Origin of the sequence: Raoultella sp. (assembly GCF_039594335.1) — a bacterium.
Taxonomy (GTDB): domain Bacteria; phylum Pseudomonadota; class Gammaproteobacteria; order Enterobacterales; family Enterobacteriaceae; genus Klebsiella.
On sequence record NZ_JBCNNS010000024.1, the window covers coordinates 1 to 46,936 of the forward strand.

Genomic DNA, 46,936 nt, shown 5'->3' on the forward strand with positions numbered 1-46,936 from the left:
CCGTCATTTTGGTCACGCCGACAAGATCGGCTACATCCTGAAGTACGGGTCTTTTCTTTTTCATCGTCCTGACTGTGATCAACGGGGAAACATTTTCTCAGTTTATCACGGACAAAGCGCAACCTTCCCTAACATCCGGGAAGGTTGCGCAATTTATTTAAACATCAGCAGAATTGAATCAGACCGGCGGCAGGTCGAACAACAGGATCTCGCTATCGCTGTCGGCGTGTACGGAAATCGCCTGCTCGTCCCAAATCGCCAGGCCATCGCTGGTGGTCGCTTTGGTACCGTTAATCGAGACTTCGCCTTTCACCACCTGGATCCACACGCGGCGTTCCGCGGCAATCTGATGCACCGACTGTTCATCTTTCAGCAGCGCCCAGCGGTACAGTTCCATATCCTGGTGCACTTTCAGTGAACCGTCACGGGCATCCGGCGACAGCACCAGCTGTTTGCCCTGCAGAGCATCAAAGCGACGCTGTTCGTAGCGCGGAGTGATGCCGTTTTCTTCTGGCATAATCCAGATCTGGTACAGATGCAGTTTTTCCGTGTCGCTTGGGTTGTATTCGGAGTGACGAATCCCGGTACCTGCGCTCATGATCTGGAACTCGCCCGCCGGAACCTGCTCTTTGTTACCCATGCTGTCCTGGTGCTCAACCGCCCCTTCCAACACGTAGGTCAGGATTTCCATATCTTTATGCGGATGAGTACCGAAGCCCTGACCTGCATCAATCACGTCATCATTGATAACCCGCAGCGCCGAGAAGCCCATAAAGTTCGGGTCATAATAGTTAGCGAAAGAGAATGTATGCCAGGAATCCAGCCAGCCGTGGTTAGCGTGACCGCGTTCGTTAGCTTTGCGTAAGTAGATCATGTTGCACCCCCGTATGTTTTCGATGGAGTAAGTGTGGACTCAATCCTTTCACGATCATAGAGGGTGAAAATTGACTCCTCTGTTCAAAAAATATGAACAACCACAGAGGAGCCAGGGAAGCTTATTTATCGAGGCTTATCGTGGCCGGAGAGGGCTGTTCAAACCCGCGCATGAGGATCTCCATATTCGTGAGAACGTCAGATTCCTTGACGTAATTTGGCTGACCGTTAACGAGGGTTTCATACAGCGCATCATAGACCCGCCCATAGTCGCCGGTTTCAACCGGGATCTCTTCCCGCACAGTTTCACCCGCCTCATTGACGTACTCCAGCAGGCCAAACGTATCGTCCGCGCCGAATCCTGGCTCACCCGGCATAATATTGGCTTTCAGGCTGGTCTCCTGCTGATCGATACCATATTTGATAAAGGAGCCTTTATGGCCGTGGACGATAAACTTCGGGTACGCCAGCTTCACCAGGTGGCTGGTTTTGACAATGGCCTTCAGGTCACCGTAGAACAACTGGGCTTCAAACGTATCGTCCGGATTGGCTTTGTTACGCAGGCTGCGGATGTCATAGGCCACGCGGTCCGGGCGGCCAAACAGCGAGATGAGCTGATCCAGCGTATGCACGCCAAGACCGTAGAATGCGCCATCCTGCGGCACTCCGGGCTGCGTTTCTGCGACCGGGCGATAGAGGTCAAAATGGCTCTCAACCTCCACGATCTCGCCCAGTTTGCCGCTCTCAAGCACCTTTTTCATCGTCAGTAAACAGGAATCAAAGCGGCGGTTCTGGTATGGCGTCACCGTCAACCCCCGGCGTTTCGCCAGCGCAAAGAGCGCCTTCGCCTCTGCTAGCGTCGAGGTAAACGGTTTTTCTACCAGCACATGTTTACCGGCCTCCAGCGCCCGCTTTGCATACTCGAAATGGCTATCCGCATGGGTACAGACAATGACCAGTTTCACCTGTGGGTCATTGAGGACTTCATCCAGATCGTGGGTGAAGCGGATGTGCGAGTACTGCGGTGCCTGCTCCTGCGGCTTCGCGCTGCGACGATAGATATGCGCGACGTGCCAACGGTCTTTGCGGTGCAGAACATAAGGAAGGTGGTAGCGGGTCGTGCTTTTGCCAAATCCAATAAATGCGCAGTGCAGAGTCATAACGCCGTCCTTTGTTGAGGTTTCTGCGGCTAACCATAGCGCATCCGGCACGAACTTAACTCTTAACCCATTCAAGATGGTGGAAATGACCGGCAAAAAAGCAAAAAAAAGCCAGCACGTGGCTGGCTAAAGTAATACTGGAAGCAATGTGAGCAATGTCGTGCTTTCAGGCTTTCCGCAAGGGTCTCCCTGAATGCAGGACAATAATAATCATTCTCATTCGCACTTGTCTACCTCTTTTTGCAAAAATCAGGTGTTGACGCATTTTTTAAACTCAGGGATGTTTAAAAAGCCAATAAAGGGGATCAAAGCCGCAATTCGGCGGCACAGGAGAAGAGAAATGAGTGACATCGTGATACGCCACGCTGAACCGCGTGATGCAGAACCTTTGCGCCAGTTGACGGCCCACCCGGAGGTCTATCACGACACGCTACAGCTACCTCATCCCTCGATGGAAATGTGGCAGGAACGCCTGCTACCGAAACCCGGTAGCCGTCATCTGGTCGCCACTATCGACGAACAGGTGGTGGGCCACCTCAGGCTAAGCGTCGAGCCCAGCCCTCGTCGCAGCCACGTGGCGACCTTCGGTGTGAGCGTTGCGGCGCAGGCGCGCGGTCGTGGCGTCGGCAGCGCGCTGATGCGCGAGATGGTTAATCTGTGTGATAACTGGCTACGCGTCGATCGCATTGAGTTAACCGTGTTTACAGATAACCCCTCCGCGATAGCGCTTTACCGCAAATTTGGCTTTATTGTGGAAGGGACTGGTAAGAGATTCGCCCTGCGTAACGGCGAGTATGTGGATGCACATTTTATGGCTCGCCTCAAGTAAGCGCTAAGCATTGCCCGGTAGCATAAAGCTCACCGGGCTTGAGGACTTACAGGCCGGGCAAATGCCGTGCCGCCCGGCAATAAATCAGTATCCCGCCGTCAAATCACCCGGCGAGCGCGGATCGGACGCGCCATACAGCGTCCCGTCCGGGCCCAGCATAATGCTCTGGGTACTGCCCATCGCCTCTTTCAGCGCCACTTTCTGCCCTTTCTGCTCCAGCAACTTCAGCGTATCCGGGCTAAACCCCTTCTCAACCCGCAGTTCATCCGGCAGCCACTGATGGTGGAAGCGCGGCGCATTGGTGGCTTCCGCCACGTTCATACCGAAATCGATAGTGTTGACCACCATCTGCAGTACGGTGGTAATGATACGGCTACCGCCCGGGCTGCCGGTCACCAGCCAGGTTTTTCCCTCTTTCACCACGATAGTCGGCGACATCGACGACAGCGGACGCTTTTTCGGCCCAACGGCGTTGGCATCGCCGCCCACCAGTCCGTAGACATTCGGCACGCCCGGTTTCGCCGAGAAGTCATCCATCTGGTTGTTCATCAGGATCCCGGAACTACCCGCCACAATGCCGGTCCCGAAGGTGGTATTCAGCGTATAAGTCACCGCCACCGCGTTACCCTCTTTATCCACCACCGAGAAATGGGTGGTCTGGTTACTTTCATACGGCGCCAGTTTGCCCGGGCGAATCTGGCTCGAAGGCCTGGCTTTGTTGATATCAATCTGTTCAGCAATCGATTTGGCGTAGGCTTTGCTGGTCAGCGCCTGCCACGGCACGTTGACGAAGTCCGGATCGCCGAGATACTCCGAGCGGTCGGCATAGGCATGTTTTTCGGCTTCCGCCATCACCTGCATAGCGTCTGCGCTGCCGAAGCCATATTTGTGCATGTCGAAATTTTCGAGAATATTGAGGATCTGTACGATGTGGATCCCTCCGGACGAAGGCGGTGGCATCGAAAACACCTGATAACCACGATACTCGCCGCTGATCGGTGTACGCTCGACCGCCTTGTAGCCGGCAAGATCGGCTTTGGTGATCAGCCCGCCGTTTTTGTGCATTTCGTCGGCAATCTGATCGGCAATCGCCCCTTTATAAAACGCATCCGGGCCGTGCTCGGCGATCAGTTCAAGGCTTTTGCCCAGCTGTTTTTGCACCAGCTTGTCGCCTTTCTTCAACGGCTCGCCGTTTTTCCAGAAGATGGCTTTACTGTTCGGGTGGCTGGGGATGACTTCACTCCCGTAGGTCTTCAGATCGTCGGCCAACGCATCGTTCACCGTGAAGCCCTCTTCCGCCAGCTTAATCGCCGGACGGATCACCTTGTTCAGCGGCATAGTGCCGTATTTTTCCAACGCTAATGAGAAGCCCGCCACGGTACCCGGCGTACCAGAAGCCAGATGTGAAGTGAGTGATTTTTTGCTATCCGGGTTGCCCTGATCATCAAGGAACATATCCCGGGTGGCCTGCTCAGGCGCCATTTCGCGAAAATCAATCGCTGTGGTTTTACCGTCTTTGGTGCGCAGCATCATAAAACCGCCGCCGCCAATATTACCGGCCTGTGGATGGGTGACCGCCAGCGCATAGCCCACGGCCACCGCAGCATCGACGGCGTTGCCGCCCTGACGCAAAATATCCACCCCGACGCGGGTCGCCATCGCATCCACCGAGGCAACCATCCCCTGCCGGGCACGAACCGGGTGAAAGACATCTTCTTCTACACCATAAGAAACGGGCGGCGGGGTGGGATTTGCCGCGACGGTAAAACTTCCGCCAACCAGCAAAGCAGCGATGACCACCTGACACCATGAACGCGTATTTATCATTGTCTTACTCCTGAAGTGTTTTTCCCCCGCTTAAGCCTGGTTGATAAGTCCTAAAAAATCATTGTTATGCTGAAAAGGAGGTACACTTAAGTGATCCCACGCACGGGAGGAGAGAATCATGAAAGCACGACTATTTCTGGCGGCGCTGCTGCCGCTGAGCGTACTGGCGCAGCCACTCAACACCAACAACAATCCCAACCAGCCGGGGTACGTCATCCCCAGCCAGCAGCGGATGCAAAATCAGATGCAGATCCAACAGCAGCAACAGCAAAGCATGCTGAAGCAGGATATGCAGAACCAGGCGCGCGCCCAGCAGCAGCATCTCCAGACGCAGCTCAACAACAATCAGCAGCGGGTCATCCAGAGCGGTAATTTGAATTCGTCACAGCAGATGTTGCCGAATACCAACGGGGGGATGTTGCAACGGCAGACGACGCCATAACGGCCGCCTGCCGGCGATTCAGGGCTGGAAGTCAGGACCGATGACATCAATGGCATCGGTACAAATACAGTCCACGCCCCAACGCAACAACTCAGCCGCTCGCTGGGGTTTATTGACGGTATAGACGAGGATATGCAGACCCGCGGCTTTCAGGCTTGCCACTCGCGGCTCATCCAGCAGTTTATGGTTAAGGTGAATCGAAACACACCCCAGGCGCGTGGTCAGTTCGCGCCAGTCCTCGCGCCACTCATCCAGCAGCAGCCCGCGCGGCAGCTCGGGCACCGCCTGCTGTGCCGCCTCCAGCGCGTCAATTTCGAACGATGAGAGCAGCGGCGGCGTCATGCCCTGCCACAGCTCACGGGCCGCCAGCGCCACCGTTTTCCCGGTGAGCGGCCCGGTGCCGGTCGTTGGTTTAATCTCAATATTCGCCATCATGCCGTGCCGACGACAGCGTTCAGCAACCTCGGCCAGCAGCGGCAGCGGCTCGCCTTTGAATTCATGGCTATACCAGCTGCCGGCATCGGCTTTCAGCAATTCGCTCCAGGCCAGCTCCCCGGCGGTGCCCCAGCCGTTGCTGGTGCGCTCAAGGTTGTCATCGTGCAGCAAAAAAATCTGTCCGTCTTTCGACAGCTTGGCGTCAAACTCGATCATTGTATGCCCAAAACGGGCGCCGACGTCGATGGCCGCCAGGGTGTTTTCCGGTGCCAGTTTCCCGCCGCCGCGATGGGCGACGATGTGAGGATAAGGCCAGTGACTCATACGCGTTGTCCTGTTTCACCATCAAAGAGGTGCAGATGATCCTCGGGCAGATGCAGCCACAGCGTGCTGCCTGCTGACGGACGCTGCTGATGCGGCAGCCTGACCACCAGTTTCTGCTCACCCCAGCGACCGTGGGCAAGGTTATCGGCACCTAAAATTTCCAGCGTATCCATCACCAGCGGTACGCCACCTTCCGCCTGAGAGCTTAATGCAAAATGCTCCGGGCGGATACCTAACGTCATCTTACGCCCGGCATGGCGGCGATGCTCGCCATTCATCGGTATAAGCAGACCGCCCTCCAGTTCAAAACGACGACCATCTTCGCTGATGCGCCCGTCCAGCAGGTTCATCGCCGGGCTGCCAATAAAGCTCGCCACAAAGCGGCTGGCCGGCTTCTCGTACACCTCGACGGGGGTGCCAATTTGTTCGGCAATGCCTTTGTTCATCACCATCACCCGCTGGGCAAGCGTCATCGCCTCCACCTGGTCATGCGTGACGTACAACGAGGTGGTGTTCAGACGACGATGCAACTGCTGGAGTTCAAGACGCATCTGGACGCGCAGCTTGGCATCGAGGTTCGACAGCGGTTCATCGAACAGAAAGACCGCCGGGTCGCGCACGATGGCGCGGCCCATTGCCACGCGCTGGCGCTGGCCGCCGGAGAGCTCGCGCGGGCGGCGCTTGAGCAGACCATCCAGCTCCAGAATACGCGCCGCTTCCTGCACCCGCCCGGCGATCAGGCCTTTACCCATACCGCGTATTTTTAGCCCCCAGGCCATGTTCTCTTCCACGCTCATGTGCGGGTAAAGCGCGTAGTTCTGAAACACCATCGCGATCCCGCGATCCTTCGGTTCCATCTCGGTCACGCGCTGGCGGTTAATCCAGATATCGCCGCTGGTCACGCGTTCAAGCCCGGCCACCATACGCAGCAGCGTTGATTTTCCACAGCCGGACGGCCCGACCATGACAATAAACTCGCCATCCGCAACGTCCAGCGTCAGCGGTTGAATCACCTGGGTTTTGCCATCCCAGCTTTTGGTTACAGCCTGTAGTTTTAAACCTGCCATAAAAGGTTGTATCCCTTAATTGTTCATGAACGTCGCTGGCGGCTATTTTTGCTCGGGGCAAGGCGCAAGCGTCGCAGTTTGGTGGGCCCAAATAAGACGCGAGTAACGCGGTACCGGGCAAAAATGGCCCCAGCCCTTCGGGACGCGTGCCGAAACCGCGTACTCTGCGTTGTCGGATTTGGACATAGGCCCACTATGTCCATCATCCTCCGCCTTGATTACGCGGTTTCGGCTCAGCGTCGACGCCACGAATAATCAAGGGATACAACCTACTTCTCACTGTCCACTAAACCACGCACAAACGCACGCTGCATGGCTAAAACGATAACAACCGGAGGAATCAACGTCAGCAGCATCGCGGCCATCACCTGATTCCACTGCGTGGTGCCCTCTCCGGTGGCGATCATGCCTTGGATACCCGCCACTGCGGTGCCAAGATTCACGTCCTGAATAATCAACAGCGGCCACAGATACTGGTTCCAGCCGTAGATAAAGGTGATAACAAACAGGGCAGCAAGATTGGTTTTCGACAGCGGCAGCACGATGTCGCGGAAAAAACGCATCGGTGAGGCGCCGTCGATACGCGCCGCTTCAATCAGCTCATCCGGCAGCGTCATAAAGAACTGGCGAAACAGGAAAGTGGCGGTCGCCGAGGCCATCAGCGGCAGCGTCAGTCCGGCATAGCTGTCGAGCATCTTCAGATTGGCGATGACTTCCACGGTGGGAAAGATACGGACCTCAACCGGCAGCATCAGGGTAATAAAAATCATCCAGAAGAACAGGTTACGCAGCGGAAAACGGAACCAGACAATGGCGAATGCGGAGAGCATCGAGACCACGATTTTTCCCGCCGTGATACCGAAGGCCATGATGAAGCTGTTCAGCATCATCAGCCAGAATGGCGCGCTGTTCACGCCGACGCCCTGGGTCCAGATGGTCACCATATTTTCCAGCAGATGTCCGCCGGGAATCAGCGTCATTGGCGTCTCAAAAACGGCTTGGTTATCCAGCGTCGCGGCGACAAACGCGACATATAGCGGGAACAGGATGACGGCGATCCCCACCATCAGCATGATGTGGCTGAAAATCGTCAGCCCACGGCGGTTCTCGATCATTGGTAGCGCACCTTACTTTCGACGTAGCGGAACTGAACGACCGTCAGCACAATCACCAGCAACATCAGAACGACCGACTGGGCGGCGGACGCGGACAGGTCGAGCCCGGCGAAACCTTCGCGATAGATCTTATAAATCAATGTTGTGGTCGCCTGTACTGGTCCACCGGCGGTGGCGGCATCGATCACCGGGAAGGTATCGAAGAAGGCGTAGACCAGGTTGACCACCAGCAGGAAGAAGCTGACCGGGGCAATCAACGGCAGCGCCAGTTTAAAGAAACGGCGAATCGGCCCGGCGCCGTCAATGGCGGCAGCTTCGACCAGCGAGCGTGGAATCGACTGCAATGCGGCGAAGAAAAACAAAAAGTTATAGCTGATCTGCTTCCACACCGAGGCAAAGACCACCAGGAACATCGCCTGGCCGCTGTTCTGCGCATGATTCCAGTCATAGCCCATCTCGCCGAGGAAATGGGTTATCAGCCCGCGGCCGGGGTTAAAGAGGAAAATCCATAATACCGCCGCCACCGCTGGCGCAACGGCATAGGGCAACAGCATCAGGGTTTGATAAACGCGGCTGCCGCGCACGACATAATCCACCAGCGCAGCGAAAAACAGAGAAATAATCAGCCCGCTGAAGGTCACCATGCTACTGAACTTGATAGTGGTCCAGAATGAGTCCAGATAGTACGGGTCGTGGAACAGGGTCACGAAGTTGTCCAGACCCACGAACTGGCTGGAAAGCCCAAAAGGATCAACGCGTTGTAGCGAATACCATAGCGCTTCGCCCGCGGGCCAGATAAAGAAAATAATCGTGATAATCAGCTGCGGCGCAACCAGCACATAAGGCAGCCAGCGCGAGCGGAATACCGGACGAGATGATGACATAAATGGACTCTTTTCCAGAAATCGCCGGATGGCGGCTTCGCTTACCCGGCCTACATATGGCACGTCGCCGACCCGGTGAACGAATCTCCACCGGGCATTTCAACGATTACGATTTAGTTGATTGCTCGAAGCGACGCAGCAGCTGGTTACCCCGTTCAACCGCTGAATCCAGCGCCTGCTTTGGCGTCTTCTTCCCGGTCCACACGCTTTCCAGTTCCTCATCCACAATGGTGCGGATCTGCGGCATATTGCCCAGACGCAGGCCTTTGGTGAATGGCAACGGCGGCTTGTTCAACATCTGACGAGTGGCGATATCCGCGCCTGGATTCTTCTCGTAGAACCCCTGCTGACGGGTCAGGTCATAAGCGGCGGTGGTGATCGGCAGGTAGCCGGTTTTCTGATGCCATTCTGCGGCGATTTCCGGTTTAGCGAGGAATTCCAGGAACTTCGCTACCCCGTTGTAAGTCTCTTTATCTTTACCCTGCATGACCCACAGGCTGGCCCCGCCGATAATCGCGTTCTGCGGCGCGCCCTTCACGTCAGCATCGTACGGCATCATCCCCACGCCATAGTTGAACTTCGCGTACTGGCGAATATCGGCCAGCGAGCCGGAAGAGGCGGTGGTTATCGCGCAGTCCCCATTATAGAACTTCTCCGTAGACTCATCTTTACGCCCGAAGTAGCTGAAGTCGCCCTTCTTGTTCATCGCTTCCAGCATATCGATATGCTTGACCTGCTCCGGCTTGTTGAACTCCAGAACCGCATCGGTACCGTCGAAGCCGTTGTTTTTGGTTGCCACCGGCAGACCATGCCAGGCGCTGAAGTTTTCAATCTGAATCCAGCCCTGCCAGCCGCTGGCGTAACCGCATTTCATCCCGGCGGCTTTCAGCTTATCGGTATAGGCTGCCAGCTGCTGCCATGTTTTCGGCGGCTGCTCCGGGTCTAAACCGGCTTTTTTGAAGGCATCTTTGTTGTAGTACAGCACCGGCGTGGAACTGTTAAATGGCTGGGAGAGCAGATGGCCACTTTTGGCGTCGGTGTAGTAGCCGGAAACGGTCGGGACGAACTGCGACTCATCAAACTTGATACCCGCCTCGGTGAACACCTGATACACCGGCTTAATGGCTTTGGAAGCCATCATTGTCGCGGTACCCACTTCATAAACCTGCAGGATCGCCGGCGCATTACCGGTACGGAATGCCGCAATGCCGGCACTCAGGCTCTGTTCATAGTTACCCTTGTAGACCGGCGTAATTTTATAATCCGGATTGGCCGCGTTGAAACGTTGCGCCAGAGAATCAACTTCTTTACCCAACTCCCCTTCCATTGAATGCCAGAACGGAATATTGGTCACTGCCAGCGCCTGACCGGCACATGCCAGGCTGAGCGCCAGTCCTAAGGCCGTATGTCGTAACGATATCATCGGTTATCTCTCTTGTTGTCCCAGATGCGCGATTTCACGCGTTTTATGTTCGCGGGGGTAACATGACATGCTCGAATGACAGAAAAATAACTTTTTTATTACAAAAAAAAGATGAAAACGCGTCAGAGAGATGGCAGGACAATGAAGGATTGGAGACAGGAAAGAGGGAACTGAGACCCGTATAAGGAGCGGAACGGGTCCCGGGGTCGGCACAGTCGCCTCGCCCGGGTGATGAATGTAGTTTGTCACCCGGCCAGGCACAATGCCGCCGGGAAGAAATAATGAATTACCCGCCCAGATAGGCGTTACGCACCGCCTCGTTAGCCAACAGCGCATCGCCGGTGTCTTCCAACACGACGTGACCGTTTTCCAGCACATAGCCGCGGTCAGCCAGCTTCAGCGCCTGGTTGGCGTTCTGCTCGACAAGGAAGATAGTCATCCCCTGCTCACGCAGCTGTTCAATGGTGTCGAAAATCTGCTGGATGATGATCGGCGCCAGTCCCAGAGAGGGCTCATCAAGCAACAGCAGACGCGGCTGGCTCATCAGCGCCCGACCAATCGCCAGCATCTGCTGCTCACCGCCGGACATGGTGCCCGCACGCTGAATACGGCGCTCAAGCAGGCGCGGGAACAGTTCGTAGACCCACTTAATGCGAGTCTGGAACTGGTCTCGATCGGCAAAAAAGCCGCCCATCGCCAGATTCTCTTCAACCGTCATCCGCGAAAAGACCCGCCGCCCTTCCGGAACAATCGCCACCGCTTCACGCATGATTTTTGCGGTCTGCCAGTCGGTGATATCTTTACCATCGAAGACGACTTTCCCGCTGGAAGCCCGCGGATCGCCGCACAGAGTACCCAGCAACGTGGTTTTCCCCGCACCGTTCGCACCAATCAGGGTCACAATTTCTCCCTGATTGATATGCAGACTGACATTATGCAGCGCCTGAATCTTGCCGTAGTGGGCGCTTACGTTGTCAAAAGATAACATCACTTTTTCCATACTTATGCCTCACCAAGGTATGCGCGGATCACGTCCGGGTTATTGCGGATCTCTTCCGGCGTACCGTTAGCCAACGGCGTGCCCTGATTTACCACATAAATACGATCGGAAATACCCATCACCAGCTTCATATCGTGCTCGATCAGCAGGATGGTGGTGTTGTGATGACTGCGCAGCTCGGCGATCAGCTCGTCCAGCTCTTTGGTCTCTTTCGGGTTCAGACCCGCAGCGGGTTCATCCAGCATCAGGATTTCCGGCTGGGTGACCATGCAGCGAGCAATCTCCAGACGCCGCTGGTCGCCATAGGCCAGGTTGCTCGCCTGACGGTTCGCATGTTCCAGCAGACCGATGCGTTCAAGCCAGGTCGCGGCGCGATCCAGCGCCTCGCTCTGCGCACGGCGGAATGACGGGGTTTTCAGCAACCCGGAGAAGACACCGGTTTTCAGCTGTTTATGTTGCGCCACCAGCAGATTTTCAATCACCGTCATTTCACGGAACAGACGCACATGCTGGAACGTCCGGACAACGCCCATCTGGGCGATCTGCTGACCCGGCAGCCCTTCCAGATGCTGGTCGCGCAGTTTTATGGTCCCGCCGGTCGGCTTGTAAAAACCGGTCAGGCAGTTGAAGACCGTCGTTTTCCCGGCGCCGTTAGGGCCAATCAGCGACACGATCTCCTGCGGGCGCAGCTCCAGCGACACGTTGTTGACCGCCAGCAGGCCGCCAAAGCGCATCATCAGGCCGCTGACGGATAATAATGGCTGACTCATGCCTGCTCTCCTTTCGCCTGACCTTTTTTCAGCTTCAGCTGCGGACGCGTCATCGGCAGCAGACCCTGCGGACGCCAGATCATCATCAGTACCATCAATCCACCCAGCATCAGCATGCTGTATTCATTGAAATCACGCATCAGCTCACGCGATACCACCAGCAGCACCGCGGCGAGAATTACCGCAAACTGCGATCCCATCCCGCCCAGAACCACAATCGCCAGCACGAAAGCCGACTCGGCAAAGGTGAAGGACTCCGGGCTGACAAAGCCCTGGCGCGCGGCGAAAAGCGTACCGGCAAAACCAGCAAACGCGGCACTGATGGTAAAGGCAGTCAGCTTGATGCGCGTCGGGCTAAGACCTAGCGAACGGCAGGCGATTTCGTCTTCACGCAACGCTTCCCATGCACGACCCAGCGGCATACGCAGCAGGCGGTTAATCACAAACAGCGATAGCACGACCAGCAGCAGCGCTACCAGGTAGAGGAAAATAACCCTATCGCCCGGATCGTACTTCAGGCCAAAGAAGTTACTGAACGTATCCCAGCCGCCTTCACGGGCGCTACGGCTAAACTCAAGGCCAAACAGCGTCGGTTTAGGAATCTGGCTGATACCGTTGGGGCCGCCGGTGATTTCAGTGTTATTCAGCAGCAAAATACGGACGATTTCGCCGAAACCAAGCGTGACGATGGCCAGATAGTCGCCGCGCAGACGCAGCACCGGGAACCCCAGAAGGAAGCCCGCGGCTGCGGACACCAACCCGGCCAGCGGCAGACAGGTCCAGAAGCCAAGACCATAATAGTGGTTCAGCAGCGCAAAGGTGTAGGCGCCGATGGCGTAGAAGCCGCCATAGCCCAGCACCAGCAGGCCGGAGAGCCCCACGACGACGTTCAGCCCCAGACCGAGGATGATGTAAATCATGGTCAGCGTGGCGATATCCACCGTGCCGCGTGAAACCATAAACGGCCACGCCACGGCAATCACCAGCAGCGCAATCAGGAACAACTTCTGCTTGACCGTCGAACCGTCGATAGCCGGCATAATAAACTTCGGCCCAGAGACGTTTTTCAGGCTTTTCTGGAACAACGGACGCATCAGTTGGAAGAAGAAGACCACCGCGGTGCCGATGAATATCCACTGCCAGCGGATATCGGCTGCGGTATCCACAACCAGTTTGGTGCCGTCCAGCTCCAGTTGCACACCCATAAACACGCCAGCCAGGATAAAGAACATCGCCGCTGACAGCAGCGACATAGCAATATGCATCGGTTTCATACTTTCTCGACCTCCGGACGACCCAGAATGCCGGTAGGCATCACCAACAGCACCAGAATCAACAGGGCAAAGGAGACGACGTCTTTATATTCCGTGCTGAGGTAGGCAGACGAGAGCGCTTCGGCAATACCAAGGATCAGACCGCCGATCATCGCCCCAGGGATACTGCCGATACCACCCAGTACCGCGGCGGTAAAGGCTTTCATCCCGGCCATAAAGCCGATGTACGGGTTGATGACGCCGTAGAACTGGCCCAGAAGTACGCCCGCTACCGCCGCCATTGCCGCGCCGATAACAAACGTCAAAGCAATCACCCGATCGGTATTGATACCGAGCAGACTCGCCATTTTGAGGTCTTCTGCACAGGCGCGACAGGCGCGGCCCATGCGTGAATAACGGATAAACAGCGTCAGTGCCAGCATCGCAACAAAAGTCACCACCCAAATCACCAGTTGCATAGTGGTCACGGTTGCGGCGAAGTTTTCGCTGCTGCCGATAATCCACTGACCGTTAAACAGACTCGGCAGCGCGATATCGCGCGAACCTTCCGTCAGGCTGACATAGTTTTGCAGGAAGATGGACATCCCGATGGCGGAGATCAGCGCAATCAGGCGCTTGGAGCTGCGCACCGGCCGGTAAGCCACGCGTTCAATGCTCCAGCCGTAGGCGCTGGCGATAATAATCGCCCCGATAAACCCGGCGGCCACCAGCAGCCAGCTGGTATCAATCCCCATCATCATGAGGGCGGCAATGATCATGAAAGAGACGTAGCTGCCAATCATGTATACCTCGCCGTGGGCGAAGTTAATCATGCCGATAATACCGTAAACCATCGTATAACCGATGGCGATCAGCGCATAGGTACTGCCTAGCGTGACGCCGTTAAACATCTGCTGCAGAAAGTAGAGAAACTGCTCGGACATAAGGTAACCTTTTTCATGCCGCCCGCTTCATACGGGCGCTGGGATAACGCATCTTATTTTGCGACAGAGGATGATCCATCCGCATGCCACTGGAAGACACCAAACTCAAATCCCTTTAAATCGCCTTTTTCGTCCCAATTCAGCGGCCCAATCACGGTTTTCGCCCCGTGAGTTTTCAGATCTTTGATTAAGTCCAGCGGCTCCAGGCTGCTGCTCCTGTCCATCGCCTGCGCCAATGACTGCACGGCTGCGTAGGTGATCCAGACATAGGGACCGCTCGGATCTTTCTTCTCAGTTTTCAACGCTTCAACGATAGCGCTGTTCGCCGAATCCTGGTCATAGCGTTTCGGCATCGTTACCAGCATGCCTTCCGCCGCTGCGCCGGCAATATTTGACAGCGACGCGTTTCCGACCCCCTCGGGTCCCATGAAGATGGTTTTCAGTCCCACGGAGCGAGCCTGTCGCAACATCTGCCCCATCTCAGGGTAGTAGCCGCCGTAATAAACGAAGTCGATATTTTCTTTTTTCAGGCGTGCCAGCAGCGCAGAGAAATCTTTCTCCCCGGCGGTGATGCCATCAAAGAAGACGATATTCGCCTTGCCTTTCTTCAGGCTCTCCTGGACAGATCGCGCCAGTCCTTCGCCGTACTGCTGCTTATCATGGATGATGGCGATACGTTGCGGTTTCACTTTTTCCAGGATGTATTTGGCGGCGGTCGGCCCCTGCGCAGAGTCCAGGCCAGCGGTACGCATGATGTACTGATAGCCGCGCTGGGTCAGTTCCGGGTTCGTCGCGCCCGGAGAGATCATCAAAATCCCTTCATCTTCATAGATATCGGAGGCAGGCTGGGTAGAAGAGGAACACAGATGGCCGATGACGTACTTAATCCCTTCATTCACAATTTTGTTCGCGACCGCCACAGCCTGTTTCGGATCGCAGGCATCGTCGAACTCAACGCCAACCAGCTTATCGCCTTTAATGCCGCCCTGCGCGTTAATGTCTTTGATGGCCTGCCGCGCGCCGTTGAACTCCATGTCGCCCCACTGAGCTACCGGGCCGGACATCGCGCCGACGACGGCGACGTTAATATCCTTAGCCATGACCGCGTGCGATATCGTCAGTGCAACGAATCCCGCAATAATGGTTTTTGCGTTCCTTCTCATGCTTCAGAACCCCGTTCGTGATGTGGTGTAAATATTTTGTATTTTTATGGTTAAAAAGCATTCTGTGCTTTTATTAAACAACGCTACTTTTACCATTATCTTTAATGGTTTAGCGATGTTTTTTGCCTTAATATAGATTAAATTCTCTATTTTTCAGGCGATTAAGCACAGATAATATTCTGTATTCAAGCGAAGATAAACAAAAAAGAGTCCTCTTCACAGCATAAAATAACGATATATAAGGCGGAATAAAACGCTAGATATTAGGTTAAAATTCTGCTTATTTTTCGATCCATGACGAATTGCTCTACTCTGTACTCACCAGAAGAACAAATCCCCTAGTGAATGGATAAAAAACAGCGCCCCTGCCGATAGCAAATTTGGGTACACTGCCCTATCCGTTTTGACTGGACTTGTCGCGCATGAAACTGACCATTATTCGATTACCGCTTTTCAGCGTTCAGGATCGCATCGACTTAGGGAAAATATGGCCGTCGCAGGATCCCGACACTATCCCTGTGGACGATCATCACCGAATTTACGCCGCCCGCTTTAACGAACGTCTGCTGGGCGCCGTGCGCGTTACGCTACGCGGCAATGAAGGCGAGCTCAGCGCGCTTTGCGTACGCGAAATCACCCGTCGTCGCGGCGTCGGGCAATATTTAGTCGAAGAAGTGTTGCGCAATAATCCGCAAATCAGCCGCTGGTGGGTCAGCGACGCCGGGGTGGAAGACAACGCGGTGATGTCAGCATTTATGCAGGCGCTAGGCTTTAGCACCCAGCAGAATGGTTGGGAAAGAACGCTCCGGTAAGCACAGCGCCACCGGGGAAAATCCCGGGTTACGGCGTAAACGCCTTACCCGGGCTACTTCTGACTACCGCCCCGATAAACATCGCGCCACCGGGGAAAATCCCGGGTTGCGGCGTAAATGCCTTACCCGGGCTACTTCTGACTGCCGCTCCGGTAGACGCAGCCAACACATCTGTCGCGCGGAAGGCGACGGCTAAATTACTTGGCGTCGGTTGCCGTACCATCAGCATGCCAGGTAAACACGCCGAACTCGAAGCCTTTCAGGTCGCCTTTCTGATCCCAGGACAGCGGTCCCATCACGGTATTTACGGAGTTAGCCTTCAGGTATTTCGCGATCGCCGCCGGATCTTCGGACTGATTCAGGCCAGCCTGCAGCGACTGGATTGCCGCGTAGGTTGTCCAGACGAAAGCGCCGCTCGGATCCTGTTTCTTCGCTTTAATTGCGTCAACAATCGGTTTGTTCGCCGGAACCTGGTCGTAGTTCTTCGGTTTCGTGACCAGCATGCCTTCCGCTGACTGACCGGCAATGTTAGACAGGGAGACGTTGGCGACGCCCTCCGGTCCCATAAACTGAGTTTTCAGACCAGCCGCGCGGGACTGACGCAGAATCTGCCCCATTTCCGGGTGGTAGCCGCCGTAATAGACAAAATCGATATTTTCTTTCTTCAGACGCGCCACCAGGGTTGAGAAATCTTTCTCCCCGGCGGTGATGCCATCAAAGAACACCACGTTAGCGCCGCCCTTCTTCAGACCATCCTGCACCGCGCGCGCCAGACCTTCACCATATTGCTGTTTATCGTGAACGATAGCGATGCGCTGAGGTTTGACTTTCTCGATAATGTATTTCGCCGCCGTCGGCCCCTGGTCAGAATCGAGGCCGGTAGTACGCAGAATCATTTTATAGCCGCGTGCGGTCAGCTCCGGCGCTGTCGCAGCCGGGGTGATCATCAGAATGCCTTCGTCTTCATAGATATCGGACGCCGGCTGGGTAGAAGACGAACACAAATGGCCGATAACGTACTTAATGCCATCGTTAACCACTTTGTTGGCAACGGCCACCGCCTGTTTCGGGTCGCAGGCATCATCATATTTTACGATCTGCAGCTTATTGCCTTTGATCCCACCCTTCGCGTTAATATCGGCAACTGCCTGCTCAGCACCAGTAAACTCCTGGTCACCGTACTGCGCCACCGGGCCAGACATCGCGCCAACCACAGCAATTTTGATATCTTCCGCAAGCGCGGCATTGCTCATAATTAAGGCGATACATCCTGCCAGTAGCGCTTTACCCTTCATGTTCATCCTGAGGCTCCCCATTATTATGGTTTTTTGCATTCGTTGTGATGTTGTTTTTTAGCACATTATTCCGATCTATTTCATAAAAAAAGAATATGACGTCTTCTTTAAGGTCTGCCGCCTGCGCTTTTGCAGCACACTATGCTAAACATACCGCCATTCGGGAGAATTTGAAATGACAAAATTACGGGTTATGTAACAGATAAGTGACAAATAAAAAGCCGCGTCAGGATGAACCGGACGCGGTGGAGTGAGGCGCCCGATTAGTAACCGGTGGGCAGACAGCCTAATGCGAAAGCTATCGCGTACACGGCGCGACAAAAATAAGCAACACAATGAAGGTCTGGATCAGCGAATGGGTTATCAGCGCCAGCCGGGCGTAATATCACCGCGTTGCCGGGCACCTTTAAGTATCAGAATCGGCATGTGGATAAAATCACACCGCTAAAGACGCCGGCAAAATAGAGTGCATTCACAAACGACACCATGCCGCTGTATGCCAGAATAAATGGCGGGATGACCACGATAGTCAGCACCCTCAGGCGTTTGAGCGGTTGCTCATCGCCGCCCAGGCGAAAGCGAGGAAAAGAGGGAATTTTCAGACCGAATATTTCCCGCTTTATTCCGGCGACAGGCGCCGCCGGAATAAAGGGGATATCAGGGTGATAAACCATTTATGCAGAGTATGAAAACTCGTGTGTGGCATCCTGTTTTCTCTGGCTTCCCTGCCGCCGCACAGGAGTCGGACACATCATCCCTTCAGGACACGAGCCAGAATATCCAGCGCCTTTGTAAACTGCGCATCGGGGATAGTTAACGGATACAGGAAACGAATAACGTTGCCATAGACACCGCAGCTCAGCAGCAGCAAGCCATTTTCCTGCGCCTTTTGCTGGATGTGGCGGGTGAACTCCGGTGACGGCGCGCCAGTCTGCGGATCGTTAAATTCCACGGCCACCATCGAACCTTGTCCGCGAATATCAACAATCGCCGGACAATACTCGCGCGCCTGATTCAGCACCTCTTTCAGGTGGCTGCCAAGCTGTTCCGCACGCTGACACAACTGCTCTTCTTCTATGACGTCAAGGACCGCATGAGCCGCCGCCACGGCCAGCGGGTTACCGGCATAGGTGCCGCCCAGCCCGCCCGGCGCCGGCGCATCCATCACCTCGGCACGTCCTACTACGCCGGAGAGCGGGAAACCACCGGCAAGGCTTTTCGCCATCGTCATCAGGTCCGGTTTGACATCATAGTGCTGCATGGCAAACAGCTTGCCAGTACGAGCAAAGCCGCTTTGCACTTCATCAGCAATCAGCAGGATGCCGTGGGTATCGCACAGCGTACGCAACGCCTGCATAAACTCCGCTGGCGCGACGTTAAAACCACCTTCTCCCTGAATCGGTTCGAGGATAATGGCCGCCACCTGATCCGGCGCGATATCGGCCTTAAAGATACGCTCAAGGCTTTTCATGGCCTCATCGGTAGTAATACCGTGGACAGCATTCGGGTATACCCCGTGATAGACCGATCCAGGAAACGGCCCAAATCCAATTTTGTAAGGCGCGACTTTACCGGTCAGCGCCATGGTCATAAAGGTACGGCCATGAAAACCGCCACCAAAAGTAATCAGCCCCGGACGGCCGGTATAAGCGCGGGCAATCTTTACCGCGTTTTCGACGGCTTCCGCCCCGGTAGTGAAGAAAGCGGTTTTGGCCGGGCCCTCAACTGGCGCCAGGTCGTTAATGCGCTCCGCCAGCGAGACATAGCTTTCGTAAGGGACAATCTGATACGCCGTATGGGTAAAGGCCTCCAGTTGCTGCGCGACGGCGGCAACAATTTTCGGGTGGCGATGACCGGTATTGAGCACGGCAATTCCCGCAGCAAAATCAATCACCTCGTTGCCTTCTACATCCCACAGCGTGGCATTCTCCGCCTTCTCAACAAAGTAATCGCACATTACACCTACGCCGCGCGGCGTCGCTTTCTGGCGACGTTGATTCAGTTCTGAACTTTTCACCCTCGAATCTCCTGTCATGTATGTCACGCTATCGCAACAATCTCGAAACTATGCCGTTTATTTACACAGGATTTGGCTCTATAATCGAGTACCAATTTAGATTATATGAGGGATCCAATTGCGTTCACTCGTCGGTGACCTTGTGCTGGTCAGATTGCAGGAAGAGACAGATCCGCTGTTGCATAAACGCTTATACAACGCGGTTCGCCGCTCGATTCTGGACGGTTCCCTGCCTCCCCACAGCCGACTGCCCCCTTCACGAGATCTGGCCGGGGAGCTCGGCGTGTCAAGAAACACCATATTAACAACTTATGAACAATTACAGGCGGAAGGATATGTGGCTTCCCGACGAGGCAGCGGCACATTCGTCGCTAAAATCGGGCCGGATATTTCTTTTTCTGCTGTCGGCATCGCCGAGAACAGCAGCGACTCGACAGCAACCCCCTTTCTGTCCCGTCGCGGGCAACAGTTGCTCAGCCACGTCAGCGCCAGCCCGCGCCAGTGGGGTGCCTTTATCCCCGGCGTGCCGGATGTCAATGCCTTTCCCCACCCACTGTTCAGCAAGATTCAGGCCCGTATCAGCCGTCGGCCAAAACCCGAGCGGTTAAGCTACAGTTCTAACGGCGGCACACCGGAACTGCAGCAGGCATTAGTGGATTACCTACGCGTGTCCCGTGGGGTCCATTGTCAGGCAGATCAAATTCTTATTACGGAAGGAATCCATCAGGCAATCGACCTGGTAACGCGCATGCTCTGTGATGGCGGCGATCTGGCGTGGGTCGAGGAGCCCTCCTACTGGGGGATCCGCCACGTGCTGGCGATGAATGATGTGCAGGTCAATCCGATAACCGTCGATGCTAACGGCCTGTGCCCGCCTGAGACGGTTGAGAAGGCGCCACAGCTGATTTTTGTCACCCCGTCGCATCAGTATCCGCTGGGAGCGGTGATGAGTCTGGAGCGGCGTCAGCGCTTGCTGGCCCTGGCGCGCCAGCATGGCAGCTGGATCGTCGAAGACGATTACGACAGCGAATTTCGCTTTTCCGGCCAGCCGATTCCGGCACTGCAGGGACTGATTGCCGACGCGCCGGTCGTCTATATCGGAACGTTCAGTAAAACGCTCTATCCGGGGCTGCGGCTGGGCTATGTCGTGTTACCGCGCCCGCTGATCGGCGATCTGAAAAGCGCCCATGCCGAGCTCTATCGCGGCGGGCATTCGCTGATTCAGATGGCGCTGGCAGAATTCATCAACGCGGGCCATTACTCCGCCCATATCCGCCGAATGCGCTTGCTGTACAGCCGCCGCCGCGCCTGCCTGACCGAGCTGATTCAACGTTATTGCATCCCGCAGGCGCTATCAGATTTCAGCGATAACGCCGGCCTGCATCTGATCCTCAACCTGCCCGATGAGGCAGACGATGTCGCGATCGCCAGACAGGCCAACGCGCACAATATTCTGGTGCGTCCTCTCTCACGCTACTATCTGACAGAAGGACGCAAGAAGGGGCTATTGATGGGCTTTGCCAGCCTGGCAGAGCCACAAATGGAGCCAGCCTTTCATATTCTGCTGGCATGTCTGCAGACGTTATGCCCGCAGGTACTGGCCGAAAGAGAAGACGCAAAAAAACAAAACGCCCCAACGTAATGTGGGGCGTTATCGGAAGCCTGCTCAGAGGCGAATGTGCAAGTAGTTGCGTTATGCTTCGATGGCAGTGCGCAGTTTCTTCATCGCGTTCTTTTCCAGCTGACGCACGCGCTCAGCCGACACGCCATAGCGATCCGCCAGTTCCTGCAGCGTCGACTTATTGTCTTCGTCCAGCCAACGGGCGCGGATGATGTCCTGGCTACGCTCGTCCAGGCCCTGCATCGCGTCGGTCAGCTTGTTGGCCGCCTGCTCTTCCCAGTTATCATCTTCAATGCCATCGGCAAAGTTAGACGTTTTATCCTGCAGGTAGAGCACCGGCGCCATCGGCTGGCTATCGGACTCGTCGTCCGACGACATGTCAAAGGTCATGTCCTGCGCCGCCATACGGGATTCCATTTCACGTACGTCTTTGCTCGACACCCCCAGCTCGCGGGCCACCATCTCGACTTCATCCTGGTTAAACCAGCCCAGACGCTGCTTAGTTTTACGCAGGTTAAAGAACAGTTTACGCTGCGCTTTGGTGGTGGCGACTTTCACAATACGCCAGTTACGCAGAACGTATTCGTGAATTTCAGCCTTAATCCAGTGTACGGCGAAGGAAACCAGGCGCACGCCCACTTCCGGGTTGAAACGACGCACGGCTTTCATCAGGCCAATGTTGCCTTCCTGAATCAGATCCGCCTGCGGCAGGCCATAGCCCGAGTAATTACGAGCAATATGAACAACAAAGCGCAGGTGAGACAGGATCAGCCTTTTCGCTGCTTCCAGATCGCCCTGGTAATGCAGCTTTTCAGCAAGCTCCCGCTCTTCATCAGCCGATAACATCGGCCAGCTGTTCGCAGCCCGGATATACGATTCCAGGTTACCAATGGGGGCTAAAGCTAAAGTTTGCATATCTTTGGTCATTCAAATCCTCTCAATCGATATCGTCTGACGTGATGGTTACCATGATATGAGCAACAAACATGCCAGCGTTTATGAGCAACGAGAATATCACCCACATTAATATCAGACAGTGATTTTATCCACAAGTTCCATGCAACGATGTGAATAGATTGCGCACAAAATGTGACATGAAAATGAAAACACAGGGAAGAGACAACAGGGACTCTTTCCCTGCAGAGAGACATTCATCAGTGCAGGGAAAGATTATATCAGACTTTTTTTAATCGGGGGTAAAGTGACGTAAATGTTGAACGGTAGCCAGCCAGGCCGCAACCCAGCCGATCATCGAGCAGACAATCAGCATCAGCAGACACTCGTCGAAGCCCAAGCCGCTGAGTTCAAACTTTGTGCCAAACACCTGCGCGACTTCCGTCACCGCGGACGACAGTCGCATCACCATAATTTCCGACAAAATCAGCGACAAAAAGGCACCGCAGAAGCCCAGCAGCGCACCGCCATACAGGAACGGACGCAGGATGAAGCCGTCGGTCGCGCCAATCAGTTTTTGCACGTTAATGGTATCGCGACGAGCAAAAATGCTCAGGCGTACGCTGTTGCCGATAACAAGGAACACAGCCGCCACCATCAGCACGCCGATCAGTGCCGACACGCGGCCCACCAGCCCGGTCAACGAGGAGAGGCGGGCAAACCAGCTGTCATCCATACGCACTTCGTCCACGCCCTGAATGTGCTTCACGCGATCGCGCAGCGTATTCAGCGCATTAGTACTCTGGAAATCCAGCTTCGGCACCACAATCGCGACGGCCGGTAGCGGGTTCTCTTCCAGCATATCCAGCGCGCCGCCAAAGCCAGACCAGTTGCGGAACTCGCCAAGCGCCTCGTCCCGCGACAAGTAGTTTACCTTCTCCACACCTTGTTCCGCCTGGAGCTGGCCAACCACCCGCGCCGCCGCGTCATCATCCAGCGTTTTCTCAAGGTAAACGGTGATCTGCGGTGATGGATAGTACTGCGCCGCTGCACTGTTGACGTTTTTGTACACCATGTAGCACACGCTTGGCAGCGTCAGCGAAATGGCGATAACCATAATGGTCAGGAAGGTAGCCAGCGGCGTATTTTTTAAATCCTGGAGTGCGCCATGCCAGGCATAGCGGACCTGCTCGTTAAAGACGTTGCTCTTACGGGAAGCCGGGCTCGGTGCCGCTTTTGGCCGCTTAGGCGCATTACGCCCGCCGCTGCCGCCCGCGCCTGCGCCATTGCGGAGGCGATCGAACCGGCTACCGAACTGGCGAATTTGGTTTATTGCGTCACGCTTATTCACCCCAATGGCCTCCATGCATATGACCGTCGCTCAGGGTCAGCATGCGGTACGAGCGGCTGGAAATCAGCCCCAGGTCGTGCGTCGCCATCAAAACTGTTACCCCTACGCGGTTAAACTCCTCAAACAGGCGTAAAATCCCTTCCGAGAGCGCCTCGTCGAGGTTACCGGTAGGTTCATCCGCCAACAACACCGCAGGCTTATTGACCACCGCGCGGGCAATTCCCACGCGCTGCTGTTCGCCGCCGGAGAGTTGAATAGGGAGGTTTTTCGCTTTGTCCAGCAGCCCGACCTTGTCCAGCGCCGCCGACACACGGCGACGAATATCATCGCCGCTGGCGCCGGCAATAATCAGCGGAATAGCGACATTATCAAACACCGTACGGTCCATCAGCAGGTGGTGGTCCTGGAAAATCATGCCGATCTGACGGCGCAAAAACGGCACCTCACGGCTTTTCAGGCGGCTAATATCGTGACCGCCGAATAAGATTTTCCCGGCGCTCGGCCGTTCAATACCACAGATAAGCTTAAGCAGGGTACTTTTCCCCGCGCCGGAGTGGCCGGTCAGAAATGCCATCTCGCCCGACTGCAGGTGGAAATTCACCCCCTGCAGCGCTTGTCTCCCACCGAGATAGGCTTTGCTGACTTGTTCAAAGCGAATCATGATTAATCCTCTCGGGCAAAAAGTGCCTCAATAAAGTCGCCCGCCTTAAACGGACGCAGATCCTCAATACGTTCACCGACGCCAATATAGCGAATCGGAATACCGAACTGGTCGGCGACCGAGAAGATAACCCCACCTTTCGCGGTACCGTCCAGCTTAGTCAATGTGATACCGGTCAAGCCAACGGCCTCATGGAACAGCCTGGCCTGGCTAATCGCGTTTTGCCCGGTGCTGGCATCGATGGTCAGCATGACCTCATGCGGCGCATCTTCGTCCAGTTTTTTCATCACCCGAACAATTTTCTTCAGCTCTTCCATCAAGTGCGATTTGTTCTGCAGACGACCCGCCGTATCGGCGATCAGCACGTCAACGTTTCGCGCCTTCGCGGCCTGGATAGCATCGAAGATCACCGATGCCGAGTCCGCACCAGTATGCTGAGCAATCACCGGAATGTTGTTGCGCTGCCCCCAGACCTGCAGCTGTTCTACCGCTGCGGCGCGGAAGGTGTCCCCGGCCGCCAGCATCACCGATTTACCTTGCTGTTCGAACTGACGCGCCAGCTTGCCGATAGTGGTGGTTTTACCCACGCCGTTCACACCCACCATCAGGATAACAAATGGCGTTTTCCCTTCAACATTCAATGGCTCATCCACTTTCGCGAGGATATCGCCCATCTCTTCTTTCAGCAGGCCGTACAGCGCTTCCGCATCACGTAGCTGCTTGCGGCTGGCGCCTTCGGTAATATTGGTAATGATCTTACGGGTCGTTTCCACGCCGACGTCAGCAATCAGCAGCTGTTCTTCCAACTCGTCAAACAGATCATCGTCAATTTTTTTGCCGCGGAACAGACTGATAAATCCGGAACCGAGGTTCTGTTTGGTTTTAATCAGGCTGCGTTTCAGACGGGCGAAAAAGCCCTCTTTCGTCGGTTTTTCCTGCTCTTGTTGGGCTGCGTCATCCGGCAGGCCCTCTTCCGCTTCAACAACCGCTTCGTCATCAAGAGGTTGTGAGGCCAGCGCCAGAGCTTCAAGCTCCTCATCAGACAGTGCAGGTTCAGGCAGTTCCTCACCGCACGTCTCATCACTCACCGCGTCGTCCACGGCAGCGACTTCCGGCTCCTCCGTCACCGCTTCCGCGATAAGTGGTTGAACGATCGCTTCTTCGACCAGCGGCTCCGGAGCTGCGACGCCTTCCGCCCGCAACTCTTCAGCCACTGTCTCAGCCACTGCCTTTTCACCCGCCGTACTGGCGGCCGGCGCCTCGTCAACAGCAGCGTGCCGCTCAGGGATCTCTTCGACTTCAGCCGGAGCTTCAACCGCAGGTGTCACCGGCGCAGATTGCAGTAATTCGCTCTCAACAACCTGTTCAGTCACGTCAACGACATCGGCCGCAAAAGCTTCCGCGTCCTCTTTTTCTACCGCAGAAGCGCTTACTGTATCCGCTTCTGGAGCCGCAACCGCCTCAGCAGGCAACTCTGCAGCCGAATGCTGTTCGGCAACGTCGGTTTGCCCTTCTACTTTCTGTTCGGTCTCGGTTTCCTGCGCCTGTTCTTTTTGTCCAAAGCCCAGCCAGGAAAAGAAGCCACGTTTTTTCTCTTTTGCCATTTGCGACGACACTCCCGCTGTTTATTCATGGCACAGCTTCGGCATAACAATAGTGGAAGCTGAAAAATGATGAAATTAGTCGGATAGTCTACCACTTAACTTAACTCGCATCACCGCCCCCGGATTAAGGTTTCGTCATCCGCATTCGATCGCTAGAATAGCGGGCTGAAAGTGGAGACCTGAGCAGAGAGATGAAAAAACCAAACCACACGGGCAGCGGCCAGATCCGTATTATCGGTGGGCAATGGCGCGGGCGAAAATTACCGGTGCCGGAGAGCCCGGGCCTACGCCCGACCACTGACCGGGTCCGTGAAACCCTTTTTAACTGGCTGGCACCTGTCATGGTCGATGCGCACTGCCTGGATTGCTTTGCCGGCAGCGGAGCCCTTGGGCTTGAGGCGCTGTCACGCTATGCGGGCAGCACCACGCTGCTGGAAATGGAGCACAGCGTTGCCCGGCAGTTGCAAAAAAACCTGGCGACCCTGAAAGCCAGCCATGGCAAAGTGGTCAATACCAATACGCTCAACTACCTTAATCAGCCCGGCACGCCGCACCATATCGTGTTTGTCGATCCGCCTTTCCGCAAAGGTCTGCTGGAAGAGACGCTGCGTCTGCTGGAAAATAACGGCTGGCTCGCCGATGAAGCGCTCATCTACGTTGAGAGCGAAGTCGAAAATGGTTTACCGCCGGTGCCGACATGCTGGCAGCTGTATCGTGAGAAAGTGGCCGGACAGGTCGCCTACCGCCTCTATCAACGTGAGGTAAAAGGAGAAAATCATGCTGATTAATTTTGGCCGCGTGTTGATGCTGTGCGTCTGGGCATTTTTGCTATTAAACCTGTTTCAGCCTTTCCCGAAGCCGCTGAACATCTTCATTAACGTTGCCCTGATCTTTATGATCCTGATGCATGGCCTGCAGCTGACGCTGCTGAAGGCCACTCAGCCGAAAGATGCCCCGCCGCTGGGCCGCTTCGAACAGATTCGCATTTTTATCTTCGGCGTGTTCGAACTGGTGGCCTGGCAGAAAAAGCTCAAGGCCACGCTGCGTAAGAAGTAACCCCGTGGGCTCAAGGTTCTGGCGTAAACGCGACAAACCTTGAGCCTTTGTAGCTCAGCATTCCCCGATCACCGACGCTCAGCGCATGATATTGCGCCGCTGCAAGTCGAAAACTGACTTCCAGGCCACCGTTTTCCGGCCTGAAGCTCACGTCATAGCGCATCTCGCTGCCAGCGGGGGCAACGCTTTGCTGGCGCGACCGGCGATCGTTGAGCACTTTCTCCCGCTTGTTACTCACCACCACCCGCTTTTGCAGCAGCGGGGCGGCGTCGTTATCCCTATTTTCCCGGCGTTGCTGCACGTAGCGCACCGAGGCGGCCACCGCAATAATGGCAACGACGATAATAAAAAACAGTGGAACCTTGCTCATTCATCTAACCCATAAAAATTCTCAGGAATAAGCATACCGCGCCTTGATTAACGTTGTCATCTGCCCGCCTGAACCACTACACTAAGTTTTAGTACCGCCAAAACACCACTCACTTAATAATAACAGATACAAGGACTTACTATGCTTTGGTCGTTTATTGCTGTCTGTTTCTCCGCATGGCTTTACGTCGATGCATCCTATCGCGGCCCCACGTGGCAGCGCTGGGTTTTTAAACCCGTCACGCTAATCCTGCTCCTGTTTCTGGCCTGGCAGGCGCCAAAGTTCAACGCTATCAGCTACCTGGTACTCGCCGGGCTGTGCGCTTCGCTGCTGGGCGATGCATTAACGCAGTTGCCGCGCCAGCGGGTGATGTATGCGGTGGGGGCCTTTTTCCTGTCGCATCTGCTGTATACGATCTGGTTTGCCAGCCAGATGACGATGTCGTTTTTCTGGCCGCTGCCGCTGGTGCTGCTGGTTATCGGCGCGCTACTGTTGGCGGTCATCTGGAGTCGGCTGGAAGATCTGCGCATGCCGGTCTTCACCTTTATCGGCATGACCCTGGTTATGGTCTGGCTGGCCGGTGAGTTGTGGTTCTTCCGCCCGACGGATACCGCGCTCTCAGGCTTCGCCGGTGCGACGTTCCTGCTGTTGAGTAATATTGTCTGGCTGATCAGCCACTATCGCCGGCGCTTCCGCGCCGATAATGCCATCGCCGCCGCCTTTTACTTTGCCGGCCACTTCCTGATCGTCCGCGCGCTGTATCTGTAATTTTGTGCTTGACTCTGGAGTCGACTCCAGAGTGTATCCTCCCGGTAATGAGAAAATTATCATTACCGGGAGGGTCCCATGTCGACTCCAGAAACGCAGGGTAAAAAAGTCCCACAGTTCTCTTCATTCAAATTAAAACCGGCCGTCGCCCAGGCCGACAGTTGCTGCACGGAGTCTGGTTGTGCCGCTAATAACGCCACCGACAGCGAGGCGTTAAACGAGGCGCGCTATAGCTGGCTGGTGGAAGGTATGGACTGCGCCGCCTGTGCCCGTAAAGTCGAAAATGCGGTGCGCCAGGTGCCAGGCGTCAGTCAGGTACAGGTTTTGTTTGCCACCGAGAAACTGCTGGTCAACGCCGATGCCGATATCCGCACAGCCGTCGAAAGTGCGGTACGTGCCGTGGGCTATACGCTGCGCGATGAAAGCACCTCGCCGCCGGAAACCTCGCGTCTGCGCGAGAACCTGCCGCTGATAACGCTGGTGCTACTGATGGTGCTGAGCTGGGGTCTGGAGCAGTTCAACCACCCCTTCGGCGAGCTGGCATTCATTGCCACCACGCTTGTGGGCCTGTGGCCCGTCGCTCGCCAGGCCCTGCGCCTGATCCGCAGCGGCAGCTGGTTTGCCATTGAAACACTGATGAGCGTCGCCGCTATCGGAGCGCTGTTTATTGGCGCAACGGCTGAAGCCGCGATGGTGTTGCTGCTGTTTATGGTTGGCGAGCGTCTTGAAGGCTGGGCCGCCAGCCGCGCCCGCCAGGGGGTAAGCGCTCTGATGGCGTTAAAACCCGATACCGCCACTCGCCTGCGTGACGGCGTGCGGGAAACTGTCGCCCAGCGCGATCTCCGCCCCGGAGACGTGATTGAAGTCGCGGCAGGAGGTCGCTTACCCGCCGATGGCCAGCTGCGCACACCCTTCGCCAGCTTTGATGAAAGCGCCTTAACCGGCGAGTCGGTGCCGGTCGAGCGCCATTCCGGCGAACGCGTGGCGGCAGGTGCCACCAGCGTCGATCGCCTGGTTCAACTGACGGTCATTTCCGAGCCGGGCGACAGCGCCATTGACCGCATTCTGAAGCTGATTGAAGAGGCGGAGGAACGCCGGGCGCCAATTGAGCGCTTTATCGATCGCTTCAGCCGGATTTATACGCCGGCCATTATGGTCGTCGCCCTGTTGGTCGCCATCGTGCCGCCGCTGTTCTTTGCCGCCGCCTGGCTGCCGTGGATCTACAAAGGTCTGACGCTGCTACTGATCGGCTGTCCCTGCGCACTGGTTATCTCCACTCCGGCGGCTATTACTTCCGGGCTGGCGATGGCGTCGCGCCGCGGTGCTCTGATTAAAGGCGGCGCAGCGCTTGAGCAACTCGGTCGCATACGTCAGGTGGCTTTCGACAAGACCGGGACGCTAACCGTCGGTCAACCGCGCGTTACCGCCGCAATCGCCCTGAATGACGTGGATGAAAATGGCCTGCTGGCACTGGCGGCGGCGGTAGAACAAGGCTCCAGCCACCCACTGGCACAGGCCATCGTGCGCGAAGCCCAGCAGCGTCAGCTGACGATTCCGTCTGCCCGCGATCAGCGCGCCCTGGCGGGGTCGGGCATTGAAGCCGAAGTCGACGGGCGGCGGATACTGATTTGCGCGGCAGGCAACGACGCAGCAGCAGAGCATGAGGTGCAGATTCAACAGCTGGAGAGCGCGGGTCAGACGGTTGTCCTGGTGTTGCGCGAACACTCTCTGCTCGGCATTCTGGCGCTACAGGATACGCTGCGCGATGACGCCCGCCAGGCGGTCGACGATCTGCATCGTCTGGGGGTGCAGGGGGTGATCCTGACCGGCGATAACCCGCGTGCGGCCGCCGCCATTGCCGCAGAGCTGGGGCTGGAATTCCGCGCCGGGCTGCTGCCGGCCGATAAAGTCGAGGCGGTCACGACGCTCAATACCGCGGCGCCACTGGCTATGGTTGGTGACGGGATTAATGACGCGCCAGCGATGAAGGCCGCCACCATTGGTATCGCCATGGGCAGCGGAACCGACGTGGCGCTGGAAACCGCCGATGCCGCCCTGACGCATAACCGCTTAACCGGTCTGGCGCAGATGATTTCACTGGCCCGCGCCACCCACGCCAATATTCGGCAGAACATCGCGATTGCGCTTGGCTTAAAGGGGATTTTCCTTATCACTACGCTGCTCGGGTTAACCGGGCTGTGGCTGGCGGTACTGGCCGATACGGGGGCAACGGTGCTGGTGACCGCTAACGCCCTGCGGCTGTTACGTAAGAAGTAAGTGGAAAGACCCCGGTGGCGCGTTGCTTACCGGGGCTACGGGAACGTGCAGTCTTTGGATTTTGTCGCCCGAACAGGGACGCAGCCCCACCTCCGGGAAGACGGCCTGCGGCAATCGCACCATTTATTCCCCGGTAGCGCGTTGCTTACCGGGGCTACGGGAACGTGGAGTCTTTGGATTTTGTCGCCCGGACAGGGGCGCAGCCCCGCCTCCGGGAGAGGCAGTGCGGCACACAAACCCGTGCTTAATGGCTTTTACGAATCAGATAGCGATAGGGCAGCGCCGCGGTTTCTTGTGCCAACAGCTCATGCTCCATAAAGCGGCAAAAACCTGGAATATCGCGGGTTGTCGCCGGATCATCGGCGATAATCAGCAGCGTTTCCCCCACCGGCATTGTACGTACGGTCTTACGCACCATCATTACCGGCTCCGGGCAACGCAGGCCCTGAGCGTCCAGAGTGTGGTCAGGGCTGGAGAAAAGTTCGGTCATTTTCATCTCACATCAACAAAACGGCCATAGTTTACCCCCACTTTTGCGCTACGCAAGTCAGGTTAACGTTTGCGCGAAAAACAACCATTGCAATACCCGCTCAACGCAGTATCATTCTGCCGCTTCAAACGGGTACTCGCGCGTTGGCAAGCCACAGCGCCAGTATTGATTTATTGGGTTCCCTCACCCCAACTCTCTGGTCCTGAATCATTCGAGTTGCAGAAAGGAGACGCCGCAGTGAATTCCCGGATGCTTACCCAGGTAAGCGACTGGAATGCATGAGGAAAGTCAACGCATCTGCAGTCTGAAGGAGGACGGGCATAAAAAGGTCACAATATGAATCCGTTTACAACGTCACAGCGTCAAAAAGCGCTGGTCTGGCTTTCTCTTTTTCATGTGCTGGTTATCACCTCCAGCAACTATCTGGTACAGCTCCCGATCTCCATTTTTGGTTTTCATACCACGTGGGGCGCGTTCAGCTTTCCGTTTATCTTCCTCGCCACCGATCTGACGGTGCGGATTTTCGGCGCGCCGTTGGCACGACGCATTATCCTGGCGGTGATGGTCCCGGCGCTGCTGATCTCCTATGGCATTTCGTCCCTGTTTTATATGGGAGAGTGGCAAGGCTTTGCCGCACTGACTCACTTTAACCTGTTCGTCGCCCGTATCGCCGCCGCCAGTTTCATGGCCTACGCGCTGGGCCAGATCCTCGATGTCCATGTCTTTAACCGCCTGCGTCAAAACCGCCGCTGGTGGCTGGCGCCGACCGCTTCGACTCTGTTCGGCAACGTCAGTGATACCCTGGCCTTTTTCTTTATCGCTTTCTGGCGTAGTCCGGACCCGTTTATGGCGGCGAACTGGGGAGAAATCGCAATTGTCGACTATAGCTTCAAGGTATTGATTAGCATTGTTTTCTTCCTGCCGATGTATGGCATGTTGTTGAATATGCTACTGAAAAAACTGGCAGATAAATCTGATTTATCAGCATTGCAGCCAGGTTAAGAGTACTCGCAGGTTGATGTGATAAGATAAGCGAATGAGCCGTTAATGGCCGTTTATCGAAAGGAAGATGTCAATGCGCAATTTGGTTAAATATGTCGGTATTGGCCTGCTGGTTATGGGGCTTGCGGCCTGTGATAACAGCGATACAAAAACGCCGACTGCCGGGGCTGCTGCGGAAAGCAACGCCAGCGGGCAAAATATCAGCCTGCTGGATGGTAAGCTGAGTTTCTCCCTGCCAGCAGGAATGACCGATCAGAGCGGTAAACTGGGTACCCAGGCCAACAACATGCACGTCTATTCTGACGCCACCGGGCAGAAAGCGGTGATCGTGATTGTTGGCGACAGCACCAATGAAGAATTGAGCGTGCTGGCTCAGCGCCTGGAAGATCAGCAGCGCAGCCGCGATCCGCAGTTGCAGGTTGTCACCAATAAATCGATTGATATCAAAGGCCACACGCTGCAGCAGCTGGACAGCATCATCTCCGCCAAAGGTCAGACTGCCTGGTCTTCCGTCATTCTCGGCAAGGTTGACGATAAGCTGCTGACACTGCAGATCACGCTGCCGGCAGACAACCAGCAGCAGGCGCAAAGCGCCGCTGAAAACATCATCAATACTCTCGTCATCCAGTAACTACTGGCCTGACGCTGCGGCCTCCGGCGCAACCACCGGGGGCCGTTTTTTTAACCGCCAGCACAGCAACAGCGCCACCGCCACCAGCCCCGCCGCCGCCAGATAAATAGTGGAAATCCCGGCCCACGCCATCAGCAGCCCGGCCAGAGGACCGGTAATCCCTAAAGACAGATCCATAAATACCGTATAGGTCGCCAGCGCCGAGCCCTGATTCTGTTGCGGCACCGCCTTCACCGCCACTACCCCCAGCGCAGGAAAGACCAGTGAAAAACCGGCGCCAGCGAAGAAGGTCCCGATTTTCGCGATCGGCGAGGTCTCAGCCAGCCCCACCAGCAGGAGCCCGACAATCTCAACGCTAAAGCACAGCATGGCGACATTCAGTCCCCCCAGACGATGAATGCCGTTGGGGAACAGCAGACGCGTGCCAACAAACGCGCAGCTGAATAGCGTTAGCGCGAACGCCGCGCCGTCCCAGCCTTTGGCATCGTAAAACAGAGTAATAAACGTCGCGATCGTGCCAAACCCGGCGGACGCCAATGCCAGCGCCATCCCATACAGCCAGACCCGGCCAAGCAGTCATCACTTTGCCCTTCGCCGCCTTAACCGCCGCCCTCGGTAACGCGCACAGAATAGCGACCAGCGCCACGGCCATAATCGTCCACGCCAGCCCCGATAATCCCACAAGCGAATAACAGAGCACGCCGAGCGGCGCCCCCATTGCCATCGCCCCATAAGTCACGATGCCGTTCCACGAAATCACCCGCCCGATATGCAGTGAACCCACCACGCCCACGCCCCATAGCGTTGAACCGGTGCCGGCAAAGCTTTGCCCGATGCCGAGAATCACGCGACCGAGGCACAGCAGAGCCAGGCTAAGGATAGGCCAGCCGCTTCCGACGGCCGCCAGCAGATAGCTCAAACCGCTGAGAAAACAGCCGCACAGCCCGAAGATCACAATCTTTTTCGGCCCAAGGAGATCGGCGTAGCGTCCGGCATGAGGGCGACTGAGGAGAGTGGCAAAATACTGCAGGCTAATGACCAGGCCGGCCCAGAACGCGCTGAACCCCATCACGTCATGGACATAGCCTGGCAGAACAGCCAACGGCAGGCCAATTGTCAGGTAGCTGGCAAAATTAAACATCACAACGGAGACAATCCGCAGATTAAGGCGCAGTCCATTCAGCGCCGATTCGTCAACGGGTTCGGGCATGGGGTCCACCAGACTTTTACAACAGTGTTTCACTATTACCACGTCGTCTGCGCAAAAGCAGCCTGCCGCGACAAAAATCACGCTGTTCGACTCGCCGGAGGCGATATTTTTCTGCTCTCAACAGACGCGCTAACCGCGCGAAATAATATTCCTGCAATATCAGTCTCGCCAGCCGAAAGCTTCTCAGTCCGGCCACGAAGATTTTTCTCAATCGTCATAGATGCCAACAATAATGTGCTGTCAGCGAATTCGCGGCCAAGTCTGGCAACCGCGTCGCGATCTTTTCGTTGAAAAGCTATTTTGGCGCTGGAAGCGCGGATGGGTTTGCAAATGATGCGTGCTTTGCCGCTGCACTCAACTTGCGCCACCCGGCCCCACGGTGCGGCGAGCCGGATTACATTATGGGAGAGGCCCACCGGATTGACGGCGAATTTTCACCGGGTAATCACTTCGCTTTTGACAGGAGAATACATCAAGCAGTATTCCGCGCTGATCCTGATATATCGAATCGGCATGGTTCGCCACGACCCACTGGCGCAAGCTGGCTACCGCCGTATTCCATCTCGGAGAACATGCGGAGGTGGCAGCAGAGCATTCGGGCCGACAGGATTCGCTGACTCAGGTTTTGCGCTTCGCCGGCCAGAAGATCGTCAGTACGCCAGCGATGATCATCAGCACCCCCAGCAGGGAACGCCAGTGGAAAGGTTCATGCCAGCCGGGCAGCCAGATAGCGGCGGCCCAGACCAGAATGTAGCTAAGGCTGAGCAGCGCGTAGGCTTTGGCCAGCGGCAGCTGGTGCAGCGTAAAGTACCAGCAGACCATCGACAGCAGGTAGCCGCTCAGCCCCAGCACCAGGCCGAGAGTTCCGGCCCGCAGATGTAAAAGATGATTGAGAAACGCGAACAGGTCACTCAGCGGCGGCAGTTCAACCATCGCCCCGCGCAGCAGAAGCTGTGCGGCGCTGACCAGACCGACGCTGAATAACGCCCAGATTAATCCCATCAGACGCTACTCCCTAGCACCACGATGCCGACCACAATCAGCCCTACGCCGACCCAGTGGCGCCGGGCCACCGGCTCTCGCCAGATCCCCCAGGCCGCTAGCGTCACCCAGACAAAATTGAGGCTCAGCATAGGATAGGCGACACTCACCGGAATGGATTGCAGCACGCTCAACCACAGCAGCATACCGCCGCCGAGCGCCAGCAGCGCAAGACCCAGCCAGCCGAGAATATGGCGACCGCGCCGCCGTGACTTAGACGGGCGCGTCGCCTGTTTCTGGCACAACTGCCCGACGCAGCTTAACAGGCTTGCAAGCGCCAGGCAGATCCAGGTACTCATTGCGGCAGATACTGGAGAAACACTACCCGCTCTAACGCATAAGTTTTGTCAGGTTTCGGTAGAGGTAAATCGTCCATATTTTCTCCTTTGTCCATCAGCAGCACCAGCGATACCGGTCCTTCTTTGCGATGCGCTGCCAGCCAACTGGCAAACTCATCCTGGCTCACAAAGCCATTCTTCGAATCGGGCCAGTCTAAACCGTACTTTAGCTCGCCCTGCTTATCATACATGATGATATCGTTACGCCTGAGTTCCCACGCCAGACCGGCGGCAATACCGACGTTGTTGCTCAGCACATAGCGGCTTGGCGCCAGCGATTCACCAATAATATCGACCATGAACTGTGGCTGCTTGCTATCAATCACCCGGTCAGGAATGGCGAAACCAATCAGCAGCGCCAGCCCCAGAGGACAGCAGGCGGCTAATGTCCAGCGACGACCGTTATCCTTCATCGCCAGCCAGCCCATCAGCGCCCAGACGACAAACGCAATCGCCGCCAGCAAACATTTATACAGCTCGATCTGCGTCCAGACCGGTTTATGCATCAGACCCCAAGGCGACACCACCAGCACGGCAATCAGACCAACCAAACCAAAGACCAGGTTGATAAAACCGTTAATGCGCAGCGCTTTTGCGCCCGCCTTCGCTGCATCCAGCCCATAGCGAGCCATCAGAATCGACAGCGGCCCGAAGCACGGCAAAATGTAGGTTGGCAGTTTCCCTTTGGCGATGCTGAAAAACAAGAACGGCATTGCCACCCAACCAAGCAGATACAGCGCGCCGCGCACGTCGTCGCGCTCGGTCCAGCCACGCTTCAGCGCCCCGGGCAGTAGCGCCAGCCACGGCAAACTTCCGGCGAACAGGAACGGGATGTAATACCAGAACGGCGCCTTGTGCTGGGCATCTTTCTCGGCAAAACGTTGAATATGCTCCACCCAGAAGAAATAGCGCCAGAAGTCCGGTTCGCGTTTGGCGATAGCCAGGCCCCAGGGCAGCACGGTCAGAATGCAGACGCCCACCGCCAGCCAGCCGTAGGTCAACACTTCACGCCAGCGTTTCCGGGCAATCACCCATGGCAGGACCCCGACAACCGGTACCGCCAGCGCCAGGAAGCCTTTGGTCATGACCCCCATTCCACAGGCGGCCCCCAGCAGCGCGTAGCCGATGATTTTACCGTTTCGGGTCTGCGCCTGAGCCGCGCCCCAGAAACTGCACATCGCCAGCGCCATCCACAGGGTAATCATCGGATCCAGCACCGCATAGGTGCCAATACCGTAGACCAGCAGTGCAGTCAGGAAGATCACGGCGGACAGAATAGCCACCCGTTTGTCCTGCCAGATTCGCCATGCCAGCCATGCAATCAGCAACGCGGTGACGCTGATGGAAAATACCGAGCCAAAGCGTACGGCAAAGTTATTGTGACCAAACAACCACTGCCCGATGCTGTTAATCCAGTATCCGGCAATCGGTTTTTCAAAATAGCGCAGCCCGAGAAAATGCGGCACCACCCAGTCACCGGACGCCAGCATCTCACGGCTGATCTCCGCATAGCGCGTTTCATCAGGCTGCCAGAGCAGTCGGAAATTTAACGGAAGTAGATAATACAGCGCAAATAACACCACTAAAGAGACGCTATAACGAATGCTTTTCATACGTCCTGACTCAATAATTGTTCACGTCCAAGCCAGCCTTCCCGGCCAGCCAATTCACCGCGAACCACTTTACCCAGCGGCAGCTCGCTAAAATCTGCGGGCAGCAGTTGGCTCAGCGGGCAAAACTGGATTTCTTCCTGTGCGGCCATCGTCAGCAGCTCATCGAACTGCTGCGCGAAGGCAATGCCTTCCACTTCAGCATGAATGGTGTAGACCGGCGTACCGCTATCCCGGTGAATACAATCCAGAAGATAGCGATTGAAGCCCCCGGCATCGACGCGACTGCCGACCACTTCATCCCAGGTAGGCAGCGTAACGGGAATCTGCACCGTCCCTGTCACCTTGTTGCCCAACATCGGCAGGAAGGGACCCGAGCCACGACAGTCGCTGTTGTAGAGGAAATTGAAGGACTCTTTGGCTTTAATCACCCGTTGATCCGCGCGCCAGCCCGCCACGGCGGAACAGGTGACCGAACGGCCGATGATCCGTTCCAGCTCGAACAGACCGCGTTCGACCTCCAGCGCCAGCCGCTCCTGCGGCCAGACGCCGCTCCATGCCTGCCAGCTGTAATGATCCCAGGCATGCAGACCCACTTCATGCGTCTGCGCCGTGGCACGGATAACCTCTTCATTCCCCGCGCCAATCCGTCGCCCAGGCCAGGCGGTGCCTGCCAGCAAAATATCCCAGCCATACAGTGAAGCGGCATTTGAACGTAGCATCTTCCACAGAAACTTCGGTTTTATCAGGCGCCATAAATGGCGCCCCATATTGTCCGGCCCAACGCTGAAGAAAAAGCTTGCCTGAACCCCGTGCTGGCCTAGCAGGCTCAACAGGCGCGGTACCCCGTCCCGGGTACCGCGAAAGGTATCGACATCTATGCGTAAGCCGACCTGTTTCATGATGTCTTGTCGTCCACCAGCTCAACCGTGCGCAGGAAGAAGTCGAGCGTATGCTCCACGGTTTCTTCCATCGGAACCGTCGGCGTCCAGTTCAGGCAGCGCTTCGCGTTACGAATGCTCGGCTTACGATGCTCCACATCCTGATAGCCTTTACCGTAGTAATCGCTGCTCTCGACGTCGCGGAAACCGGCGAACGGCGGGAAGTTATTGCGCAGCGGATGACGTTCGAAGCACGCCAGCAGCATCTCCGCCAACTCTTTGATGCTGGCTTCGTTTTCCGGGTTACCGATATTGATAATCTGCCCGTCGCAGCGGCCGTCTTTGTTCTCAATAATGCGGAACAGTGCTTCGATACCGTCGCTAATATCGGTGAAGCAGCGTTTTTGTTTACCGCCTTCAATCAGCTTGATCGGCGAACCTTCAACCAGATTCAGGATCAGCTGAGTAATCGCCCGAGAGCTGCCGATGCGCGCGGCATTCAGGTTATCCAGACGCGGTCCCATCCAGTTAAACGGGCGGAACAGCGTGAAGCGCAGGCCAGACTTGTCGCCATAGGCCCAGATAACGCGGTCGAGCAGTTGCTTCGATACCGAGTAAATCCAGCGCTGTTTGTTGATCGGGCCGACCACCAGGTTTGAAGTGTCTTCGTCGAAGTTGTTGTCGGTGCACATGCCGTACACTTCGGAGGTCGACGGGAAGATAATGCGTTTATCGTATTTCACGCAGTCGCGGATGATCTTCAGGTTCTCTTCGAAGTCCAGCTCGAACACGCGCAGCGGGTTGCGGGTATATTCGATTGGCGTCGCGATGGCCACCAGCGGCAGGACCACGTCGCATTTCTTAATGTGGTACTCGATCCACTCGGAGTGAATGCTGATATCGCCTTCCACGAAGTGGAAGCGCGGGTTGTCCAGGAAACGACCGATAGCGTCAGATCCGATATCCAGGCCGTAGATTTCGTAGTTGTCGTCGGCGAGAAGACGTTCGGTCAGGTGGTTACCAATAAAACCATTCACGCCAAGGATCAGCACGCGGGTACGGCGTTTAACGGCCACAACCGGTTTGCTGCTGAGTACCGCGCCAGATACCAGCCCCAGCGCCTGCGCCAGCTGAGTACCCTGCATGTAAACACCGCGCTCGGTTTGACCGGTGGCGATCTCCAGCGCACCATCCTGACAGGCGACCACCAGCGGAGAGGTCGAAATCACCGTTCCCGGCTTCGCCGCTGCCAGATCCTGGCGCACGCGGGATTTCCAGACGATAAATTTATTCGCACCAACATAGCCAAACGCCCCCGGCCACGGATCGGAAACGGCGCGGACCAGGTTATGCAGCGTCAGCGCAGGTTTGTCCCAGTCGAGACGACCATCTTCCGGCGTGCGTCGCCCAACGTAGGTAGCCTGGCTTTCATCCTGGGCACGATATTGGGATTTATCTTCACGAATCGCCGGCAGAGCCTGGCTCAGCAGCTCTGACGCCGCGGCGCACAGCTTGCGATGCAGTGTCAGCGCGACATCATCAGCGCCGATAGCAACCTTCTGCTGCGCCACGATATCGCCGGCATCTGCACGGCTAACCATGCGATGCAGGGTTACGCCGGTTTCCGTTTCACCGTTAACCAGCACCCAGTTCAGCGGCGCGCGGCCACGATATTTCGGCAGCAGAGAACCATGCAGGTTAAAGCCGCCTTTTGGCGCAAGGCTGAGGATATCGTCGCCCAGCATGTTGCGATAGTAGAAAGAGAATAATACGTCCGGCCTCATGTCGCGGATACGTTCAATCCACAGTGGGTGGTTAACATCTTCTGGTGCCCACACCGGGATACCTTGCTCAGCAGCAATACGCGCAACCGAGCCAAAGAAATGGTTTTCGCCAGGGTTATCCGGATGGGTGAAAATAGCGGCAATTTCATACCCGGAATCCAGCAGAGACTGAATGCCAGCACAACCCATATCGTGATAAGCGAAGACTACAGCTTTCATGAACGATCTTCCTCTAGAGACGCCGTTTCCGGCTGACGAACAACACGTTGAATAAAGTAGCGGGGACGGGCGCGGACATCGTTATAGATGCGTCCGATATACTCCCCGAGCAGCCCCATGCCGACAAACTGCGCACCGATGAACATGAACAGCACGGCAAACAGCATGAACACCCCTTCCGCCGCCCACTGCGGGCCAAATACCAGTCGCAGGAACACCAGCAGGAAGGCGAAAGTAAAGCCCAGCAGGGCAATCACGCTGCCAAAGACGCTAAGCAGACGCAGCGGCGTGGTGGTCAAACAGGTCACCAGGTCGTACATCAGATTAATCAGACGCATAAAGCTGTATTTGGAATCGCCAAATTCACGCTCAGCGTGCATTACCGGGATTTCAACCGCCCGGCGCGCGAAGGTATTTGCCAGAATCGGGATAAACGTACTGCGCTCATGGCAATTGAGCATCGCGTCGATGATGTGGCGGCGATAGGCGCGCAGCATGCAGCCGTAATCCCCCATCGCTTTACCGGTAGTGCGCTGAATCAGGCGGTTGATCATCTTCGACGCGCTTTTACGGAAGAGAGTGTCCTGGCGGTTCTGCCGAACGGTACCGACCACGTCGTAGCCTTCGTCCGCCTTCGCCACCAGCCGCGGGATCTCTTCCGGCGGGTTTTGCAGGTCGGCATCAAGGGTGATAATCAGATCGCCGGTCACATGGCTGAAGCCCGCCATAATGGCCGAGTGCTGGCCATAGTTGCGGTTCAGCAACACCGCAACCACATGGCTGCCTTCGGCTTCTGCAGCCTCGGTCAACATGCGGGCAGAATCATCACTGCTACCATCGTCGACCAACAGAATCTCATACTGGCGACCCAGCGTTGCGCAGGCGGTATCCGTACGGCGAATCAGCTCGGGCAGGCTCTCCTGTTCGTTATAAACCGGAATAACGACCGAGACTTTTTTCACGGGAGGGTAAGTAAACATATCAACATCCTGACAACTGGTGCAGCGCAGAAATGACCCGAGTGACGTCATCGTCGGTCATTCCCGGGAACAAAGGGAGTGAACAGATACGCGCGCTGTTCCATTCCGTATTCGGTAAGGAAAGCGTTGGGAAACGCTCGCGGTAGTATTTTTGCGTATGGGCTGCGCGGAAGTGCAGGCCGGTGCCGATACCCATGGCTTTCAGTTTTTCCATTAACGTATCGCGGCCGATCCCGCAGGTGGCTTCATCCACGCGGATAATAAACAGATGCCAGGCATGCTGGTGTTCCCACGCCGGTATCGCCAATGGCTTAAACGGCGTATCCGCCAGCTCGCGCAGATAGCGTTGGGCAATCTCACTACGACGCTGGTTGGCATGGGCAAGTTTATCCAGTTGCACCAGCGCCAGCGCGGCGTTGATATCAGCCAGATTGTATTTGAAGCCCGGCGAAATCACCTCCGCCTGCGGTGCCCGGCCATGAGTCTGACGGTCATAGGCATCGACGCCAAGGCCGTGGAATTTCAGACTACGAATGCGCGATGCCAGCGCATCGTCATCGGTCACGATCAGTCCGCCTTCAGCGCAGGTCATGTTTTTGATGGCGTGGAAAGAGAAGATCGCACAGCCGCGTCCGCCCACGTGTTTGCCCTTGTAATACGTCCCCGCCGCGTGCGCGGCATCTTCAATCACCGGGATGCCGTGACGTTCGGCCACCGCGCGAATCGCGTCGATATCCGCAGGCGCGCCCGCGTAGTGCACGGGAATAATCGCTTTGGTGTTACGGGTAATCGCCGCTTCAACCGCCTCGGCGGTAATCATCAGATTGTCGTGATCGACATCGATCATCACCGGTGTCGCGCCCACCAGACAAATCATGTTCAGCGTGGAAACCCAGGTCTGGGATGGCGTGATGACTTCATCGCCAGGGCCAATGCCCAACGCCATCAGCGTAACGTGCATGCCGCCAGTCGCCGAACTCACCGCCACAGCGTGACGGTTGCCGGTCAGCGTGCAGAATGCCTCTTCCAACGCCTGGTTTTTCGGTCCGGTGGTGATCCAGCCCGATTGCAAAACTTCACGCAGCGCAGCCAGCTCTGCGTCGCCCATCGACGGGCGCGAAAACGGCAAAAATTCGCTCATCATTTTCCTGTTCTGTATATGACCCTTTCAGGGTTACGGGTCGATAGAAAAAATATCCTGCGCCAGCGGACTTAAACAAAATGAAAATGGAATCTCTTAAATGCCACTTTTCATTCCAGGGTATTTGACGTTATTAAATTTAGACGGGGTTGCTTAGGATAATATTAAGAAATTAATATAATTTACCGGTAAGAAAATAATCAATTGTTTTTAAATGAAATTTACAAATGATGAGGCGGGAGTTGAGGGGGAAACTGGCTCCCGTTTATGGGCAAAACAGGAGCACCGTGCAGTAAAGTAAACAAACATTAAACAGTTAAACAATAAATAGCATTTTATTCTGCAATATGAATTTCAAAAACACATCCTAGCTCACAAAATCATTTTCAGTAGATGACAAATTTGCAGGGAAGTCAGCCGGTAATTGATTAGCCGGGCAATTAATGACATTGTTATTATCTGCACCGCAATCACGTATGAAGGTAATCGTGGCGAACTCGTCAATCACTTCCGTCGGGTAAGCTGGTCCGGCGGCACGATAGGATTCCATCAGCGGGATGTGCTCGTTCTGGAAGCAGACGGTTTTTTCCGGGTTGTTGATCACCCAGCGGGGGAAAAAAATGGTGCCGTGGAACAGCTTGTCTCCCAGGTTTACAATCAGACTCACGTCAGTACCGGTCGGCTCCGTCCACGAAATTTTATAAATGCTCTCCCCCACCCGCACGATCCAGGCCTGCTGATCCTTCACCCAGCGATTCCCGACGATACCGCTGTGAATCCGGTAATCCAGGGTGTTGCCGTTTTTCACGTAAAGTTCGTAATTCCAGCCGTTATCATAGGTATAAACCAGATGTTTGCCGATAAAACCGCTCAAATCATGTTTATCAAAAGTGCTCATTATCTTTCTCCTTTGCTGTTGAGATTCAGCATACAGCTTTAAAAAATGAATGAATAATGCTATATTTTGATGAAATCAATTCATTTTTTAGATAAATAATGCACAAAACGACGCTGGAACAATGGTCCTTGCTGGAAAAAGTTATCGAGCGGGGTAGCTTCGCCAAAGCAGCAGAAGAGACCCATCGCAGCCAGTCTTCGGTGAGCTATAACCTCGCCCTGTTGCAGGAAAGGCTGGGCGTCGCGCTGCTGCATACTTCTGGCCGCCGCGCGGTACTCACTCCAGCCGGAGAGCTGCTGCTAAGCCAGGTAAAACCGCTCCTGCAGGCATTTTCATACGTTGAAACCCGCGCGGCGACCCTACACAACGGCGCGCGAACCCGTCTGGACCTGGTGGTGGATAGTATTTTCCCCCGCGAACGGCTGTTTGCCATTCTGCGCCAGTTTCAGCAGCGCCATCCGCAGACTCAGGTGAAGCTAACCGAAGTCCTCGAAAACATGAAAGATGAGCAGGAGGCCCGCAGCAAAGCCGACGTGATGGTACTCACCCGCCGCCAGGATATTACCGGGCGCGGTGAATGGTTGATGAACATTGATTTTGTTGCCGTTGCCCACCGGGATCATCCGCTTGCCAGACTGAGCGGCCCCCTCGACGACAGCGCACTGGCCCCCTGGCCGCTGGTGCGTATCGCCGATCGCAGCGACGACCCGCAGACAGGCCGCGATGCCTGGACATTTTCCACCATCGATGCCGCTATTGATGCCGTGCTGTATCAGGTCGGCTTCGGCTGGCTCCCCGAAGAGCGCATCCGCGCCCGGTTAGATCAGGGGATGCTGAAAATATTGCCGCTCAGCCACGGCGCCCGACGTGCCACACCGCTACACCTGATCGTCAAACGCGATCTGGCGCCCATTGATGAGCAGCTCGCCACGCTACTGGCGCTGTTCAGAGCGCCGTAAATCGCCCGGCGGCGCTCCGCATGCGCTGGCCGACGGGAACACGGCTCCTTCAGGTTATGCCAGCCTTGCCAACAGGAGATAACCTGGGGGATGATGCGTATATATGAAATTCTTATATTTTCTGATCTGACATTGATCCAGGTTAGGCCTGAAGTATGATGAATTATTAAAATCATCATACTTTCCTTCCTGTTGAGATAAAGACCTTGTCGATTTTCCGCACCGCGCTGCTGGCGCTTTTCGCCTGCGCACCTCTGCTGACCGTCGCTGCCTCATACGACATCACTACCGCCTGGCCGGTGAACGTGGGGCCGCTGAATCCGCATCTGTATACCCCCAACCAGATGTTTGCCCAAAGCATGGTGTACGAACCGCTGGTAAAGTATCAGGCGGATGGCTCGGTAAAACCATGGCTGGCCACCCACTGGAGCCACTCTGCGGACGGGAAAGTATGGCTCTTTACCCTGCGTAACGACGTACAGTTCTCCAACGGCGAGCCATTCAATGCGCAGGCTGCGGTCGCCAACTTCCAGGCGGTACTGGCCAACCGCCAGCGCCATGCCTGGCTGGAGTTAACCAATCAGATAACCGATGTGCGGGCGCTAAGCGATACGCAACTGCAGATTACGCTCAAAAGCGCCTACTACCCTTTCTTGCAGGAGCTGGCCCTGCCGCGCCCGTTCCGTTTTATTGCCCCTTCGCAATTTGTTGAAGGGGGAACACAACACGGCATCAAAGCGCCGGTCGGCACCGGCCCCTGGGTACTGAAAACCTCGAAGCTCAACCAGTATGATGTGCTGGTGCGTAACGACCACTACTGGGGCGAAAAACCGGCGATCCGCCAGGTGACCGTGAAAGTGATTCCGGACCCGATGACCTGCGCCGTCGCCTTTGAAACCGGCGATATCGATCTGCTGTACGGGAATGAAGGCCTGCTGCCACTCGATACCTTCGCCCGTTTCAGCCATAATCCGGCCTTGCGTACCCAGCTCTCTCAGCCTGTCGAAACGGTGATGCTGGCCCTTAACTCTGCCAAAGCCCCCACTAACGAACTGGCGGTGCGTGAAGCGCTGAATTACGCCGTGAACAAAAAATCGCTGATCGACAACGCGCTGTATGGTACTCAGCAGGTCGCCGACACGCTGTTTGCCCCCTCAGTGCCGTACGCCAATATTGGCCTGAAACCACGCCAGTACGATCCGCAGCAGGCCAACGCCCTGCTGGAAAACGCCGGTTGGGTCAGGTCCGTGGATAAAGCAATTCGCGAGAAGAACGGCCAGCCGCTGCACATAGAGCTGTCGTTTATCGGTACCGATGCCCTGAGTAAATCGATGGCGGAGATAATCCAGGCGGATATGCGCCAGGTCGGGGTGGATGTGGCGCTGGTCGGAGAAGAGGAGAGCAGTATTTATTCCCGCCAGCGCGACGGCCGCTTTGGCATGATCTTTAACCGTACCTGGGGTGCGCCGTATGACCCGCATGCGTTTATGAGCTCAATGCGCGTCCCCTCGCACGCTGATTATCAGGCACAGCAAGGGTTAGCAGACAAGCCACTGATTGATAAAGAGATTGGCCAGGTTCTGGCCACCAGCGACGCTGCGCAACGTCAGGTGCTGTATCGCGATATTCTGACCCGTCTGCACAACGATGCGGTCTATCTGCCCGTCAGTTATATCTCGATGATGGTGGTGGCGAAACCCGAACTGGGGGCGATTCCTTACGCACCGGTTACCGCTGAAATTCCATTCGAACAAATCCAGCCGGTGAATCCCTGATGCAACGTTATCTGCTGCGACGCATTCTGCTGTTGGTTCCGATGATCTTTGCCGCCTCGGTAATTATTTTCCTGATGCTGCGCCTCGGTACCGGTGACCCGGCGCTCGACTACCTGCGGCTCTCAAACCTGCCGCCCACGCCGGAGATGGTGTCCTCGACGCGAACGATGCTCGGGCTGGATCAGCCGCTCGTCGTCCAGTACGGCCGCTGGCTCTGGCGGGCGCTACATCTCGATTTTGGCGTGTCATTTGCCACCCAGCGTCCGGTGCTTGACGATGTGCTGCGCTTCCTGCCCGCTACGCTGCAACTGGCGGGCGCGGCGCTGGTGCTGATCCTGCTGACTTCCGTACCGCTGGGCATCTGGGCCGCGCGCCACCGCGAGCAATTGCCGGATTTCATCGTGCGGCTCATCGCCTTCCTTGGTGTGTCGATGCCAAACTTCTGGCTCGCTTTTTTACTGGTGCTCTTTTTCTCCGTCTATTTACAATGGCTGCCCGCTCTGGGCTACGGCAGCTGGCAGCATATCGTCCTGCCGGCGGTGTCGATTGCATTTATGTCGCTGGCGATTAACGCCCGCCTCCTGCGCGCCAGCATGCTGGAAGTGGCCGGGCAGCGCCATGTCACCTGGGCTCGCCTGCGCGGCCTGAATGCGCAGCAAATCGAACGTCGCCACATTCTGCGCAACGCCTCGCTCCCGATGATTACTGCCGTGGGCATGCACATTGGCGAACTGATCGGCGGGACGATGATCATCGAAAATATTTTTGCCTGGCCGGGCATCGGGCGCTATGCCGTCTCGGCTATCTTTAACCGCGACTATCCAGTGATTCAGTGTTTTACGCTTATCATGGTGGTGGTATTCGCCCTATGCAATCTGACGGTCGATCTGGTCAATGCCATGCTGGACCCGCGCATTCGTCGTCATGAAGGAGCACACTCATGAGCTTTTTCTTCTCGGCACGCGGTTCGGTGCGTGCAGCACTGGTCATCATCGTCCTGCTGACGCTGGTGACGCTCACCAGCCAGTGGTGGCTGCCGTATGATCCGCAGGCCATTGATTTACCTTCCCGCCTGCTCTCACCGGACGGCAAGCACTGGCTGGGAACCGACCATCTTGGCCGCGATATTTTCTCCCGTTTGCTGGCGGCGACACGGGTGTCGCTGGGTGCGGTGATGGCCTGTTTAGTCCTGGTTCTGGCGTTGGGACTCCTTGTTGGCGGCTGTGCCGGACTCATGGGCGGACGGGTCGATCAGCTCACCATGCGGGTGGCCGATATGTTTATGACCTTTCCTACCTCCATTCTGTCGTTTTTTATGGTGGGCGTGCTGGGGACCGGATTGACCAACGTCATTATCGCCATCGCCTTGTCTCACTGGGCCGGGTACGCGCGAATGGTTCGTAGCCTGGTGGTCTCCCTGCGCCAGCGTGAGTTTATTCTCGCCGCACGGCTGAGCGGAGCGAATCGCTGGCGGCTTTTCCTCGATCACCTGGCCGGCGCGGTGGTGCCTGCGCTGCTGGTTCTCGCCACCCTCGATATCGGTCATATGATGCTGCACGTCGCCGGGATGTCATTCCTCGGCCTTGGCGTCAGGCCACCGACGGCAGAATGGGGAGTGATGATTAATGATGCGCGGCAGTTTATCTGGACCCAGCCACTACAGATGTTGTGGCCCGGTCTGGCGCTGTTTATCAGCGTGATGGCCTTTAACCTGGTGGGCGACGCGCTGCGCGATCGTCTCG

The 46,936-nt window shown here is 56.1% G+C and carries 45 protein-coding genes and 2 pseudogenes; 14 read left to right on the plus strand and 33 right to left on the minus strand.

The annotated features are described in order from the left end of the window. The 3 genes from ACZAHD_RS06270 to ACZAHD_RS06280 all read right to left on the minus strand — a co-directional run. A partial coding sequence (locus tag ACZAHD_RS06270) for a hypothetical protein (protein WP_462456043.1) occupies positions 1-64 on the minus strand: 64 nt, incomplete at its 3' end. 114 nt (positions 65-178) lie between these two features. After that, a complete protein-coding gene (gene yhhW / locus ACZAHD_RS06275; protein ID WP_462456006.1) occupies positions 179-874 on the minus strand; it encodes a quercetin 2,3-dioxygenase in 696 nt (231 codons plus the stop codon). Positions 875-995: 121 nt separating this feature from the next. Next, entirely contained in the window at positions 996-2,033 is a 1,038-nt protein-coding gene (locus ACZAHD_RS06280; protein WP_462456007.1) for an oxidoreductase, read from the minus strand. A gap of 340 nt (positions 2,034-2,373) precedes the next feature. Here ACZAHD_RS06280 and yhhY point away from each other — a divergent pair, with 340 nt between their 5' ends. Continuing rightward, a complete protein-coding gene (gene yhhY, locus ACZAHD_RS06285; RefSeq protein WP_462456008.1) occupies positions 2,374-2,862 on the plus strand; it encodes an N-acetyltransferase in 489 nt (162 codons plus the stop codon). Between the two features lie 84 nt (positions 2,863-2,946). On the opposite strand, the gene ggt is transcribed toward yhhY, so the two are convergent. Further along, positions 2,947-4,689, minus strand: a complete 1,743-nt coding sequence (gene ggt / locus ACZAHD_RS06290; protein WP_462456009.1) for a gamma-glutamyltransferase — start codon at positions 4,687-4,689, stop codon at positions 2,947-2,949. 118 nt (positions 4,690-4,807) lie between these two features. Between ggt and ACZAHD_RS06295 the strand changes: the two genes are divergently transcribed. Further along, positions 4,808-5,131 (plus strand): DUF2756 family protein, encoded by a 324-nt coding sequence (locus ACZAHD_RS06295; RefSeq protein WP_462456010.1) that lies wholly within the window; start codon positions 4,808-4,810, stop codon positions 5,129-5,131. Positions 5,132-5,149: 18 nt separating this feature from the next. Here the strand turns inward: ACZAHD_RS06295 and ugpQ are convergent, their stop codons facing one another. The 10 genes from ugpQ to livK form a co-directional block, all read right to left on the minus strand. Then, positions 5,150-5,890 (minus strand): glycerophosphodiester phosphodiesterase, encoded by a 741-nt coding sequence (ugpQ, locus tag ACZAHD_RS06300; protein WP_462456011.1) that lies wholly within the window; start codon positions 5,888-5,890, stop codon positions 5,150-5,152. Continuing rightward, positions 5,887-6,957, minus strand: coding sequence for a sn-glycerol-3-phosphate import ATP-binding protein UgpC (locus tag ACZAHD_RS06305; RefSeq protein WP_462456012.1), 1,071 nt, complete (start codon positions 6,955-6,957; stop codon positions 5,887-5,889). Before ACZAHD_RS06305 ends, ugpQ begins: the two co-directional genes overlap by 4 nt. Before the next feature lie 269 nt (positions 6,958-7,226). Further along, positions 7,227-8,072, minus strand: a complete 846-nt coding sequence (gene ugpE, locus ACZAHD_RS06310) for a sn-glycerol-3-phosphate ABC transporter permease UgpE (RefSeq protein WP_462456013.1) — start codon at positions 8,070-8,072, stop codon at positions 7,227-7,229. After that, entirely contained in the window at positions 8,069-8,956 is an 888-nt protein-coding gene (gene ugpA / locus ACZAHD_RS06315; protein WP_462456014.1) for a sn-glycerol-3-phosphate ABC transporter permease UgpA, read from the minus strand. Before ugpA ends, ugpE begins: the two co-directional genes overlap by 4 nt. 106 nt (positions 8,957-9,062) lie before the next feature. Next, positions 9,063-10,379, minus strand: a complete 1,317-nt coding sequence (gene ugpB, locus ACZAHD_RS06320) for a sn-glycerol-3-phosphate ABC transporter substrate-binding protein UgpB (RefSeq protein WP_462456015.1) — start codon at positions 10,377-10,379, stop codon at positions 9,063-9,065. 286 nt (positions 10,380-10,665) lie between these two features. Then, complete coding sequence (gene livF / locus ACZAHD_RS06325; RefSeq protein ID WP_462456016.1) at positions 10,666-11,379, minus strand: high-affinity branched-chain amino acid ABC transporter ATP-binding protein LivF; 714 nt, start codon at positions 11,377-11,379, stop codon at positions 10,666-10,668. 2 nt (positions 11,380-11,381) lie between these two features. Beyond that, positions 11,382-12,149 (minus strand): high-affinity branched-chain amino acid ABC transporter ATP-binding protein LivG, encoded by a 768-nt coding sequence (gene livG / locus ACZAHD_RS06330; protein WP_462456017.1) that lies wholly within the window; start codon positions 12,147-12,149, stop codon positions 11,382-11,384. Then, the gene (livM, locus tag ACZAHD_RS06335) at positions 12,146-13,423 is read right to left on the minus strand and encodes a branched chain amino acid ABC transporter permease LivM (RefSeq protein ID WP_462456018.1); all 1,278 of its coding nucleotides are present in this window, start codon (positions 13,421-13,423) and stop codon (positions 12,146-12,148) included. The genes livG and livM overlap by 4 nt, the downstream gene beginning before the upstream one ends. Beyond that, positions 13,420-14,346, minus strand: a complete 927-nt coding sequence (gene livH, locus ACZAHD_RS06340; RefSeq protein ID WP_004868550.1) for a high-affinity branched-chain amino acid ABC transporter permease LivH — start codon at positions 14,344-14,346, stop codon at positions 13,420-13,422. Before livH ends, livM begins: the two co-directional genes overlap by 4 nt. 53 nt (positions 14,347-14,399) lie before the next feature. Next, the gene (gene livK / locus ACZAHD_RS06345) at positions 14,400-15,509 is read right to left on the minus strand and encodes a high-affinity branched-chain amino acid ABC transporter substrate-binding protein LivK (RefSeq protein ID WP_462456019.1); all 1,110 of its coding nucleotides are present in this window, start codon (positions 15,507-15,509) and stop codon (positions 14,400-14,402) included. Between the two features lie 422 nt (positions 15,510-15,931). On the opposite strand from livK, the gene panM reads away from it, so the two are divergent. Beyond that, positions 15,932-16,321, plus strand: coding sequence for an aspartate 1-decarboxylase autocleavage activator PanM (panM, locus tag ACZAHD_RS06350; protein WP_462456020.1), 390 nt, complete (start codon positions 15,932-15,934; stop codon positions 16,319-16,321). A 28-nt stretch (positions 16,322-16,349) separates the two neighbouring features. On the opposite strand, the gene ACZAHD_RS06355 is transcribed toward panM, so the two are convergent. The 4 genes and pseudogenes from ACZAHD_RS06355 to ACZAHD_RS06370 all read right to left on the minus strand — a co-directional run bounded on the left by ACZAHD_RS06355 (position 16,350) and on the right by ACZAHD_RS06370 (position 19,633). Next, positions 16,350-16,544, minus strand: a complete 195-nt coding sequence (locus ACZAHD_RS06355; protein WP_462456021.1) for a hypothetical protein — start codon at positions 16,542-16,544, stop codon at positions 16,350-16,352. Beyond that, positions 16,519-17,622, minus strand: coding sequence for a branched chain amino acid ABC transporter substrate-binding protein LivJ (gene livJ, locus ACZAHD_RS06360; RefSeq protein ID WP_462456022.1), 1,104 nt, complete (start codon positions 17,620-17,622; stop codon positions 16,519-16,521). The genes ACZAHD_RS06355 and livJ overlap by 26 nt, the downstream gene beginning before the upstream one ends. 257 nt (positions 17,623-17,879) lie before the next feature. After that, positions 17,880-18,203: pseudogene (locus tag ACZAHD_RS06365) on the minus strand (amino acid permease); the annotation flags it as partial. 164 nt (positions 18,204-18,367) lie between these two features. Then, the gene (locus ACZAHD_RS06370) at positions 18,368-19,633 is read right to left on the minus strand and encodes a 4-aminobutyrate--2-oxoglutarate transaminase (RefSeq protein WP_462456023.1); all 1,266 of its coding nucleotides are present in this window, start codon (positions 19,631-19,633) and stop codon (positions 18,368-18,370) included. Positions 19,634-19,751: 118 nt separating this feature from the next. Between ACZAHD_RS06370 and pdxR the strand changes: the two genes are divergently transcribed. Next, on the plus strand, positions 19,752-21,275 hold the full coding sequence (gene pdxR / locus ACZAHD_RS06375) for a MocR-like pyridoxine biosynthesis transcription factor PdxR (protein WP_462456024.1): 1,524 nt from the start codon (positions 19,752-19,754) through the stop codon (positions 21,273-21,275). 51 nt (positions 21,276-21,326) lie between these two features. Here the strand turns inward: pdxR and rpoH are convergent, their stop codons facing one another. The 4 genes from rpoH to ftsY form a co-directional block, all read right to left on the minus strand. After that, positions 21,327-22,181: an RNA polymerase sigma factor RpoH gene (gene rpoH, locus ACZAHD_RS06380; protein WP_462456025.1), complete on the minus strand. Its 855-nt coding sequence runs from the start codon at positions 22,179-22,181 to the stop codon at positions 21,327-21,329. 259 nt (positions 22,182-22,440) lie between these two features. Beyond that, positions 22,441-23,499: a permease-like cell division protein FtsX gene (gene ftsX / locus ACZAHD_RS06385; protein WP_462456026.1), complete on the minus strand. Its 1,059-nt coding sequence runs from the start codon at positions 23,497-23,499 to the stop codon at positions 22,441-22,443. Further along, positions 23,492-24,160 (minus strand): cell division ATP-binding protein FtsE, encoded by a 669-nt coding sequence (gene ftsE / locus ACZAHD_RS06390; protein WP_004868565.1) that lies wholly within the window; start codon positions 24,158-24,160, stop codon positions 23,492-23,494. Before ftsE ends, ftsX begins: the two co-directional genes overlap by 8 nt. A 2-nt stretch (positions 24,161-24,162) precedes the next feature. Next, positions 24,163-25,764: a signal recognition particle-docking protein FtsY gene (gene ftsY, locus ACZAHD_RS06395; RefSeq protein WP_462456027.1), complete on the minus strand. Its 1,602-nt coding sequence runs from the start codon at positions 25,762-25,764 to the stop codon at positions 24,163-24,165. A gap of 191 nt (positions 25,765-25,955) precedes the next feature. Between ftsY and rsmD the strand changes: the two genes are divergently transcribed. Beyond that, positions 25,956-26,552: a 16S rRNA (guanine(966)-N(2))-methyltransferase gene (gene rsmD / locus ACZAHD_RS06400; RefSeq protein ID WP_462456028.1), complete on the plus strand. Its 597-nt coding sequence runs from the start codon at positions 25,956-25,958 to the stop codon at positions 26,550-26,552. Then, positions 26,542-26,820: a DUF1145 family protein gene (locus tag ACZAHD_RS06405; RefSeq protein ID WP_462456029.1), complete on the plus strand. Its 279-nt coding sequence runs from the start codon at positions 26,542-26,544 to the stop codon at positions 26,818-26,820. Before rsmD ends, ACZAHD_RS06405 begins: the two co-directional genes overlap by 11 nt. Positions 26,821-26,830: 10 nt before the next feature. On the opposite strand, the gene ACZAHD_RS06410 is transcribed toward ACZAHD_RS06405, so the two are convergent. After that, entirely contained in the window at positions 26,831-27,190 is a 360-nt protein-coding gene (locus ACZAHD_RS06410; protein ID WP_462456030.1) for a DUF2500 domain-containing protein, read from the minus strand. Between the two features lie 141 nt (positions 27,191-27,331). Between ACZAHD_RS06410 and ACZAHD_RS06415 the strand changes: the two genes are divergently transcribed. Together ACZAHD_RS06415 and zntA are read left to right on the plus strand one after the other, a co-directional pair. Then, the gene (locus ACZAHD_RS06415) at positions 27,332-27,958 is read left to right on the plus strand and encodes a lysoplasmalogenase (RefSeq protein ID WP_462456031.1); all 627 of its coding nucleotides are present in this window, start codon (positions 27,332-27,334) and stop codon (positions 27,956-27,958) included. Positions 27,959-28,036: 78 nt separating this feature from the next. Continuing rightward, the gene (gene zntA, locus ACZAHD_RS06420) at positions 28,037-30,235 is read left to right on the plus strand and encodes a Zn(II)/Cd(II)/Pb(II) translocating P-type ATPase ZntA (RefSeq protein ID WP_462456032.1); all 2,199 of its coding nucleotides are present in this window, start codon (positions 28,037-28,039) and stop codon (positions 30,233-30,235) included. Between the two features lie 244 nt (positions 30,236-30,479). On the opposite strand, the gene tusA is transcribed toward zntA, so the two are convergent. Further along, entirely contained in the window at positions 30,480-30,725 is a 246-nt protein-coding gene (tusA, locus tag ACZAHD_RS06425; protein WP_004868581.1) for a sulfurtransferase TusA, read from the minus strand. Between the two features lie 336 nt (positions 30,726-31,061). Here tusA and ACZAHD_RS06430 point away from each other — a divergent pair, with 336 nt between their 5' ends. Continuing rightward, positions 31,062-31,727 (plus strand): 7-cyano-7-deazaguanine/7-aminomethyl-7-deazaguanine transporter, encoded by a 666-nt coding sequence (locus ACZAHD_RS06430; protein ID WP_462456033.1) that lies wholly within the window; start codon positions 31,062-31,064, stop codon positions 31,725-31,727. A gap of 73 nt (positions 31,728-31,800) precedes the next feature. Further along, the gene (locus tag ACZAHD_RS06435; protein ID WP_004868586.1) at positions 31,801-32,358 is read left to right on the plus strand and encodes a DcrB family lipoprotein; all 558 of its coding nucleotides are present in this window, start codon (positions 31,801-31,803) and stop codon (positions 32,356-32,358) included. Here ACZAHD_RS06435 and ACZAHD_RS06440 read toward each other — a convergent pair. From ACZAHD_RS06440 to ACZAHD_RS06480, 9 genes and pseudogenes are all read right to left on the minus strand, one after another. After that, positions 32,359-33,568, minus strand: a pseudogene (locus ACZAHD_RS06440) (MFS transporter). A gap of 618 nt (positions 33,569-34,186) precedes the next feature. Then, on the minus strand, positions 34,187-34,570 hold the full coding sequence (arnF, locus tag ACZAHD_RS06445) for a 4-amino-4-deoxy-L-arabinose-phosphoundecaprenol flippase subunit ArnF (protein WP_462456034.1): 384 nt from the start codon (positions 34,568-34,570) through the stop codon (positions 34,187-34,189). Then, a complete protein-coding gene (arnE, locus tag ACZAHD_RS06450) occupies positions 34,570-34,908 on the minus strand; it encodes a 4-amino-4-deoxy-L-arabinose-phosphoundecaprenol flippase subunit ArnE (protein WP_100683035.1) in 339 nt (112 codons plus the stop codon). Before arnE ends, arnF begins: the two co-directional genes overlap by 1 nt. Further along, positions 34,905-36,560, minus strand: a complete 1,656-nt coding sequence (gene arnT, locus ACZAHD_RS06455) for a lipid IV(A) 4-amino-4-deoxy-L-arabinosyltransferase (RefSeq protein WP_462456035.1) — start codon at positions 36,558-36,560, stop codon at positions 34,905-34,907. The genes arnE and arnT overlap by 4 nt, the downstream gene beginning before the upstream one ends. After that, the gene (gene arnD, locus ACZAHD_RS06460) at positions 36,557-37,459 is read right to left on the minus strand and encodes a 4-deoxy-4-formamido-L-arabinose-phosphoundecaprenol deformylase (RefSeq protein ID WP_462456036.1); all 903 of its coding nucleotides are present in this window, start codon (positions 37,457-37,459) and stop codon (positions 36,557-36,559) included. Before arnD ends, arnT begins: the two co-directional genes overlap by 4 nt. Beyond that, entirely contained in the window at positions 37,456-39,441 is a 1,986-nt protein-coding gene (arnA, locus tag ACZAHD_RS06465) for a bifunctional UDP-4-amino-4-deoxy-L-arabinose formyltransferase/UDP-glucuronic acid oxidase ArnA (RefSeq protein ID WP_462456037.1), read from the minus strand. The genes arnD and arnA overlap by 4 nt, the downstream gene beginning before the upstream one ends. Next, complete coding sequence (gene arnC, locus ACZAHD_RS06470; protein ID WP_462456038.1) at positions 39,438-40,421, minus strand: undecaprenyl-phosphate 4-deoxy-4-formamido-L-arabinose transferase; 984 nt, start codon at positions 40,419-40,421, stop codon at positions 39,438-39,440. Before arnC ends, arnA begins: the two co-directional genes overlap by 4 nt. Position 40,422: 1 nt before the next feature. Beyond that, positions 40,423-41,562 carry a UDP-4-amino-4-deoxy-L-arabinose aminotransferase gene (gene arnB / locus ACZAHD_RS06475; RefSeq protein ID WP_462456044.1) on the minus strand — a complete coding sequence of 380 codons (1,140 nt, stop codon included), beginning with the start codon at positions 41,560-41,562 and terminating at the stop codon, positions 40,423-40,425. Between the two features lie 367 nt (positions 41,563-41,929). Further along, positions 41,930-42,463, minus strand: a complete 534-nt coding sequence (locus ACZAHD_RS06480) for a phenolic acid decarboxylase (RefSeq protein WP_462456045.1) — start codon at positions 42,461-42,463, stop codon at positions 41,930-41,932. Positions 42,464-42,558: 95 nt separating this feature from the next. Between ACZAHD_RS06480 and ACZAHD_RS06485 the strand changes: the two genes are divergently transcribed. From ACZAHD_RS06485 to nikC, 4 genes are all read left to right on the plus strand, one after another. After that, entirely contained in the window at positions 42,559-43,419 is an 861-nt protein-coding gene (locus ACZAHD_RS06485) for a LysR family transcriptional regulator (protein WP_462456039.1), read from the plus strand. 206 nt (positions 43,420-43,625) lie between these two features. Further along, positions 43,626-45,194 carry a nickel ABC transporter substrate-binding protein gene (nikA, locus tag ACZAHD_RS06490; RefSeq protein WP_462456040.1) on the plus strand — a complete coding sequence of 523 codons (1,569 nt, stop codon included), beginning with the start codon at positions 43,626-43,628 and terminating at the stop codon, positions 45,192-45,194. Continuing rightward, positions 45,194-46,138 carry a nickel ABC transporter permease subunit NikB gene (nikB, locus tag ACZAHD_RS06495; protein WP_462456041.1) on the plus strand — a complete coding sequence of 315 codons (945 nt, stop codon included), beginning with the start codon at positions 45,194-45,196 and terminating at the stop codon, positions 46,136-46,138. The genes nikA and nikB overlap by 1 nt, the downstream gene beginning before the upstream one ends. Continuing rightward, on the plus strand, positions 46,135-46,936 hold an 802-nt coding region (gene nikC / locus ACZAHD_RS06500; protein ID WP_462456042.1), incomplete at its 3' end, for a nickel ABC transporter permease subunit NikC. The genes nikB and nikC, both read left to right, overlap by 4 nt.

What these genes read in the sequence shown, in the direction of transcription:
- ugpQ (WP_462456011.1), bottom strand. Translation starts at nt 5,890, where the DNA reads ATGAGTCACTGGCCTTATCCTCACATCGTCGCCCATCGCGGCGGCGGG.
- arnT (WP_462456035.1), bottom strand. Translation starts at nt 36,560, where the DNA reads ATGAAAAGCATTCGTTATAGCGTCTCTTTAGTGGTGTTATTTGCGCTG.
- ACZAHD_RS06295 (WP_462456010.1), top strand. Translation starts at nt 4,808, where the DNA reads ATGAAAGCACGACTATTTCTGGCGGCGCTGCTGCCGCTGAGCGTACTG.
- arnD (WP_462456036.1), bottom strand. Translation starts at nt 37,459, where the DNA reads ATGAAACAGGTCGGCTTACGCATAGATGTCGATACCTTTCGCGGTACC.
- livG (WP_462456017.1), bottom strand. Translation starts at nt 12,149, where the DNA reads ATGAGTCAGCCATTATTATCCGTCAGCGGCCTGATGATGCGCTTTGGC.
- arnC (WP_462456038.1), bottom strand. Translation starts at nt 40,421, where the DNA reads ATGTTTACTTACCCTCCCGTGAAAAAAGTCTCGGTCGTTATTCCGGTT.
- ugpB (WP_462456015.1), bottom strand. Translation starts at nt 10,379, where the DNA reads ATGATATCGTTACGACATACGGCCTTAGGACTGGCGCTCAGCCTGGCA.
- yhhY (WP_462456008.1), top strand. Translation starts at nt 2,374, where the DNA reads ATGAGTGACATCGTGATACGCCACGCTGAACCGCGTGATGCAGAACCT.
- ACZAHD_RS06485 (WP_462456039.1), top strand. Translation starts at nt 42,559, where the DNA reads ATGCACAAAACGACGCTGGAACAATGGTCCTTGCTGGAAAAAGTTATC.
- arnE (WP_100683035.1), bottom strand. Translation starts at nt 34,908, where the DNA reads ATGAGTACCTGGATCTGCCTGGCGCTTGCAAGCCTGTTAAGCTGCGTC.
- ACZAHD_RS06435 (WP_004868586.1), top strand. Translation starts at nt 31,801, where the DNA reads ATGCGCAATTTGGTTAAATATGTCGGTATTGGCCTGCTGGTTATGGGG.
- ugpA (WP_462456014.1), bottom strand. Translation starts at nt 8,956, where the DNA reads ATGTCATCATCTCGTCCGGTATTCCGCTCGCGCTGGCTGCCTTATGTG.
- arnA (WP_462456037.1), bottom strand. Translation starts at nt 39,441, where the DNA reads ATGAAAGCTGTAGTCTTCGCTTATCACGATATGGGTTGTGCTGGCATT.
- ACZAHD_RS06355 (WP_462456021.1), bottom strand. Translation starts at nt 16,544, where the DNA reads ATGGTACGGCAACCGACGCCAAGTAATTTAGCCGTCGCCTTCCGCGCG.
- ftsE (WP_004868565.1), bottom strand. Translation starts at nt 24,160, where the DNA reads ATGATTCGCTTTGAACAAGTCAGCAAAGCCTATCTCGGTGGGAGACAA.
- rsmD (WP_462456028.1), top strand. Translation starts at nt 25,956, where the DNA reads ATGAAAAAACCAAACCACACGGGCAGCGGCCAGATCCGTATTATCGGT.
- arnF (WP_462456034.1), bottom strand. Translation starts at nt 34,570, where the DNA reads ATGGGATTAATCTGGGCGTTATTCAGCGTCGGTCTGGTCAGCGCCGCA.
- arnB (WP_462456044.1), bottom strand. Translation starts at nt 41,562, where the DNA reads ATGAGCGAATTTTTGCCGTTTTCGCGCCCGTCGATGGGCGACGCAGAG.
- panM (WP_462456020.1), top strand. Translation starts at nt 15,932, where the DNA reads ATGAAACTGACCATTATTCGATTACCGCTTTTCAGCGTTCAGGATCGC.
- tusA (WP_004868581.1), bottom strand. Translation starts at nt 30,725, where the DNA reads ATGACCGAACTTTTCTCCAGCCCTGACCACACTCTGGACGCTCAGGGC.
- livK (WP_462456019.1), bottom strand. Translation starts at nt 15,509, where the DNA reads ATGAGAAGGAACGCAAAAACCATTATTGCGGGATTCGTTGCACTGACG.
- ACZAHD_RS06430 (WP_462456033.1), top strand. Translation starts at nt 31,062, where the DNA reads ATGAATCCGTTTACAACGTCACAGCGTCAAAAAGCGCTGGTCTGGCTT.
- ACZAHD_RS06405 (WP_462456029.1), top strand. Translation starts at nt 26,542, where the DNA reads ATGCTGATTAATTTTGGCCGCGTGTTGATGCTGTGCGTCTGGGCATTT.
- ACZAHD_RS06305 (WP_462456012.1), bottom strand. Translation starts at nt 6,957, where the DNA reads ATGGCAGGTTTAAAACTACAGGCTGTAACCAAAAGCTGGGATGGCAAA.
- livF (WP_462456016.1), bottom strand. Translation starts at nt 11,379, where the DNA reads ATGGAAAAAGTGATGTTATCTTTTGACAACGTAAGCGCCCACTACGGC.
- livM (WP_462456018.1), bottom strand. Translation starts at nt 13,423, where the DNA reads ATGAAACCGATGCATATTGCTATGTCGCTGCTGTCAGCGGCGATGTTC.
- livH (WP_004868550.1), bottom strand. Translation starts at nt 14,346, where the DNA reads ATGTCCGAGCAGTTTCTCTACTTTCTGCAGCAGATGTTTAACGGCGTC.
- ggt (WP_462456009.1), bottom strand. Translation starts at nt 4,689, where the DNA reads ATGATAAATACGCGTTCATGGTGTCAGGTGGTCATCGCTGCTTTGCTG.
- livJ (WP_462456022.1), bottom strand. Translation starts at nt 17,622, where the DNA reads ATGAACATGAAGGGTAAAGCGCTACTGGCAGGATGTATCGCCTTAATT.
- ACZAHD_RS06415 (WP_462456031.1), top strand. Translation starts at nt 27,332, where the DNA reads ATGCTTTGGTCGTTTATTGCTGTCTGTTTCTCCGCATGGCTTTACGTC.
- rpoH (WP_462456025.1), bottom strand. Translation starts at nt 22,181, where the DNA reads ATGACCAAAGATATGCAAACTTTAGCTTTAGCCCCCATTGGTAACCTG.
- ACZAHD_RS06410 (WP_462456030.1), bottom strand. Translation starts at nt 27,190, where the DNA reads ATGAGCAAGGTTCCACTGTTTTTTATTATCGTCGTTGCCATTATTGCG.
- ugpE (WP_462456013.1), bottom strand. Translation starts at nt 8,072, where the DNA reads ATGATCGAGAACCGCCGTGGGCTGACGATTTTCAGCCACATCATGCTG.
- ACZAHD_RS06280 (WP_462456007.1), bottom strand. Translation starts at nt 2,033, where the DNA reads ATGACTCTGCACTGCGCATTTATTGGATTTGGCAAAAGCACGACCCGC.
- yhhW (WP_462456006.1), bottom strand. Translation starts at nt 874, where the DNA reads ATGATCTACTTACGCAAAGCTAACGAACGCGGTCACGCTAACCACGGC.
- zntA (WP_462456032.1), top strand. Translation starts at nt 28,037, where the DNA reads ATGTCGACTCCAGAAACGCAGGGTAAAAAAGTCCCACAGTTCTCTTCA.
- ftsY (WP_462456027.1), bottom strand. Translation starts at nt 25,764, where the DNA reads ATGGCAAAAGAGAAAAAACGTGGCTTCTTTTCCTGGCTGGGCTTTGGA.
- nikB (WP_462456041.1), top strand. Translation starts at nt 45,194, where the DNA reads ATGCAACGTTATCTGCTGCGACGCATTCTGCTGTTGGTTCCGATGATC.